The 57051-nt window shown below is 64.0% G+C and carries 51 protein-coding genes and 6 pseudogenes (1 of these 57 cut by a window edge); 18 read left to right on the plus strand and 39 right to left on the minus strand.

The window, feature by feature from the left end; all coding sequences use genetic code 11:
• Positions 1 to 66: 66 nt before the first annotated feature.
• The 8 genes and pseudogenes from AC0V8S_RS33275 to cyoA all read right to left on the minus strand — a co-directional run.
• On the minus strand, positions 67 to 1329 hold the full coding sequence (locus AC0V8S_RS33275; protein WP_475435802.1) for a DUF763 domain-containing protein: 1263 nt from the start codon (positions 1327 to 1329) through the stop codon (positions 67 to 69).
• Positions 1330 to 1429: 100 nt separating this feature from the next.
• Positions 1430 to 1966: a response regulator transcription factor gene (locus AC0V8S_RS33280; RefSeq protein ID WP_475435804.1), complete on the minus strand. Its 537-nt coding sequence runs from the start codon at positions 1964 to 1966 to the stop codon at positions 1430 to 1432.
• A complete protein-coding gene (locus AC0V8S_RS33285; protein ID WP_475435806.1) occupies positions 1956 to 3305 on the minus strand; it encodes an ATP-binding protein in 1350 nt (449 codons plus the stop codon). Before AC0V8S_RS33285 ends, AC0V8S_RS33280 begins: the two co-directional genes overlap by 11 nt.
• The gene (locus AC0V8S_RS33290; RefSeq protein ID WP_475435808.1) at positions 3302 to 4123 is read right to left on the minus strand and encodes an SURF1 family protein; all 822 of its coding nucleotides are present in this window, start codon (positions 4121 to 4123) and stop codon (positions 3302 to 3304) included. Before AC0V8S_RS33290 ends, AC0V8S_RS33285 begins: the two co-directional genes overlap by 4 nt.
• Positions 4120 to 4497: a cytochrome o ubiquinol oxidase subunit IV gene (gene cyoD / locus AC0V8S_RS33295; RefSeq protein ID WP_475435810.1), complete on the minus strand. Its 378-nt coding sequence runs from the start codon at positions 4495 to 4497 to the stop codon at positions 4120 to 4122. Before cyoD ends, AC0V8S_RS33290 begins: the two co-directional genes overlap by 4 nt.
• The gene (cyoC, locus tag AC0V8S_RS33300; RefSeq protein ID WP_475435812.1) at positions 4494 to 5120 is read right to left on the minus strand and encodes a cytochrome o ubiquinol oxidase subunit III; all 627 of its coding nucleotides are present in this window, start codon (positions 5118 to 5120) and stop codon (positions 4494 to 4496) included. Before cyoC ends, cyoD begins: the two co-directional genes overlap by 4 nt.
• Positions 5121 to 5129: 9 nt before the next feature.
• Positions 5130 to 7127: a cytochrome o ubiquinol oxidase subunit I gene (gene cyoB, locus AC0V8S_RS33305; RefSeq protein ID WP_475438745.1), complete on the minus strand. Its 1998-nt coding sequence runs from the start codon at positions 7125 to 7127 to the stop codon at positions 5130 to 5132.
• Positions 7128 to 7523: 396 nt separating this feature from the next.
• A pseudogene (cyoA, locus tag AC0V8S_RS33310) lies at positions 7524 to 8318 on the minus strand (ubiquinol oxidase subunit II); the annotation flags it as partial.
• Positions 8319 to 8532: 214 nt separating this feature from the next.
• On the opposite strand from cyoA, the gene AC0V8S_RS33315 reads away from it, so the two are divergent.
• From AC0V8S_RS33315 to AC0V8S_RS33325, 3 genes are all read left to right on the plus strand, one after another.
• Positions 8533 to 9855 carry an MFS transporter gene (locus tag AC0V8S_RS33315; RefSeq protein ID WP_475435814.1) on the plus strand — a complete coding sequence of 441 codons (1323 nt, stop codon included), beginning with the start codon at positions 8533 to 8535 and terminating at the stop codon, positions 9853 to 9855.
• A gap of 195 nt (positions 9856 to 10050) precedes the next feature.
• Positions 10051 to 10227, plus strand: a complete 177-nt coding sequence (locus AC0V8S_RS33320; RefSeq protein WP_183456560.1) for a hypothetical protein — start codon at positions 10051 to 10053, stop codon at positions 10225 to 10227.
• Positions 10228 to 10234: 7 nt separating this feature from the next.
• Positions 10235 to 10855, plus strand: coding sequence for a helix-turn-helix domain-containing protein (locus AC0V8S_RS33325; protein WP_475435816.1), 621 nt, complete (start codon positions 10235 to 10237; stop codon positions 10853 to 10855).
• A 49-nt stretch (positions 10856 to 10904) separates the two neighbouring features.
• Here AC0V8S_RS33325 and AC0V8S_RS33330 read toward each other — a convergent pair whose 3' ends face one another.
• The 6 genes and pseudogenes from AC0V8S_RS33330 to AC0V8S_RS33355 form a co-directional block, all read right to left on the minus strand.
• The gene (locus AC0V8S_RS33330; RefSeq protein ID WP_475435818.1) at positions 10905 to 11273 is read right to left on the minus strand and encodes a hypothetical protein; all 369 of its coding nucleotides are present in this window, start codon (positions 11271 to 11273) and stop codon (positions 10905 to 10907) included.
• A 301-nt stretch (positions 11274 to 11574) separates the two neighbouring features.
• Positions 11575 to 12594 (minus strand): NADP-dependent oxidoreductase, encoded by a 1020-nt coding sequence (locus AC0V8S_RS33335; RefSeq protein WP_183456554.1) that lies wholly within the window; start codon positions 12592 to 12594, stop codon positions 11575 to 11577.
• 69 nt (positions 12595 to 12663) lie between these two features.
• A pseudogene (locus tag AC0V8S_RS33340) lies at positions 12664 to 13844 on the minus strand (hypothetical protein).
• 34 nt (positions 13845 to 13878) lie between these two features.
• Positions 13879 to 14889, minus strand: coding sequence for a succinylglutamate desuccinylase/aspartoacylase family protein (locus tag AC0V8S_RS33345; RefSeq protein WP_475435819.1), 1011 nt, complete (start codon positions 14887 to 14889; stop codon positions 13879 to 13881).
• A 3-nt stretch (positions 14890 to 14892) separates the two neighbouring features.
• Positions 14893 to 15237 carry a RidA family protein gene (locus AC0V8S_RS33350; protein ID WP_475435820.1) on the minus strand — a complete coding sequence of 115 codons (345 nt, stop codon included), beginning with the start codon at positions 15235 to 15237 and terminating at the stop codon, positions 14893 to 14895.
• 44 nt (positions 15238 to 15281) lie between these two features.
• Positions 15282 to 16606: pseudogene (locus tag AC0V8S_RS33355) on the minus strand (alanine racemase).
• A 78-nt stretch (positions 16607 to 16684) separates the two neighbouring features.
• On the opposite strand from AC0V8S_RS33355, the gene AC0V8S_RS33360 reads away from it, so the two are divergent.
• Positions 16685 to 17626, plus strand: a complete 942-nt coding sequence (locus AC0V8S_RS33360; protein ID WP_475435821.1) for an amidohydrolase family protein — start codon at positions 16685 to 16687, stop codon at positions 17624 to 17626.
• Here AC0V8S_RS33360 and AC0V8S_RS33365 read toward each other — a convergent pair.
• Genes AC0V8S_RS33365 through AC0V8S_RS33380 form a run of 4 tightly spaced genes read right to left on the minus strand, consistent with a single transcriptional unit; the run spans position 17600 to position 22109 of the window.
• Positions 17600 to 18571 (minus strand): ABC transporter permease, encoded by a 972-nt coding sequence (locus AC0V8S_RS33365; RefSeq protein ID WP_475435823.1) that lies wholly within the window; start codon positions 18569 to 18571, stop codon positions 17600 to 17602. The two genes, AC0V8S_RS33360 and AC0V8S_RS33365, sit on opposite strands and share 27 nt — an antisense overlap.
• Complete coding sequence (locus tag AC0V8S_RS33370) at positions 18568 to 19533, minus strand: ABC transporter permease (protein WP_183456545.1); 966 nt, start codon at positions 19531 to 19533, stop codon at positions 18568 to 18570. Before AC0V8S_RS33370 ends, AC0V8S_RS33365 begins: the two co-directional genes overlap by 4 nt.
• Positions 19530 to 21035: a sugar ABC transporter ATP-binding protein gene (locus AC0V8S_RS33375; RefSeq protein ID WP_475435824.1), complete on the minus strand. Its 1506-nt coding sequence runs from the start codon at positions 21033 to 21035 to the stop codon at positions 19530 to 19532. Before AC0V8S_RS33375 ends, AC0V8S_RS33370 begins: the two co-directional genes overlap by 4 nt.
• A 21-nt stretch (positions 21036 to 21056) precedes the next feature.
• Complete coding sequence (locus tag AC0V8S_RS33380) at positions 21057 to 22109, minus strand: substrate-binding domain-containing protein (RefSeq protein WP_475435825.1); 1053 nt, start codon at positions 22107 to 22109, stop codon at positions 21057 to 21059.
• 235 nt (positions 22110 to 22344) lie between these two features.
• Between AC0V8S_RS33380 and AC0V8S_RS33385 the strand changes: the two genes are divergently transcribed.
• Positions 22345 to 23145 (plus strand): IclR family transcriptional regulator, encoded by an 801-nt coding sequence (locus AC0V8S_RS33385; protein ID WP_183456540.1) that lies wholly within the window; start codon positions 22345 to 22347, stop codon positions 23143 to 23145.
• 61 nt (positions 23146 to 23206) lie between these two features.
• Here the strand turns inward: AC0V8S_RS33385 and AC0V8S_RS33390 are convergent, their stop codons facing one another.
• A complete protein-coding gene (locus tag AC0V8S_RS33390) occupies positions 23207 to 24736 on the minus strand; it encodes an MDR family MFS transporter (RefSeq protein WP_183456538.1) in 1530 nt (509 codons plus the stop codon).
• Positions 24737 to 24854: 118 nt separating this feature from the next.
• Here AC0V8S_RS33390 and AC0V8S_RS33395 point away from each other — a divergent pair, with 118 nt between their 5' ends.
• On the plus strand, positions 24855 to 25487 hold the full coding sequence (locus AC0V8S_RS33395) for a MarR family winged helix-turn-helix transcriptional regulator (protein WP_475435828.1): 633 nt from the start codon (positions 24855 to 24857) through the stop codon (positions 25485 to 25487).
• A 158-nt stretch (positions 25488 to 25645) separates the two neighbouring features.
• Here the strand turns inward: AC0V8S_RS33395 and AC0V8S_RS33400 are convergent, their stop codons facing one another.
• Both AC0V8S_RS33400 and AC0V8S_RS33405 read right to left on the minus strand, forming a co-directional pair.
• Positions 25646 to 26773, minus strand: a complete 1128-nt coding sequence (locus AC0V8S_RS33400) for a serine hydrolase domain-containing protein (protein WP_475435830.1) — start codon at positions 26771 to 26773, stop codon at positions 25646 to 25648.
• 84 nt (positions 26774 to 26857) lie between these two features.
• Positions 26858 to 27808: a LysR family transcriptional regulator gene (locus AC0V8S_RS33405; RefSeq protein ID WP_183456532.1), complete on the minus strand. Its 951-nt coding sequence runs from the start codon at positions 27806 to 27808 to the stop codon at positions 26858 to 26860.
• A 91-nt stretch (positions 27809 to 27899) separates the two neighbouring features.
• Here AC0V8S_RS33405 and AC0V8S_RS33410 point away from each other — a divergent pair, with 91 nt between their 5' ends.
• The 9 genes and pseudogenes from AC0V8S_RS33410 to AC0V8S_RS33450 all read left to right on the plus strand — a co-directional run bounded on the left by AC0V8S_RS33410 (position 27900) and on the right by AC0V8S_RS33450 (position 37147).
• Positions 27900 to 28763: a dioxygenase family protein gene (locus AC0V8S_RS33410; RefSeq protein WP_183456530.1), complete on the plus strand. Its 864-nt coding sequence runs from the start codon at positions 27900 to 27902 to the stop codon at positions 28761 to 28763.
• Positions 28760 to 29821, plus strand: a complete 1062-nt coding sequence (locus AC0V8S_RS33415; protein WP_183456528.1) for a maleylacetate reductase — start codon at positions 28760 to 28762, stop codon at positions 29819 to 29821. Before AC0V8S_RS33410 ends, AC0V8S_RS33415 begins: the two co-directional genes overlap by 4 nt.
• 24 nt (positions 29822 to 29845) lie before the next feature.
• Positions 29846 to 31126: an ABC transporter substrate-binding protein gene (locus tag AC0V8S_RS33420; RefSeq protein ID WP_475435833.1), complete on the plus strand. Its 1281-nt coding sequence runs from the start codon at positions 29846 to 29848 to the stop codon at positions 31124 to 31126.
• Positions 31127 to 31128: 2 nt separating this feature from the next.
• Positions 31129 to 31847 (plus strand): annotated as a pseudogene (locus tag AC0V8S_RS33425) (ABC transporter ATP-binding protein).
• Entirely contained in the window at positions 31847 to 32551 is a 705-nt protein-coding gene (locus AC0V8S_RS33430) for an ABC transporter ATP-binding protein (protein ID WP_475435835.1), read from the plus strand. The pseudogene AC0V8S_RS33425 and the gene AC0V8S_RS33430 overlap by 1 nt, the downstream one beginning before the upstream one ends.
• A 1-nt stretch (position 32552) precedes the next feature.
• Entirely contained in the window at positions 32553 to 33416 is an 864-nt protein-coding gene (locus tag AC0V8S_RS33435; protein WP_475435837.1) for a branched-chain amino acid ABC transporter permease, read from the plus strand.
• Positions 33417 to 33421: 5 nt separating this feature from the next.
• Positions 33422 to 34509, plus strand: a pseudogene (locus AC0V8S_RS33440) (branched-chain amino acid ABC transporter permease).
• Positions 34502 to 36254: pseudogene (locus AC0V8S_RS33445) on the plus strand (FAD-dependent oxidoreductase). The pseudogenes AC0V8S_RS33440 and AC0V8S_RS33445 overlap by 8 nt, the downstream one beginning before the upstream one ends.
• Before the next feature lie 5 nt (positions 36255 to 36259).
• Entirely contained in the window at positions 36260 to 37147 is an 888-nt protein-coding gene (locus AC0V8S_RS33450) for an intradiol ring-cleavage dioxygenase (protein ID WP_475435839.1), read from the plus strand.
• A 19-nt stretch (positions 37148 to 37166) separates the two neighbouring features.
• On the opposite strand, the gene AC0V8S_RS33455 is transcribed toward AC0V8S_RS33450, so the two are convergent.
• Positions 37167 to 38207 (minus strand): proline racemase family protein, encoded by a 1041-nt coding sequence (locus AC0V8S_RS33455; RefSeq protein ID WP_475435841.1) that lies wholly within the window; start codon positions 38205 to 38207, stop codon positions 37167 to 37169.
• A gap of 109 nt (positions 38208 to 38316) precedes the next feature.
• Here AC0V8S_RS33455 and AC0V8S_RS33460 point away from each other — a divergent pair, with 109 nt between their 5' ends.
• On the plus strand, positions 38317 to 39279 hold the full coding sequence (locus tag AC0V8S_RS33460; protein ID WP_475435843.1) for a dihydrodipicolinate synthase family protein: 963 nt from the start codon (positions 38317 to 38319) through the stop codon (positions 39277 to 39279).
• A 172-nt stretch (positions 39280 to 39451) separates the two neighbouring features.
• Here AC0V8S_RS33460 and pldH read toward each other — a convergent pair whose 3' ends face one another.
• The 7 genes from pldH to AC0V8S_RS33495 form a co-directional block, all read right to left on the minus strand.
• A complete protein-coding gene (gene pldH / locus AC0V8S_RS33465) occupies positions 39452 to 40198 on the minus strand; it encodes a pyridoxal 4-dehydrogenase, SDR-type (protein ID WP_183456509.1) in 747 nt (248 codons plus the stop codon).
• Between the two features lie 38 nt (positions 40199 to 40236).
• Positions 40237 to 41415 (minus strand): pyridoxamine--pyruvate transaminase, encoded by a 1179-nt coding sequence (gene ppaT / locus AC0V8S_RS33470; protein WP_475438746.1) that lies wholly within the window; start codon positions 41413 to 41415, stop codon positions 40237 to 40239.
• 25 nt (positions 41416 to 41440) lie between these two features.
• A complete protein-coding gene (pldA, locus tag AC0V8S_RS33475; RefSeq protein WP_475435845.1) occupies positions 41441 to 42247 on the minus strand; it encodes a 4-pyridoxolactonase in 807 nt (268 codons plus the stop codon).
• Positions 42248 to 42294: 47 nt separating this feature from the next.
• A complete protein-coding gene (locus tag AC0V8S_RS33480) occupies positions 42295 to 43230 on the minus strand; it encodes a putative B6 ABC transporter permease subunit 1 (RefSeq protein ID WP_027042522.1) in 936 nt (311 codons plus the stop codon).
• Positions 43231 to 43233: 3 nt separating this feature from the next.
• Entirely contained in the window at positions 43234 to 44331 is a 1098-nt protein-coding gene (locus AC0V8S_RS33485; RefSeq protein ID WP_475435847.1) for a putative B6 ABC transporter permease subunit 2, read from the minus strand.
• A complete protein-coding gene (locus AC0V8S_RS33490) occupies positions 44328 to 45896 on the minus strand; it encodes a putative B6 ABC transporter ATP-binding protein (protein ID WP_183456502.1) in 1569 nt (522 codons plus the stop codon). The genes AC0V8S_RS33485 and AC0V8S_RS33490 overlap by 4 nt, the downstream gene beginning before the upstream one ends.
• A gap of 77 nt (positions 45897 to 45973) precedes the next feature.
• Positions 45974 to 46951, minus strand: a complete 978-nt coding sequence (locus AC0V8S_RS33495) for a putative B6 ABC transporter substrate-binding protein (RefSeq protein WP_475435849.1) — start codon at positions 46949 to 46951, stop codon at positions 45974 to 45976.
• A 152-nt stretch (positions 46952 to 47103) separates the two neighbouring features.
• On the opposite strand from AC0V8S_RS33495, the gene AC0V8S_RS33500 reads away from it, so the two are divergent.
• A complete protein-coding gene (locus AC0V8S_RS33500; protein ID WP_244661544.1) occupies positions 47104 to 47529 on the plus strand; it encodes a hypothetical protein in 426 nt (141 codons plus the stop codon).
• Positions 47530 to 47566: 37 nt separating this feature from the next.
• On the opposite strand, the gene AC0V8S_RS33505 is transcribed toward AC0V8S_RS33500, so the two are convergent.
• The 10 genes from AC0V8S_RS33505 to AC0V8S_RS33550 all read right to left on the minus strand — a co-directional run bounded on the left by AC0V8S_RS33505 (position 47567) and on the right by AC0V8S_RS33550 (position 56893).
• Positions 47567 to 48577 carry an ABC transporter substrate-binding protein gene (locus tag AC0V8S_RS33505; RefSeq protein ID WP_183456496.1) on the minus strand — a complete coding sequence of 337 codons (1011 nt, stop codon included), beginning with the start codon at positions 48575 to 48577 and terminating at the stop codon, positions 47567 to 47569.
• A 35-nt stretch (positions 48578 to 48612) separates the two neighbouring features.
• Positions 48613 to 49428: an ABC transporter permease gene (locus AC0V8S_RS33510; protein ID WP_475435852.1), complete on the minus strand. Its 816-nt coding sequence runs from the start codon at positions 49426 to 49428 to the stop codon at positions 48613 to 48615.
• A complete protein-coding gene (locus AC0V8S_RS33515; RefSeq protein ID WP_475435854.1) occupies positions 49425 to 50258 on the minus strand; it encodes an ABC transporter ATP-binding protein in 834 nt (277 codons plus the stop codon). Before AC0V8S_RS33515 ends, AC0V8S_RS33510 begins: the two co-directional genes overlap by 4 nt.
• A gap of 2 nt (positions 50259 to 50260) precedes the next feature.
• Positions 50261 to 51190 (minus strand): 5-formyl-3-hydroxy-2-methylpyridine 4-carboxylate 5-dehydrogenase, encoded by a 930-nt coding sequence (gene fhmpcd1, locus AC0V8S_RS33520; protein ID WP_475435856.1) that lies wholly within the window; start codon positions 51188 to 51190, stop codon positions 50261 to 50263.
• A complete protein-coding gene (locus tag AC0V8S_RS33525) occupies positions 51187 to 52818 on the minus strand; it encodes a GMC family oxidoreductase (RefSeq protein WP_475435857.1) in 1632 nt (543 codons plus the stop codon). Before AC0V8S_RS33525 ends, fhmpcd1 begins: the two co-directional genes overlap by 4 nt.
• Before the next feature lie 116 nt (positions 52819 to 52934).
• Positions 52935 to 53783: a class II aldolase/adducin family protein gene (locus AC0V8S_RS33530; protein ID WP_475435859.1), complete on the minus strand. Its 849-nt coding sequence runs from the start codon at positions 53781 to 53783 to the stop codon at positions 52935 to 52937.
• The gene (locus tag AC0V8S_RS33535; protein WP_096458675.1) at positions 53728 to 54186 is read right to left on the minus strand and encodes a YbhB/YbcL family Raf kinase inhibitor-like protein; all 459 of its coding nucleotides are present in this window, start codon (positions 54184 to 54186) and stop codon (positions 53728 to 53730) included. Before AC0V8S_RS33535 ends, AC0V8S_RS33530 begins: the two co-directional genes overlap by 56 nt.
• A gap of 29 nt (positions 54187 to 54215) precedes the next feature.
• Entirely contained in the window at positions 54216 to 54806 is a 591-nt protein-coding gene (locus tag AC0V8S_RS33540) for an amino acid synthesis family protein (RefSeq protein ID WP_010914328.1), read from the minus strand.
• A gap of 68 nt (positions 54807 to 54874) precedes the next feature.
• Positions 54875 to 56014, minus strand: a complete 1140-nt coding sequence (locus AC0V8S_RS33545) for an FAD-dependent oxidoreductase (RefSeq protein ID WP_475435862.1) — start codon at positions 56012 to 56014, stop codon at positions 54875 to 54877.
• Positions 56015 to 56056: 42 nt separating this feature from the next.
• Positions 56057 to 56893, minus strand: a complete 837-nt coding sequence (locus AC0V8S_RS33550) for an alpha/beta fold hydrolase (RefSeq protein ID WP_475435864.1) — start codon at positions 56891 to 56893, stop codon at positions 56057 to 56059.
• Positions 56894 to 56958: 65 nt separating this feature from the next.
• On the opposite strand from AC0V8S_RS33550, the gene AC0V8S_RS33555 reads away from it, so the two are divergent.
• Positions 56959 to 57051 carry the beginning of a GntR family transcriptional regulator gene (locus AC0V8S_RS33555; protein ID WP_244661543.1) on the plus strand. 696 nt of this gene lie beyond the right edge of the window, so the window shows 93 of its 789 coding nt (coding positions 1-93); it begins with the start codon at positions 56959 to 56961; its stop codon lies beyond the right edge, outside the window.

The raw sequence follows: 57051 nt of genomic DNA on the forward strand, positions 1-57051 counted from the left end.
CCGGTGGCAATGGCAAGGAACCGCACCATGTCTGGCGGAGCAGTCGGGTGCCAAAATGGTCGGACGTCACGCCTTCTTGTTCTGCTCCACAGGCGCCTGGTCCGGCGCCGGTTCCCAACCAAAGACACTGCGGCCGCCCAGCAGGTGCGACTGGTCGAATTCGCCAGCGACGATTTCCTTCAGGCTGGGGCCGGTGACGTATCGCTCGACCTGCCGCGACTGATCGTCTAGCCGCTTCAGCGCGCCGATCTCTTCTTCGCGGCCAAGCTTGGCCTTGTGCACGGCCGACTTCAGCACGCCGATCGTCTCGTCATAGACCTTGAGCGGAACAGGGAACGGGTGCCTGTCCTTGCCGCCATGCGCCAACGAGAAACGGCCGGGATCCGAAAAACGGCACGGCGCGCCATGCACCACTTCTGCGACCAAGGCCAGCGCGCGCACCGTGCGCGCGCCTACGCCGGGAACCAGGAGAAGCTCGGAAAAATCCTCCGGGCCGCGTTCGGCGGCGGCCGCCATGTTTCCATGCAGGCGGCGCATGACGACATCGCTTTCGCGAACATCGTGGTGGGCCGGCATGACCAGATGCGGCAGCAGCGGCTGCTCCGGAGCCGGTGCGGTGTTGGGATGCAAAGCAGCGAATTCCCGCAGGATGCGGTCCGGCCCAAGGTCCTGTAACAGATCCAGCTGTCCTTGGCGCGAGGCCTCGGCACGATGATCGGTCAGGTTGACGATCTCACCCTGGTTGGCGCCTTCGATGGCGGCATGCGGCTGATCGACGAAACTCTTCAGACCTTCGGACAGCCAATGGTAGCGGCGTGCCACCTTGCTGTCGCCGTTCATGCCTTGCTGCACCACCACCCAGTCGCCGTCATCGGTGACGATGAAGCCGTGCAGATAGAGGTCGAAGCCGTCCTGAACGGCGGCACTGTCCACCTTGGCGACGAGCCGGCTGACGGTTGCCAGGCGCGCTCCGTCGAAGCCAATGCGCTCGCCGATGGCAGCCAACTCATGCGGGGTTTTGCGCGAATGGGCGCCACGGCCGCCGCAGACATGAATGCCGAGCTCACCCGACAGCGGCGTCAGGCCGCGCTTCAGGGCGCCGACGACGCTGGTCGTGATGCCGGACGAGTGCCAGTCCATGCCCATGACGGCGCCGAAGGACTGGAACCAGAACGGATGGGCCAGGCGCCGAAGCAATTCGTTGCGGCCATAATGATGGATGATCGCCTCGCACATCACGGCGCCAAGGCGCGTCATCCGGTCACCCAGCCATTTCGGCACGCGTCCGCCGTGAAGTGGAAGATCAGCACTGCCCGATCGTTGCGCCACGCCTGTTGCCTGTTCCGGTGTTTGTCCACACAGATAGGCATACCAGGCTGCGCAGGAAAGCTTTGAATGCTAACGCTCGAATTGGCCGCAGCGCTTCCCGCTATCTCACCACGCGTTTTTCGAGCTTGCGGGCCAAAGTGCGCCGGTGCAGGCCAAGCCGACGCGCGGTTTCGGAGATGTTGAAGCCGGTCTCGACGAGCGTTTCGTGGATGCGCTCCCATTCGAGGTTCTTGATCGACGTGGGACGATTGCTGACGGAAACCGAAACATCGCCCTCGGCCCGACCGAAGGCGGCTTCGATGTCATCGGTGTTGGCGGGCTTGGCCAGGTAATGGCATGCGCCAAGCTTTATCGCCTCGACCGCCGTGGCGATGCTGGCAAAGCCGGTCAGCACGACGATCCTCATCGAAGTGTCGCGGGCGCTGAGCAGTTTGACGCATTCCAGCCCGGAGCCGCCGGCGCCAAGTTTGAGATCGACGACGGCGTAGGCCGGAACCGCTGTTTCGAGGGCGCGAACCAAGTCTTCCCTGCCGTGGCAGACCACGACGTCGTAGTCGCGCTTTTCGAAGGAGCGCTTCAGCGTTTTCGCGAAGGTGGCGTCGTCCTCGACGATAAACAGGGATCGATCAGGCTTCATGATCATCTCCATCGGTCAGCGCCGCGAGCGGCAGCGAGAGCGTAACACATGCCCCCTGCTCCATGTTACGCGCCGAAAAGTCGCCTCCCAGCTTTCGAACCACGTTCACCACGAGGAAAAGACCAAGGCCGCCGCCCGGCCGTCCCTTGCTCGACATATAGGGCTGGCCGAGTGCGGCCAGAATACCCTCGTCAAAACCCGGGCCGCGGTCGCGCACGGCAATCACCAGTTTCTCGCCCTGCCGTTCGGCGGTAACGCCGACCCAATCGGGCGATGCTTCCTGGGCGTTGTCGAACACGTTGAAGATGACCTGCTTCAGCGCCGTGTCGGACACGATCTGCTCGTCGGGTTCGAAATCGTTGCTGTAGTCAAGATTGAGCGGCTGGCGGCTGACGCGCCATTCCATCACGAGATCGTCGAGGAAATGGCGGATGCTGGTGCGGATCGTGCCTTCGCCCCGGGCCTGCCCCGAAGACATCAGGATGCCCGACACGATGCTTTTGCAGCGTTCGATCTGCGCCTGCATCTCGGCGACGTCGCCGGCCAGTTCGCGGTTGCGGGTAACGCTGCGCATCTGGCGCCAGTCGGAGAGGATGACCGAGATGGTCGAGAGTGGCGTGCCCAGCTCGTGCGCGGCGCCCGAGGCGAGCAGCCCCATGCGCACAATGTGGTCCTCCTCGGCCGAGTGCTGGCGCAGATCGGCGAGATAGGCGTCGCGTTCGCGCAGATTGCGGTTGATGCGCGTCATGAAGATCACGATCAGGCCGGCCGCCAGCACGAAGCAGATGAACATGCCCCTGATATGCAGGGCCAACAGGTCGCTGCCGCCGTGATGCGGGATCGCGATCGGCTGAAACTGGAAGGTGAGGAACACGAAGCAGGCCGAAGCCGCGGCCACCAGGCTCCAGGTCGACCAGGGTGTCAGCAGCGCGGCGCCAAGGGTGATCTGCAGCAGGTAGAGCGACACGAACGGGTTCGAGGCACCGCCGCTCAGGTAAAGCTGGGTCGTCAGCGCCGCCATGTCGAAGATCAGCGCGACGAAGAGCTGCGCGTTGCTGATCGGGCGCTGGCCGCGCGAAGCGAGCAGGCTGAAGATGTTCAGCCCAACCAGGAAAAGCACGACGCTGGCCATCTCCGGCAGCGGCAGCGGGATATCGAACCAGTATTCCGTCACCAGAATGGTCAGCACCTGACCCGCCACCGCCAGCCAACGCAGCTGGATGAGCAGGAGCAGGTTCTTCCTGCTCGCGGCGTCGGGATCCAAGACCGTGCCGCCGTTACCCGCAAGGGATACCGCGAAGGATTTGTCGTTGCGAAGCGTTTGGGTCGGGACGCTCATCGTGCCTGTCCTCGCCGCCAGCGGCGGCCGATGATCGGCGCGGCCAGGGCTGCGGCGAGCATCGCAGCGAGCGTGAACCACGTCAAAGCATAGACCATGTGGCTGTTGCGGAAAGTCACGACGGTCAGGCCGCCGCGCGGCCACCCATCCACGCCGGATGCTTCCGCATCGACGAAATAGGGGGCGACGTTGTTTGTCAGGCCGCGTGCGGTTGCGATGGCGGCGACGTCGCGCGAATACCAGCGATTGCCCGCGACATCGTTGTTGCGCAGGAAGCCACCGCCGGGCTGGCTCATGCGCAACAGCCCGTCAATGACGGTCGACGAAGCGAAGCCGCCGCTCTCTTGTTCGAACTCGGCCTTGCGCTCCTGGGGAATGAAGCCGCGATTGACCAGCACGACGAAGCCACGATCGGTCCGCATCGGCGTCAACACCCAATAACCGCCGCCAAGCTCCGTCACCGCCTGCACCAGCGTGTTGGCGCCGCCAAGAAGGCGACCGGTCAATCGCACATGGCTGTACTCGTAGCCGGTCGTCGTCATCCCGTTCCAACTCTCTGGACCAGGCGCATCGGCAACAGCAGCATGGATGCGCTGGTCGACGCGGGCGATCAGGTCGAGCTTCCAGACCCGCCTTTCCAGCTGCCAGATGCCGAGCCCGAGAAACACCAGCACGCCGAGGAGCCCGAGCAGTGCGAGGAAAAGCCGCGACGCGGGCGATCTGCCGGCGTCCTTTCGTGGCTCGGCACGCAAGCGGCTGGCAGTCTGCCCGATCTGTGCTTCGGCAGTGGTCCTCCCCGCGCCCGGCGCCGGGCTCATGGCATCTCGCGCATGTCGTGAAGCCCCGGCATCATGTTGGCGTTGAGGTGGTACATCACCCAGAGCGAGCCGGTCAGCACGATGACGACCAGGATCAGCGTGAAGATCAGCGCCAGCATCGACCAGCCGCCTTCCGAGGCGGTGTTCATATGCAGGAAGAAGACCATGTGGACGACGATCTGCACCACCGCGAAGGCCATGATGACGATGGCCGTGGCCTGCTTGTTGTCGATGGCGCCGCTCATGACCAGCCAGAACGGAATGGCGGTCAGGATCACCGACAGGACGAAGCCGATCAGATAACCCCTGAACGATCCGTGCGCGGCGCCGCCATGGGCGTGGCCGTGACCGTCGGCATGATCATGAGCGCTCATCGCAACATTCCCATCAGATAGACGAAGGTGAAGACGCCGATCCAGACGACGTCGAGGAAATGCCAGAACATCGAGAGGCACATCAGCCGGCGGCGATTGGCCTCGGTGAGGCCGAACCGGGCGACCTGCGTCATCAGCGTGACCAACCAGACCGTGCCGAAGGTGACGTGCAGGCCGTGCGTTCCGACCAGCGTAAAGAAGGATGACAGGAAGGCGCTGCGCTGTGGCGTGGCGCCTTCATGGATCATGTGCGAGAATTCGTAGAGTTCGATCGACAGGAAGGCTAGGCCGAACAGGCCGGTCACGGCAAGCCAGGCTTGCGTCGCCGCGACGCGGCCCTTGTCCATGGTCAGCATGGCAAAGCCATAGGTGATCGAGGACAAAAGCAGCATGGTGGTGTTGACGGCCACCAGGTCGAGATCGAAGAGATCCTTCGGCGCCGGACCCGCGGCGTAGTTGCCGCCGAGCACGCCATAGGCCGCGAACAGCATGGCGAAGATCAGGCAGTCGCTCATCAGATAGAGCCAGAAGCCAAGCATGGTGCTGCTGCCTTCGGCATGCGCATGCTCTTCTTCCAGATGGAAGACCGGTTCAGTGCCGGCCATGGTTGCTGTCGATGCCATGCTCAAACCCTAGCCCTGGGCGGCGAGGAGCGTCGTCCTCGCCTCCTCCGTCTGCGTGACCTCGGCAGCCGGAATGTGGAAGTCTCTGATATAGTTGAAGGTGTGGCCGATCGCGGTGGCGATCAGGCAGACGAAGCTCAACGCGGCCAGCCACCAGATGTACCAGATCAGGCCGAAACCGAGCGCCACGCTGAAGGCGGCCAGGATGACACCGGTGCCGGTGTTGCTGGGCATATGGATCGGCTTGAAGCCCGAGAGCGGCCTGATGTAGCCGGCCTTCTTCATGTCCCACCAGGCGTCGTTGTCGCGCACCACAGGCGTGAAGGCGAAGTTGTAGGCGGGCGGCGGCGAGGAGGTCGACCATTCGAGCGTGCGGCCGTCCCAGGGATCGCCGGTCGGATCGGTCAGCGCCTCGCGCTTGCGGATGGAAACGAAGATCTGGATCAGGAAGGCGGCGATGCCGAAGGCGATCAGCACCGCGCCGAAGGCGGCGATGACGAACCAGATCTGCAGCGAGGGATCGTCGAAGACGCGCATGCGTCGTGTCACGCCCATCAGGCCGAGAATGTAGAGCGGCATGAAGGCGAACCAGAAGCCGACCACCCAGCACCAGAACGAGACCTTGCCCCAGAACGGATCGAGCTTGAAGCCGAAGGCCTTGGGCCACCAGTAGGCGATGCCGGCGAACAGGCCGAACAGCACGCCGCCGATGATGACGTTATGGAAATGCGCGATCAGGAACAGGCTGTTGTGCAGCACGAAGTCCGCCGGCGGCACGGCAAGCAGCACGCCGGTCATGCCGCCGACGACGAAGGTCAGCATGAAGGCCATCGTCCACATCATCGGCAGTTCGAAGCGGATCCGGCCGCGATACATTGTGAACAGCCAGTTGAAGATCTTCGCTCCGGTCGGGATCGATATGATCATCGTCGTGATGCCGAAGAAGGAATTGACGCTGGCGCCGGAGCCCATGGTGAAGAAGTGGTGCAGCCAGACCAGGTACGACAGGATGGTGATGACCACCGTGGCGTAGACCATCGAGGTGTAGCCGAACAGGCGCTTGCCGGAGAAGGTCGAGGTGACCTCGGAAAAGACGCCGAACAGCGGCAGGATGAGGATGTAGACTTCCGGGTGACCCCATATCCAGATGAGGTTCACATACATCATCGGGTTGCCGCCGAAGTCGTTGGTGAAGAAGTTGGTGCCGACATAGCGGTCGAGCGCCAGCAGCGAGAGCACCGCCGTCAGCACCGGGAAGGACGCCACGATCAGCACGTTGGTGCACAGCGACGTCCAGGTGAAGACAGGCATGCGCATCATCGTCACGCCCGGCGCGCGCATCTTGATGATCGTGCAGATCAGGTTGATGCCCGACAGCGTCGTGCCGACGCCCGCCACCTGCAGCGCCCATATGTAATAATCGACGCCGACGTCGGGACTGTAGCCGATGCCGGAGAGCGGCGGATAGGCGAGCCAGCCGGTGCGGGCGAATTCACCGACGAACAGCGAGGCCATGACCAGGATCGCGCCGCCGACCGTCATCCAGAAGCTGAAATTGTTGAGGAAGGGGAAGGAGACGTCACGCGCGCCGATCTGCAGCGGCACGACAAAGTTCATCAGCCCGGTGACGAAGGGCATCGCCACGAAGAAGATCATGATCACGCCATGCGCCGTGAAGATCTGGTCGTAGTGATGCGAATTGAGATAACCCTCGGAGCCGTTGAAGGCGATGGCCTGCTGCAGGCGCATCATGATGGCGTCGGAGAAGCCGCGCAGCAGCATGACCAGACCGAGCACCATGTACATGATGCCGATCTTCTTGTGGTCGACGCTGGTGAACCACTCGCGCCACAGGTAACCCCACAGCTTGAAATAGGTGATGACGCCGAGAAGGGCGATACCGCCGAGCGCCACCGCGACGAAGGTGGCGACGACGATCGGCTCGTGCAGCGGCAGCGAGTCCAAGGTGAGACGGCCGAAGATGAATTTGGTCAGCGTGTCGGGCATCTTCTGTCTCTCACAATTCGCGCCGCAGCAGGCCGAGCGACGGCGTATCCGCCTCGGCGCGACGGCTCTCGGTCCCGGGCCTGAGCAGCCCCGCCCCGCGCAGCGGGGAAGATTCCTGGCCGGCCAATCCGTCGGCGTGGCATTGCTGGCAGCGCGCGCCGCAGCAGCCGCCTCCTCCGCCGTGCAGATGCTGGCGACATAGGACGGATCGTTGCCGAACACCGCGCCGCGCCGGGCGAGCTTGTCATATTGCAGCGGCAGCGTGTTGCGCACACCCGCAAGACCGAGGCCGCCCTTGGCGTCGATCGACATCATCTCGTTCATGCACATCTTGCCGCGCTCGACGCACAGATTGAGAATGGCGCCGTAAAGGTCGGGATCGACGGAGGCATAGTGGCGTACCGGCTCGTTCTCGCTCGGCTTTTCGAGTTCGAGATAGGTCTCGCGGCTGAGCGCCGCCGACGCGGTCCTGGCCTGCGCCACCCACTGCTCGAAAGCCTGGTCGGACAGGCCGTGGAAGGCGAAGCGCATGCCGGAAAAACCGGCGCCGCTGTAATTGGCCGAGAAGCCGCTATAGGTGCCCGGCCGGTTGATGACGGCGTGCAGCTTCGTCTCCATCGCCGGCATGGCATAGATCTGCCCGGCAAGGGCTGGAATGTAGAAGGAATTCATCACCGCCGACGAGGTGATGCGGAAGTCGATCGGCTGGTTGACCGGCGCCGCCAGTTCGTTGACGGAGGCGATGCCGTAGTCGGGATAGATGAAGAGCCATTTCCAGTCGAGCGCCACGACCTCGACCCGGAGCGGCTTGTGCAACTGGGTAACGGGCTGGCCGGGCTCGATGCGGTCGATGCGGCGGTACGGGTCGAGCAGATGCGTGCCGAGCCAGGTCAGCGCGCCAAGGCAGATGATGATGAGCAGGGGCGCCGCCCAGATCACCAGTTCCAGCTTCGTCGAATGATCCCAGTCCGGCGCATAGGTCGCCGAGGCGTTGGACTGCCGGTAGCGCCAGGCGAAGAAGACAGTCAGCGCCATGACCGGGACGATGATGACCAACATCAGCAGGGTCGAGACCACGAGCAGGTCGCGCTGCTGGGCCGCGACATCGCCGGCGGGTGCCAGTACGACCAGATCGCAGCCGCTCAACAGCCCGGCCAGGGGAAACAGAAGCAAGGCTCCAAATCGTTTCATCAAACGCTGCCCTCGATGGACCGCCGCAACCGTTCATGTTGCAGTGCGGTATCGATCAAGGGCTACTGCCCGCGGCGCTGTGGTAACATTGGACAATTTGTCCAATGCCCAGCCGGCATGCCTTTGGCGCAGTGTGCAGTGCACAATGAAACCCTTGGGGAATCCCCAGAATTGGGTCCCGGACAGTTCATTCCACGCGGTGGCGACGGATAAGATGGCTCAGACTTCGACTGCCGAAACGAACAGCGAGCTGATCGGCTCGCATCATGGCCAGGTCAGCGCCGGTGATATCGCGGTCGGCGTGATCGTCGGCAGGACGTCGGAATTCTTCGACTTCTTCGTCTATGCAATCGCGTCCGTCATCGTGTTTCCCAAGCTGGTGTTTCCGACGCACGATCCGCTTGTCGGCACGCTCTATTCCTTCTGCATCTTCGCGCTGGCCTTCGTCGCGCGCCCGTTCGGCTCGGTGCTGTTCATGGCCATCGACCGCGCCTATGGCCGCGGCGCGAAACTGACGATCGCGCTGTTCCTGCTCGGCACTTCGACCGTCGCCATCGCGTTTCTGCCGGCCTATGGCGACATCGGCGCGGTCGCGGTGTGGCTTCTGGCGCTTGCCCGCATCGGACAGGGGCTGGCGCTCGGCGGAACATGGGACGGGCTGCCCTCGCTGCTGGCGCTGAACGCGCCGCAGAACCGGCGCGGCTTCTATGCCATGATCCCGCAGCTGGGCGCACCGATCGGCCTCATTGTGGCCAGCGCCCTCTTCGCCTTCTTCGTCGCCAATCTGTCGGCCGACGATTTCTTCTCCTGGGGCTGGCGCTATCCCTTCTTCGTCGCCTTCGCCATCAATGTCGTGGCACTGTTCGCCCGGCTGCGGATTGTCGTCACGCCCGAATTCTCGAAACTGTATGAGAGCGGCGACCTGCAGCCGACGCGCATCAGGGACACGATCCGGGCCGAGGGTCACAACGTCGTCATCGGCGCCTTCGCGCCGCTGGCAAGTTTCGCCCTGTTCCATATGGTGACGGTGTTTCCGCTTTCCTGGGTGTTCCTGTTCACCAATGAGGGGCCGGCACGCTTCCTGATGATCGAGGCGGTGAGCGCGCTGTTCGGCATCGCGGCCATCGTCGCATCGGGCCCGCTGGCCGATCGCGTCGGACGCCGTGCGCTGCTCGGCGGTTCGGCAATCGCCATCGCCACATTCAGCGGCTTTGCCCCCCAGCTTCTGGATGGCGGCGCCGTTGGCGAAGCGCTGTTCATGGTGCTGGGCTTCATCCTGCTGGGGCTGAGCTTTGGGCAATCGTCGGGCGTTGTCGCATCGAGCTTCTCCCGGCAGTATCGCTATACCGGCTCGGCGATCACCTCGGATCTGGCATGGATGTTCGGCGCCGGCTTCGCGCCGCTCGCAGCCCTGCTGCTCGCCGGCAATTTCGGCCTCATCGCCGCCGGTGCCTATCTGCTCTCAGGTGCTGCCTGCACATTGCTTGCGCTGTGGATCGACGGGCGCCGCCCGGCCGCGGACCGTCAGCCCGACTGATCGGCCAGTTCGCTATTACGGGGAGTGCGGCCGACGGCACGGGCGATCTGGGCCGCATTGCTATGCTCGCCTACCTGCCCCATTCGGCATTCGTATTTTCCCCAGAACCACAAAAATGGAATGGAGCACCCTGCCGGCCAACCGGCCAGCAGCTAATATTCGACATTGCCTCGGGACCATGCAGGAAGCCTACAAATGTCTGCGCAAGCTGCGAATGTCGTCAGTCTGGATGCCTTCCGTCATGCCCGCAATGCACAGCATTCGACGCGTTCGCCGGAGGCACCGCTCATGATGCCCGGTGCGCCGGTCGCCTGGGTGCCGGTCTGGTTCATGCCGGTCTATTGGGTCGGTACGCCGTCGACGCTGAATTGACATCGCCGTGGCGGACGCCTTTTCGAATGTCATCGAACTTGCCGACAGCGGGGACGCCGCCAGTGAACTGCCGCAGGTCCTGGGACGCAATCTGCGCAGGCTGAGAACTCGGCAAGGCCATTCGCTCGAACGGTTGGCCAAGCTGTCGGGTGTCAGCCGCGCCATGCTCGGCCAGATCGAGACCGGCCGAAGCGCTCCCAGCATCAGCCTGTTGTGGAAGATCACGACGGCTCTGGGCGTTCCCTTCGCGACATTGCTCGACAGTCAGAAGGTGCAAGGAACCTTGGTCCTGCGCCGCCAGCATGCGAAAATCCTGACGTCGGTCGACGGCAAATTCACATCGCGGGCCTTGTTTCCTTTCGACGCGGAACGGAAGGTCGAGTTCTACGAGTTGCGCTTTGCGGCCGGACACACCGAAAACGCCGAGGCGCATGCTCCAGGCACGATCGAGAACATCATCCTGGCCAAGGGCCAACTCGAGATCCGGGCGGGCCAGGAGGCGCCGCATCACCTGTCCGAAGGCGATGCCATCCTGTTCGAAGCGGATGTCCCGCACAGCTACAGGAATACCGGCGACAGCGAGACCATCGCCTACCTCGTCATGACTTATGTCGAGGCCGTCGGATAAACAAAAGGGGCCGGCGAGCCGACCCCCTTCAAAGACAAAGCGGTGGCGATCAGGCCATCGAGCCCATCATCATCATGCCGCCGCACATCATCATCATCGGCATGCCGGCGCCGTTCATGGCCATCATGCGCTTGCAGCATTCCATGAACATGTCCTTCGAGGCGTCGTTCATCGGGGTCATTTCGCAGACCATGCCGGTGGCGGTCATCTTGCAGGTCATCATGCACATCATCGCGGGCATCATGCCCTGCATCGGCATCCCGCCCATCATCATCGGGTTCATCTGCATGCCGCCCATCATCGGGTTCATGCCGTTCATCATCGGCATCATGCCATTCATCATCGGGCTCATCATCATCGGCATCATATTGTTCATCATCGGCATCGGCATCGGCTGCATCTGCATTGCGGGATTCATGATCTGCTCCGTCTGGTTGAGAGACGTCCCGCAGCGGCAGGCCGTCGATGGCGGAGCTCTACGCCGCGAAATCCCGCTTCGACAACATCAATTCCGGAGCGCACGTCGCTTTCCTCCGCTACAACGGAGGAAATGTCCGTGGCATTGGAAAAACGCCCTTCAGCCGACGCTTCCCATGCTCAATATGCCTTCCAATTGAGCATCGATTACCCGGATTCACTGCGGAATTGGCACGGGATTTTGCCAAACGGGGTCGCCGTAGAAACCGTCCATGACGCTCGACACGCTTCGCTCGACACGATTATTGCGCGACCCGCACGATGAGCTTGCCAAAGTTCTTGCCTTCGAGAAGCCCGAGGAAAGCCTGCGGCGCATTCTCCAGGCCATCGACGATATCTTCCCTGTAGCGGACCTGGCCGGACGCGATCCACCCGGCCATCTCGCGATAGAAGGCCGGGCGCTGGTCGACAAATTCGCGCTGGATGAAGCCCCTGATCGTCAGGCTGCGGTGAAGCACCTGCTGCATCAGCGTCGGCAGCCGGTCGGTACCGGAAGCAGCGACGGTGTTGTATTGCGCGATCAAGCCGCAGACAGGCACGCGCGCGAACTCGTTCAGCAGGGGAAACACCGCATCCCAGACAGGACCGCCGACATTCTCGAAATAGACGTCGATGCCATCCGGGCAGGCCGCCTTCAACTGCTCGGCGAAATTCTCGGCCCGGTGATCGACGACCGCGTCGAAGCCGAGCTCGTGGCGCACGAAGGCGCATTTGTCGGCGCCGCCGGCGATGCCAACGGCGCGCGCGCCCTTGATACGTGCGATCTGGCCGACAGCCGAGCCGACCGCGCCACTGGCCGCCGCCACGACCACAGTCTCGCCGGCCTTTGGCTGGCCTATCGTGAGCAGGCCCGCATAGGCGGTGAAGCCCGGCATGCCGAGCACGCCAAGCGCGGTGGTGACGGGTGTCGCCACAGGGTCGAGCTTGCGCAAGCCGACCCCGTCGGACAGGGCGAAATCCTGCCATCCCGAGTGGGACAGCACGATATCGCCTTCAGCGAAATCGGCATGGCGGGATCTGACGACACGCGCAACGGTGCCGCCTTCCATCACGCCGTCGATCTCGACCGGCTTGGCGTAGGATCTGGCGGCGTTCATACGGCCGCGCATATAGGGGTCGAGCGACAGATAGAGGATCTGCAACAGCAATTCGCCCTCGCCCGGTTCGGCGATCCCGACGGACTCGATGCGGAAATCGCTCGGCTTCGGCCGGCCTTGCGGTCGCGCCGCCAGCACGATGCGGGTGTTCGTCCCAGTCGACATTGGGTGCTCCCTTCGAACGACGTTCTACGCGAAGATCCTATCGTATGGCGAGGCACATTGGTGATCGGCTCAAGGTCGCCGGGCAACACCGATCCAGTCTAGCCGCGCGGCGGGGATGAGGCCGTAATTGTAGAAATTGATGCCATCGACATCGGATGCCAGCGCAGGCTTCACCTTGGCCGCAAGCATGTCGGGGCCGGCCATTTCCGGATAGAACAACCGATAGCCGGCGCCGAGGAATTTTTCCGCGCCGAGTGCTGCCCGGCCGGCCGCTATCAGGCTCGCGACATCGGCGACCTGCATGTCGTAGGCACACAGGATCGCCCCGTCGCAGACCTTGCCCAGTGCCGCCAGATCGCAGCCGCCAAGCCAGCCGTCCTTCAAGTCGATGATGACGACGGCCGTCCTGGGGTCAGCAACCTCGCGCAATTCCGCAACCAGGCTGGTCACCGGCTCGAACCGCCACTCGAGATAGGCATGAAGTTCCGGCCAGGGTCGGAATGTCTCGAGGCCGCTCGCCGGAAAATTTGGAAACCGCCGTTGCGGCACCGCGCGCTCGCAGGTCTGCGTGATCCATTGCGTGACCAATTTGCGCGCCGGCTCGCCATCTATTCCCGCGCCGGCGCCACGGGCCAGGCAGGACGAGCAGAAGCACAAAGACAGCAGAAAATCGTCTTCAGGCGTCAGCCCGACACCATCCTTCTCGTGATGGTATTCGTGGGCGAAGCCCATGAAGGACGGGCTCTCGAGCTCGATCCTGTCCGGCCTGTAGCTGTGCGAGATATCGGCGACCAACGCACGGACATAGGCGCGCGCATCCGGATGCGAGGGACAAAGATTGTAGTAATTGGCATCGCCAAAGGCGTTGCGGGTGACGGCCTGCGGATGGAGCATGCCGAGGCGCGTATTGTGCAGGCAGACCGTCCAGCAGGAAACGCCGAGCCCGCCAGCCTCACGCCTGCGGACGAGGTCGCCAAGCACATCGCCGCCCTCGGCGATCACGTCCGCGACCTTGGGCTGGATGGCAAGGCCGTCCCATCGCGCCGCGGTCGGCTTGAACAGATCGTGCCGTCCTCGGGAAAATAGGCTTTGCGGCGCGGGCTGCGCGGCTGCAGGAAGCGGCCGGCATGGTAGGAAGTGGCGAGGCTGATCATGTTGAGCCCGGCGCGCTCGGCGAGATCGCGCTCGACAGTTTCCAGGCCCAGGTCCTGGACATCCCAGGGGTAGGTCCACATGGACAATTGTTGCATGGAATCCTCGTGGATGTTTTGCGGAACTATTCTGTCAGCGCTCGACCGGCTCGGCGACCTGCATGAGGCAGTCGCCCGCCTCGCACATCGTATGCAGCCGGCGCGAAAGCACGATGCCGCCTTCGGCGAAATGCAGGGCTTCCTCGACGAGATCGAGCCGTTCGAGGTCGTGATACCAGCCGGCCACTTGTCCGGCGTCGACGCTGTCCCCCAGCCTGACGGCGGGTTCGAACCAGCCGCGACGGGTGGCGTAGATGCCCTGACTGTGCCGCGACAGCGAAAGCAGCCGCGTCGGCGCCGAAGGCTTTGACGCTGGCCCGAGAACCGGCGCGTCGACCACGCCCAGCGCCATCATCAGACTGTCGAGCGCACGCGCCGTGATCGCCATCGTATCGACGGTGGCGGTACCGCCGCCGCCGAACTCGCCGCTGACGCCGATGGCGCCGGCACGCCGTGCCGCGCCCATGGAGGTCGGCGAAGCCTCACCATTGTCCGCGACGAAGCCGTACGGCATGCCGAGCGTGCGCATCAGTTCCAACCCGCGGCCGTGGCGGACGGGATCGGTGTTGCGCTCGACCAGCGCAGTCGGCAGATGTTCCATCGAGGTGCCGCCCGAATGGATGTCGAAGACGACGTCATGACGAGGGAAGAGTTCGCTCTCCAGGAAATTTGCCAGCCGGCTTGTCGGCGTGCCCGACGGATCGCCCGGGAAAGCGCGGTTGAGATTGCCGCCGTCGAGCGGCGAGCAGCGTTTGGCTGCCATCACCGCCGGCACATTGGCCATCGGCAGGATGGTAATGCGGCCCCTGATCCGCTTCGGATCGAGCCGGCGCAGCAGCCTGGCCAGCGACAGCTCGCCCTCGTATTCGTCACCGTGATTGCCGGCCATCAAAAGCAGCGACGGGCCGTCGCCGTTGCGGATCAGGCAGATCGGCACCTTGATCTGGTAATAGGGCGAGCGGTCGATCGAGAACGGAATGCTGAGATGGCCTGATGTCTTGCCATCGCGGTCGAAGTCGAGCGTGTGGACGAGGCCGGTATGCATGGTTCAGACCGCCGCCACCGCGGTGACTTCAATGCGCAGGTCAGGGTCGGCGAGACGCGCCTCGACGCAGGCGCGCGCCGGCAGGCGTTCGGGATCGACCCAGGCGTCGTAGATGCTGTTCATGGCATTGAAATCGCCGATCTGCGGCAGGAAGATGTTGACCGCCACCAGCTTCGACTTGCTGGTGCCGGCCTCAGCGAGGAGCGCGTCGATCTTGGCCAGCACATCGCTGGTCTGGGCTTCGATACCGGCCTTGCGGTTGTCGGGCACCTGGCCGGCTATGTGCACGAGGCCGCCATAGACGACCGCCTGCGACATGCGGGAGCCGGACTGGAAATACTTGATCATATCGCATCCTTTCAGTTTGTTTTGCCGGGCCGGCGCGGATCCGGTCAGCCGAAATAGGTTGGGAAGGCATGGCGGACATGTCCGGTCTCGTCGAGGCCGAAGATGACGCGGTAGCGGTCGAGGCAGGTGCAGGGGTGCGAGATGCCGAACTCGACGACATCGCCGACAGCCAGATCCGTACCCGGTTCCAGCGCCAGGAAGGCATGCTGGTCGTTGAGCTTGACGACCTTGGCATCCACCGGCGCGGCAGAATGCAACTGGCCGGCGCGATGAATCGCGAGCGGAACCGCAAATCCCTGATCGAACGACACGTCGCGCATGCCCATGCCGCAGATCGCAAGACCCGGCTCCGGCCGCGACAGCACTTCGGCCCACAGCCGCAGCGCCGGGCGGAACGATTGCCGCGCGGAGGCTTTCTCGCCACCGATGACGAATCCCTGGCGGGCGTCGAGCACACCGAGCGAGCGGTCATAGGTTCCGTGGTCATGGAAGAAGATGGCGCCGCTGCGCAATACCAGGGTGGCGTTGCCGTCCCGCGAGACGACAGGCGACAGCGCGGCGACAACCTTGTCGAAGAAGATCGAGCCGCCGGCTGTCGCGACAAGCGGCGCCTCGCTGCCAAGGCGGGCGCGCAGCCGCAGGAACATGTCCGAAATCATCGCCAGCAGGTCTGATATCACTGCGTCGGTGCGGCCGGCGTCGGGCTGCGCGGCGGCCCCCTCATAGGTCGCGACGCCGGCGATCAGCAGGCGGCCGCCCGTCGTCATCACCGCATCGGCAATCGCCTCGGCTTCGCCCGTGGTGCGCGCGCCTGCCCTGCCCGCGCCCAGCTCGACCAGCACACGCAAGGGAGCGAGTGCGGCATGGGCACGCCAGGCTCCGGTCAGCGCGTTGACGGCATCGACCGAGTCCGCGAACACGAGAAGCTCGGCATCCGGCCAGGCGCCGGCGAGCGTTGCCAGACGGCTGGCGCCACCGCTGCCGCCAACCTCGTTGGCGATGATCAGCCGGGAAAGGCCGGCCTTGAGCATCACCGTCGCCTGGCGGATATCGGCGACCGTCGTGCCCAGGCGCCGGCCTCGACCAGCGACCGGGCCAGATCGGGCGCCATCGGTGTCTTGGCATGCGGCGCGACGGCGACGCCCTGTTCGCGGGCATACCGCAGGAACAGGTCGCGGTTGGCGGCGAAGGCCGCCTCGTCGAGGGTGAGCACAGGCAGTGCCATGCGGCCATCGGCCGGACGCCAGCCCTGCTGTCCGACGAGGCTGGAGTCCAGCCCGGCCGTGCCGGGCGGCACACCGCGGATACGGTCGTCGAGGACAAAATTTTCGCGCACGCCAAGCGGCGGGACTGGTGAGTTTTGCGTCATCCGATGCTACCCCTTTTCGCCGTCGCGAGACGACAGCCGGGCCGATTTCCCGTCCCGGTCATGCCATGAGAGACTTCCGTGCCAAAACCCTATTCCGGACCGATCGTCGATGCCCACCATCATCTCTGGGATCTCGACCTTGGCCGGCACCCGTGGCTGGCGGCGACCGCCGGCGAACGCGGTGGCCTGGGCGAACTCGGCCCGTTGCGCCGAAACTATCTTCCGCAGGACTATTCGCGCGACGCGGCCAGGCACGATGTCGTCGCCACTGTCCATGTCGAAGCCGGCTGGGCGAGCGACGATTGCGTCGGCGAGACGCGCTGGCTGGAAACGCTCGACAGATCGCGCGGCGTGGCGGCCCGCTATGTCGTCCGCGTGCCGCTGGCGAGCCCCGGGGCGCCGGCGCTGATCGAAGCGCAGGCCGCTTTCGATCGCACCGTCGGCGTGCGCGACATATTGAGCTGGGACCCTGATCCTACCCGGCGCTTCGCTGCCCGAGACGGCATCATGGACGAGCCGGCATGGCGCGCCGGCCTGGCCTTGCTCGGCGCTCACCAACTCGCCTTCGACCTGATGGTGTTCCCGCGCCAGCTTGCCGATGCTGCCCAGTTGGCGGCCGCGTTTCCCGGCCAGCAATTCGTCCTCAACCATTGCGGCAGCCCGATCGACCGCGACGCCGATGGCATGCGGCGCTGGCGCGAAGGACTGCGCGCCTTGGCGCGCCACGAAAACGTCGCCGTGAAGATTTCGGATCTGGTCGCCTATGATCACAACTGGACGCTCGACAGCCTGCGGCCGGTGGTGCTGCATTGCATCGACTGCTTCGGCAGCGACCGCGCCATGTTCGGCAGCGATTTTCCGGTCGCCGGCCTGCACGCTTCGTTCGATGACATATACGACGGCTTCAAGACCATTGCGGTGGACCTTTCCACAGACGAGCAGGCAGCCCTGTTCTTCGGCAATGCGAAACGGATCTACCGGCTGGACGAATTGTCATCGGCGGGCCTGCTCCCGGCCTGAGAGCAGCAGCAGGCCGAGGATCAGTGATCCGAACAGGATGCTGCGCCAGCCGGGCGATGCGTTGACGACCGTGATCAGCGCGGTGATCGTGACCAGCAGGACCGCGCCGGGGATGGTGCCGGCATAGGTGCCGAGCCCACCGAGGATCGATGTGCCGCCAAGCACCACGGCGGCGATCGAAGCCAGAAGATAGGGATCGCCGATCCCGACATAGCCTTGTCCGTTCATGCCCAGCACGAGCACGCCCGCGAGGCCCGAGGTGAAGCCGCTGATGCCGTAGACGGCGAGCGTCGTCGAAGCCACCGGCACCCCCGACAGCGAAGCGGCGAGCGGATTGGCGCCCATGGCGAAAATGCGCGCGCCGAATGGCGTCGCATGCATGACCGTCAGCACAATCGCCGAGACGATGACCCACAGGACAATGCCGGCCGGAATGCCGGCCGGCCGCGCATTGCCAAGCCAGTGCACCAGCGGGTTTTCAGCGGTCACGGCGCTGCCGCCGGCAATGATGATCAGCAGGCCCTGCAGGAAGGTCGCCATGGCCAGCGTCATGATCATCGGATGAACGCGCAGCAACGCCACGCCGAGCCCATTGACCGCACCGATCACAGTGGTCAGGACAAGGACAGCGAGGACGGAGGCAAGCCCGGTGGGATCGGCCTGCCATGACAGCAGCGGCAGGCTGATGGCGCTGACGGTGACGATCGCCGCGACCGAAAGGTCGATGCCGCCGGCGATCACGACAAAGGTCTGGCCGGCCGCGACCAGCCCGATGACGGCGCCGAGCTCGACCAGATAGCGCAGATGGCCGTAGGCGCCGAAGCCGCGCGAAGCGAAGCTGGCCCCGATCCAGACCGCGGCGACGATGAGAACGGTCAGGAACGGCCGGCTGCGCAGGATCGTCAAGGCGCGTTTACCGCCCGCGCTGTCTTTCCATGCCGTCATTGCTGCACCTTGCGGAATTGCGGGATGGCGACCGCCCCGATGATGATGAGGCCCTGGGCGACATACTGCGCCACCGGGGTGAAGCCGAGGAAGAACATGACACTGATCATCAGGCTGAGCAGTAGGCTGCCGGCGAGCGCGCCACGCATCGTGCCCTGGCCGCCGAGGAAGCCGATGCCGCCGAGCACGGCGGCGGCAATCGAGTTCAGCGTGAAAGCCGTGCCGATGACCGGATCTCCCGATCCCGTCTGCGCGGCGACAAACAGGCCGGCGCCCGTGGAGAGCAAGCCACTGATCGCATAGGCAGCGACGCGCGCGGCGTCGACCGGCACGCCGGAGCGATAGGCGCCGACCGGGTTCTCGCCGGCGGCATAGAGGCTCAGCCCAAGCGGCGTGGCGAGATAGAGCTTCCACAGCAAGACGATCGCCATCAAAAGCACGAAGGCTGCGGGCGTGTTGCCGGCAAGCAGGTCGGACAGCCATGCCGGAATGGCACCACCCGGCCTGGGCAGGACCAGCAGTGCCGCGCCGCCTATGATGAAGGAACCGGCAAGCGTCACAACGATCGCCGGGAGGCGAAGCCTGACGACGATGAAGCCGGTCGCCGTGCCGATACCGAGGCCGGTCAGCGCCACAGCGGCGGCGCCGCCCGCGACGCCGAGCGGGCCGGCCATCGTCGTCGCGGCGATGACCGCGCCAAGGCTGACGGTGGCGCCGATCGCCAGGCTGATGCCGCCGGTGAGCATGAGGATCGCCTGCGCCATCGCGACCAATGCCAGCGGGAACCAGCTCTGGGTGAATTTGGCGAAGCCGGAAGCCGAAAACAGGCCCGGAAACAGAACACCATAGGCAACGAGAAACGCCAGCACGACGATGAACAGGCTGCGCACGCCGATGTTGCGGCGCATCTGCACTGGCCAGTAGAGGGCGCCGGCGGACTTTGCGGGGGAAACAGTGCTCATGCCGCGACCTTCCGGTCCTCGGCGCCCATCGCCGCCGAAACAATGGTCTCCTCGCTCAGCGCCCCGCGCTCGAGCGTGGCGACGATACGGCCCTCACGCACCACCGCGACGCGGTCGCACAGATGCACCAGTTCCGGCGTGTCGGAACTGAGCAGCACGACGGCCTTGCCGGCGGCGGCGAAGGCGCGAAGCATCAGGTAGATTTCGCGCTTGGTCTCGACATCGACGCCGCGCGTCGGGTCGTTTAGCAGAAGCACGAGCGGGTCGTGCGGCATCCATTTCGCCAACGCCACCTTCTGCTGGTTGCCGCCGGAGAGAGCCTGTGCCGCTCGGGCGAGGTCGCCCTTGATGCCGAGCTGGGCGGCAAGGCCTCTGGCCGTCTCGCGCTCGGCCCGGCGGCTGCGCAGCTTCAGTGCCGGCAGTCTGGCGAAGGCGGGCAGCATCATGTTGGTGATGATGGGATGGATCAGGTGCAGGCCTTCACGCTTGCGATCGGCCGGCACATAGGCAAGGCCAAGCGCATTGGCTTTCGGCACGCCGCCGGGCAGCCCCGGGACACCATTGACGCTCGCCGATGCGGTCCTGGCCGGAATCGCGCCGTAAAGTCCGAGCAGCAGATCTTCCTGCCCCTGCCCGACCAGGCCGCCAATGCCCAGCACCTCGCCCGTCCTGACGTCGAGATCGACGTCGCGCATCAGGCCCGCGGAAAAATTGCGGACCGAGATGGCGTCGGCCGGAGACCTGGAAGTCTGCCATTGCGGAAAGAGATCGCCGGGGTCACGGCCGACCATCAGGCGCACCAGCCCGGCGGCGTCGGTTCCCGCCAGCGAGCGGTCCGCCGTGCAGATGCCATCCTTGAGGACGGTGACATGCTGGCAGAGCGCCATCACCTCGTTCAACCGGTGCGAGATGTAGAGAATGGCGATGCCTTGGCCGCGCAGCCGTTTCAGCAGGTCGGTCAGGATTTTCGTCTCCGTCGCCGACAGCGACGAGGTGGGTTCGTCGAGGATGAGCACGCGTGGCTTGCGGTAGAGCGCCTTGGCGATCTCGACCATCTGCCGGCGGCCGAGTGACAGATGCCCGACAGGCGTCGACAGCGGCTCATGCAGCCCAACCAGTTCGCACGCCGCCCTGGCCCGGGCGGCAAGCGCGGTGTAGTCGATCAGGCCGAGCCGCCTGGGATAGGCGCCGAGGCCGATGTTTTCGGCAATCGACAGGCTGGCCGTCAGGCTGAGCTCCTGCTGCACGACGGCAATGCCCGCCTGCCGGGCAAGCGCCGGCGTCATGCGCGACACCGCCCGCCCTTCGACCTCGACGGCCCCGCCATCCGGGCGCAACGCCCCGGACAAGAGGTTGATCAGCGTCGACTTTCCCGCGCCGTTCTCGCCGAGCAGCGCATGCACGCGGCCCGGCTGGAGAGCGATGGAGACGTCGCGCAGGACGGGGTTGCCGAAGAAAGACTTCGACACCCCCCGCGCCGCGAGCAGCGGAGCCGTGGTCATCAACGCTACAACCCTTCCGGCTTATTTCTGGGCCAGCAGCTTCTTGAACAGCTCCTCATCGTAGGGCGAATAGATGTAACCGTCAGCCGGGAAATCCTTCGCACGGGCGAGATATTCGTCGATGTTGGAATTGTCGATCACCGGCAGCGGGATCTTGACGAAGGCCGGCACGTCCTTGCCCTCCAGCGCCTGGACGGCGGTGTAGGTGGCGAAGGCGCCAAGCCAGTTCGGCTGCATGGTTGCCCAGCTCTTCAGGCCTTTTTCCTTCCACAGTTCGAGGAACTGGCGTGCGTTCTCGCCGGTGATCGGCACCTGCTCGCGGCCCTGCTTGTCGAGGGCCAGAACCGCGCCGGCCGACAGCGCGCCGCCAAGCGATAGAATGCCGTCGATCTCGGGGTTGGCGAAGAGCAGGCTGGTCACGGCTTCCTGGGCAGGCGCGACATTGTAGGGCGTGTTGGTCTCGGCAAGCACCTTCACGTCGGGATGGGCCTTCAGCTCGGCATCGGCACCCTTGCGCCGGTCATCGCTGACCGAAACGCCAGCCGGGCCATTGAGGATCAGGATCTTGCCCTTGCCGCCGATGGCGTCGATCAGGAACTTGGCCGCCTGATCGCCCCACTGCGAGGAATCGGTGTTGACCTTGGCGGTCACCTTGTCGGTGTCGACGAGGCTGTCGAAATTGATGATGGCGATGCCCTTGGCGCAGGCGTCAGCCAGCACGCGCGCCGGCGCCGTCGACGAGCCGGCGATCAGGATGATGGCGTCAACATTGGAATCGATCATCGACTGGATCTGCTGGATCTGCACATTGGCATCGCCCTGGGCGTCGGTAACGACCAGCTTGTCGACCAGCCCCTGCTTCTTCAGCGTCTCCACCTCGGCTTCGATCGTGCCCTGCGTCTGCTTCATCCAGGTCGGCACCGAATAGATGTTGGCCCAGCCGATCGTATAGGGGGCCTTGCGGTCGCCCTTGATGCAGTTGGCGGCGGCATTGGCCTGCGAACCCGCGCCCAGGCTCAGCACGAGACCGAGGCAAAGGGCGCTGGCGGATGCGAAAAACGGCGATTTCATCATGACTGTTCCCTTCTGAGGTTGTGTCCGGACGTGCGGGGTCGGGACGAGCAAACCCGCCGGTTGCCGGGCTCGGAAACCGTCTGTTTTTCGTCAGGACTTTCTGCGTCAGGCTCGTTAATTTGTCCGGTATTTCAGACACTATGTCTGTATATCGGACAAAAGGGATGCTAGACTGAGCCTTGACATCTTTCAAGCGTCTTGAGACGAGGGCCGAAATGATTTTTGGACGGCTGACATGAGCGACGGCGTGGCTGATTTGATCGAGACGGATGCCGGCAAGGATGCGCGCCCCGGCGAGCGGCGGCGCGGCATCGACCGCGTCATCATGCTGCTCGAGGCGCTGCTGAAGCACCGCGCGCCGATGCGTGTCGGCGATATCGCCAAGATGATCGGCGCACCACGCTCGACCACCTACGAGATCGTCAACAGCCTGCTCGAGGCCGAAATGCTCGAAAATGTCGGGACGGAGGGCTACGTCTATTTCGGCCGCTCGATGCATCTGTTCGGCTGGGCCTATTCGCATCACAATGCCCACTACCGCCGCATCATCGAGACGCTGGACCGGCTGGCCGTGGAGACCGGCGAGACCGTCCAGCTGTGCGGCCTGCGCGGCAACAAATATGTCGTGCTCGACTGCCGCGATTCGCCAGGCCCCTTCCGCATCTCGAGCGATGTCGGCGTCGAAGTGCCGATCCCGTGGACGGCATCGGGGCGGCTGCTGCTCGGCCATATGAGCGAGCAGGAGCTGCGCGATTTCATCCCGCCCGGTGACTACACGCTGCCCGACGGCCGCGTCATCGCGCCGGCCGAGTTCTTCGCCGATGTCGCCACGGCGCACCAGCAAGGCTATAGCGAAACCGCGGCTCTGGCCGACCGTTTCACCTGGTGCATGGCCGCGCCCATCCGCGATGGCCACGGCGCCATCAACAAGACACTGTGCTTCGTACTGCCTATCGACACGCCCGAGCCGCGGCGCAACCAGTTGCTCGATCTGCTGCGCGAACGCGCTCGCACGCTGTCGCTGACCGACAGCTGAGAGAGCCGCCGTCGCGCCAGGCTCTCCTCAGCCTGCCGGGCTGAGGACGCCGTGGCCGGGCTCAGCCCCGCTTCGGGATCTGGATATCCTCGAGCAGAAGCGTCAGCGCCATGGCGACGAAGTAGAGCGCCGCCACCCAGAGGAACATCACGTTGAAACCACTCGAATAGTGGCCGAGGACCACGTCGCGGATCGTCGGCGGCAGGCTCGACGCCAGATGCGGGTTCAGCCCAGTCAGGCCGTCTGGCAACAACGCGGCGGCATCGGCCGGAAGCTCTGAAGTCTGCCGGTTCAGGGCCCAGGTCATCACCGCGCCGTTCAGCGCCAGTCCCAATGACGCTCCGATCGTCCGCGCCTGGGTGATCAGCGACGTCACTGCGCCGATGTCCTTGAGCGGCGCCGCGGCCTGGATCGCCACGATCAGCACCTGGAACTGCAGGCCCATGCTGATGCCGAACAGGCCCATCATCACCGCCAGCACCCAGATCGGCGTGTGCGAATTGATGAAGACAAAACCGATCATCAGCAGCCCGCCAATCCCCATCGCCACCACCGGCATCCATTTGTAGCGACCGGTCGCGGCAATCACCCGCCCGGCCACGATCGAGATGACCATCGAGGTCAACGACGCCGGCAGGAACAGGAAGCCGACCTCGGCCGGACTGAGACCCGTCAGCGTCTGCATGTAGAGCGCGAAATAGAAGAACATGCCGAGCGTCACCGATCCGGCGACCACCGACACTCCCGAGACGATGCGCACCGTCGAGATGCCGAACAGCCGCAAGGGCACGATCGGCTCCTCGGCCCGCCGCTCGACCACGATGAACGAGGCGATTGCCGCCAGCGCGAGGACCGGCAGCGCGAAGGTGAGCAAATCCGGCCCGGCAGGGTCGAGCACATGATAGCCCCAATAGACGATTGCCGTGGTGCCGATGGCCAGCAGCAGGCCGCCGAGATAGTCGATGCGGTGCCGCTTCTCGTTGAACCGGCTGCGCATGGCGAATGCCAGGATCGCCAGCACGACAATGCCGATCGGCAGATTGACCAGGAACACCCAGCGCCAGCCAAACAGGCTGGTGATATAGCCGCCGGCCAAGGGACCGAGGACCGACGACAGCGCGAACACCGCCGAACTGTAACCTTGATATTTGGCGCGGTCGCGTGGCCCGAACAATTCGCCGATCATGGCGAAGGCCGAGACCATCAGGCCACCGCCGCCGATACCTTGCAGGACACGCGCGGCGATCAGGCTCTCCATCGACCAAGCCATGCCGCAGACCAGCGAACCCAGCAGGAACAAGGTGATCGCCGTCAGCACCACGTTCTTGCGGCCATACATATCGCCGAGCTTGCCGTAGAACGGCGAGACGGCGGCGGTCGACAGCAGGTAGGCGGCGCCGACCCAACCGAACAGATGCAGATTGCCGAGTTCGCCGGCAATGGTGGGCAAGGCGGTGACGACGATCTGCATGTCGATGGTGGCCATGAACATGGCGATCAGCGCGCCGAAATAGACGATCAGCGTGGTAAGGTCGGGTCTGGCTTCAGTCTCTATGGGCGCCGCATCCGGAAGGGTCGAGTCGAGAGTCATTGCTATCTCCGCAAGCTGGGCGCAGTTTATGTGCTCATGGCAGATATATGTCAATATCAAATATATGCTATCAGCATACAGTTGACATCAGCATATATTTTTGCTAGCGCGCTCTAATATGAGCAGCAACGATACCGAGACTGGCAAACCGGACCGATTTTCCGCCCTGTGTCAAACGCGTGGCGATCAGGACCTCGCGGATCTGGCGCGCGGCAGTGGCCTGTCCGAAGCGGCGGCCGACGCCGTCGCCGCCATCGATGCGGTGATGGCCAAGGTGCGCCGCTCCGTCCAGCGCCGGGATTTCGGTCGCCTGATCCTGGCCCGCATCGATCCCTCGCTGGAAGTAAGCCATCTCGATGCGATTATCGCACTCAGCGCGGGCGCCGGCGACACCCCGCAGGACGAGGTGACGGTCGGCATCATCGCCGAGCGCATGGGGATCGACCCCTCCCGCGCCAGCCGCATCTCTGCCGATCTCGTCGAGCGCGGCTACGCCTTCCGCGTCGCATCGCAACTCGATGCCCGGCGCATTTGCCTCAAACTCACCGCCAGGAGCGAGCGCCTGGTGACGGCGGTGCGCCAGACCAAATGGCGGATTTTCGCCGGGGCACTGGCGCAATGGGACGAGCAGGACCTAGTGACGTTCGCCACCTTGCTGGAACGCTTCGCGGGTTGGGCCACCGACGAGGATGGCATGCGCAGGGCGGCCGATGCCGTCAAGCAGGTGATGGACGAGACGGAACCGGTGTAGGCCTGCCGGGGGGTATCGACCGCCCGCCATAGCCAAGTCGACACCTGTTACCCATGAATTGGCCGCCGGTATGACGTGGTGCGATGCATTGCATCGTTCGAAAAGGCGTTCGATCCGGCTAAATTTCACCAAGCATGCGCAAAGACCTGTTCGGACGATCAAAGCGAGTCGTAAACGGCGTCGATCAACAGCTTGCGGCGTGGGTCCAAATCGTCAAAGCCCAGCATGCGGTTGGTGACATAGCCGAACCCGACGCCGGCACCGGGATCGGCAAAGCCGATGGCGCCGCCCCAGCCGGTGTGGCCGAACGTTTGCGGCGACGCACGGCCGGCATAGACCGGATCCTCCATCTGATAGCCGGCGGAAAAGGCCGTTGGAACCGCGAAGCTGTCGTCCATGCCGCGAAAGCGCAGGTGCGTTGCTTCCTCGACAGCCGCGCGACCCATCAGAGCTTTGCCCTCCCAGACCCCGCCTGCTGCCATCATGCCGTAAATACGCGCCAGTGCATGCGCCGTCGACTGGCCATTGCCGCCCGGCACCTCGGCGGCACGCCAGACGCGATCGTTGGGGGCCAGTGCACGCGGCGCCGGATTGTCGCTGGCGTGGGGAAATGGCGAGGCGCGGACAAAGTCGACCCAGTCCGAAGCCCCGGGGCCTTCGATCATCTCGGCGACCCTGGAATCCTCGCGGTCCGGCAGACCGACATGAAAGTCGGCTCCGAGCGGGCCCGCGATCTCTTCGGCGATGAAGCGGCCGATGCTTCGCCCGTCGACGCGGCGCAACACTTCACCGGCGAGATGGCCATAGGTCAGGGCGTGATAGATACAGCGGCTGCCGGGCTCCCATAATGGCGACATGGCCGCAAGCGCGTCGACAAAAGGCGTCCACGCGAGCAATCCTGCCTCGTCCATCGGCACGGCAAGACCATTCAGCCCGGCCTGGTGCGACATCACCTGATCGAGCGTGATGCGCTCCTTGCCGCCGGCCGCGAATTCCGGCCAGTAGCGGGCAATGGGTGCGGCATAATCCAGTCTGCCGCGCTCCACCAGCATGGCGATCGCCAGCGCCACGACGCCTTTGGTGGATGACCAGACATTGATCAGCGTGTCCTGCCGCCAAGGGCGGGTCCGCGCGGCATCGGCATGACCGCCCCACAGGTCGATGACGGTCCTGCCGTGGACGACGACGGATATGCCACCGCCATGTTCCAGCCCTTCGGCAAAACACGCGGCGAATGCCTCGCGCACGGCGGCAAAGCGCGGATCGCAGATACCATCTATGTTCATGCGCGAATTCTCACCCAATATCATCTCAGGACCTACGTCAGGCCAGGCCACCGAAGCAAGCGGCTAGCACAGCACGAATGGAGTTCACATGCCCCAGACCACCGCCTGTTCATGGCGCTTGATCAGGTGCTTGAGGTTGTCGAAGCTCTGGCGGATGTGTCTGGCGAAGGCGTCGACGGCCGGTGCGCGCGGCGTGTCGGCGCGCCGGAGCAGGCCGAGCGCCCGCTCCGGATGCGGAATGGCCACAGGTAGCGCCGTGATCGACTTGTCCTTGCGAAAGGCAAAGACCACGCTGTGCGGCAGCACGGTCAGCGCATCGGTCTCCTTCATGTAATTGACGGCGCTGGTTAGCGATCCCCCGGAATAGCGGATTTTGATCTCGGTCGCGCCGAGCGACAAAAGCAGGCTGCGCAGATCCTCCAGCAGCGGGCTGCCGGGCGGTGGCGCGATCCAGGGATAGTCGAGCAGGTCACTGGTTCTGAGCTTGCGCCGCAGCAACAGGGGATGCGTCGCGCGGCAGGCAACGACATTGCGGCCGGGCAGGATCTCGCGGAACTCCATGCCGGACCCCTCCTCCAGTATGTCGATCGGACAGACGGCAAGGTCGATGCGATCGGCGTTGATGGCGGCGCGCAGGTCGGAGAGATAGCCATAGCTCTGGTCGACACGCACATCCGGATAGGCATTCTGGAAGTCGGCGATCATGCCGGAGATCAGCGCATCCATGAAAAACGGCGTGCCGCCAACCCGCACCACACCGGAGCGGCCCTGGCTGAAATTGGCGACGATGTCGGAGGCCTTGCGCGATGCCGTCAGCATCACCTGGCCGTGATCGGCAAGCGCCTTGCCGAGCGGCGTCGGCTGCAACGGACGGCGGCCTTTGAGGAACAATGGTTCGCCCAGCCGCTTTTCCAGCATCGACAGCGTGCGCGACACGGCCGGCTGGGACAGGCCGATGAGCGCGGCGCCTTCGGTGACGCCGCCTGCCTGCACCACCGCTGCCAGCTGGATCAAATGTCTCTCATCGAGCTTCATACCAATATGGTATATTAAATCGGGCAGAAATCATCATCTTTGTCTTTGGCTCGCGTTAATGTTCCCCGGTGAGATGAAACCGGGGAGGAACATGTCCTATCTAGGCATCCCGTCATTCAGCGAGGCCAACTCTGCCGAGATGGTCGCCCAGCGCCTAGTCAAGGCGAAGGCCGGGCCGCTGCCGCGTTTTCTCGCTGTTGTCGTCGACCACCTCCATCAGATCGTCAGGGAAACCCGACCGACCGCGGCGGACTGGCGCCAGACCATCGCCTTCCTCACCGAAATCGGTCATGCCAGCGACGACAAGCGGCAGGAATGGGTGCTGCTGTCGGACCTGCTCGGCGTCACCGCGCTGGTCGAGGACATCAACTCCCGTCGCCCGAACGGCGCTACGCCCAACACCGGGCGCGGGCCCTTCTATCGCCCCGATGCGCCAAAGCTGCCGCACGGCGCCGACATTTCGCTCGATCACGTCGGCGTGCCGGTCACGGTGTCGGGGCGGGTGACAGATCTCGACGGCATACCGATAGCGGGGGCCACGGTCGAGACCTGGCAAGCCAACGCGCAAGGTTTTTACGAGAACCAGCAGCCCGACCTGCAGCCGGAGTTCAACCTGCGCGGCGTCTTCACCACCGACAGAGACGGCCGCTTCCACTACCGCACCGTCAAACCCGCCGGCTATGGCGTGCCGGACGATGGACCTGTCGGACAGATGCTCGGCCGCCTGAACTATCCGCTTAGCCGGCCTGCACATATCCACTTCCTGATCCGCGCCGACAATTTCGAGACACTGACCACGCAAGTGTTCGATCGCGCCGATCCGCGCCTCGACGAGGACGCGCTGTTCGGCGTCAAGCCGGAACTGGTCGGCGACTTCAAGCGCTCGAGCGCCGGCGACCGCTGGTCGCTCGACTACAGCTTCGTCATGGCGATGGCGCGCAAGGGGGCGGCATGACAAGAGCGTTCACCTATTCCGGCAGCCCGACGCACATCGTCTTCGGCAATGGCGCCTCCTCGCAGGTCGGCACCTGGGTCGAAAAGCTCGGCTGCAAACGTGCGCTGGTGCTGTCGACGCCGCATCAGGCGGGCGATGGCGAGGCGCTGGCGAAGCGGCTTGGATCGCTGGCCGCCGGCACTTTCTCAGGCGCGGCCATGCACACGCCTATCGAAGTGACCGAGGCGGCCATGCGCAAGGCAACGGAGGTCAAGGCCGACTGCGTCGTCGCGCTTGGCGGCGGCTCGACCACCGGTCTCGGCAAGGCGATCGCCTGGCGTACCGACCTGCCGCAGATCGTCATCCCGACCACCTATGCCGGCTCGGAAGTGACACCTATCCTCGGCCAGACCGAGCATGGCGAAAAGACCACGGTGCGCGATGCGAAAATCCTGCCGGAAGTGGTGATCTACGATCCCGAGCTGACCATCGGGCTGCCGGTCGCGATGAGCGTCACCTCCGGCCTCAATGCCATGGCGCATGCGGCGGAAGCGCTTTACGCCCAGGATCGCAACCCGATCTCGACGCTGATGGCAACCGAAGGGCTGCGCGCCCTCAAGGCAGCGCTTCCCGTGTTGATCAAAGAGCCAAAAAATCTCGAGGCCCGCGGCGACGCGCTCTACGGCGCCTGGCTGTGCGGCACCGTGCTCGGCACAGTCGGCATGGCGCTGCATCACAAGATCTGCCACACACTGGGCGGCTCCTTCGACATGCCGCATGCCGAGACCCATGCGGTGATGCTGCCGCATACGATTGGCTTCAACGCCGTCGCCGTGCCCGACCTGCTCAAGCCTGTTGCCAATCTCTTTGGCGGCGGTGTCGGCGGCGGTCTGCACGCTTTCGCCGGATCGGTCGGCGCACCGCTGACACTCAGGGAACTCGGCCTCAAGCAGACCGATCTCGACCGCGCCGCCGAGATCGCGACGAAGAACCCGTACTGGAACCCGCGGCCTTTCGACCGCGCCGCAATCCGCGCCCTGTTGCAGGACGCGTGGGAGGGAAGACGACCACAGGACTGACGGCAACACAGGGAGGAAACAACAGTGATTACCAGACGTGAATTCATCCGGAATACGGCAACCACCGGCCTGCTTGCCGGCACATCGGGTCTTGCCATGCCGGCGATCGCGCAGAATGCGCCGATCAAGCTCGGCTATGTCAGCCCGCAATCCGGCCCACTCGCCGCCTTCGCCGAGGCCGACAAGTTCATCATCGACGGGTTCCTGGCCGCCACCAAGGCGGCCGGCCTCAACTATGAGGTCGTCGTCAAAGACAGCCAGTCCAATCCCAACCGCGCGGCGGAAGTCGCCAAGGAATTGATCGTCAACGACAAGGTCAATCTGATGCTTGTCGCCTCGACGCCGGAGACCACCAACCCGGTCGCCACCACCTGCGAGGCCGAGGAAGTGCCGTGCCTGTCGACCGTGGCGCCCTGGCAGCCCTGGTTCATCGGCCAGCAAGGCAATCCCGGCGATCCCGCGTCGTGGAAGCCGTTCAACTACGCCTATCATTTCTTCTGGGGGCTGGAAGACGTCATAGCCGTCTTCACCAACATGTGGGCGCAGGTCGAGACCAACAAGAAGGTGGGCGGGCTGTTCCCCAATGATGGTGACGGCAATGCCTGGGGCGACGGCACAGTGGGTTTCCCGCCGGTGCTGGCCAAGGGCGGTTACGGACTGACCGACACCGGCCGCTACCAGAACCTGACCGATGATTTTTCCGCGCAGATCAACGCCTTCAAGGGTGCCGCCTGCGAAATCGTCACCGGTGTGATGATCCCGCCCGATTTCACCACCTTCTGGAACCAGGCCAAGCAGCAGGGTTTTGCGCCCAAGGTGGCGTCGATCGGCAAGGCGCTGCTGTTCCCGCAATCGGTCGAGGCGCTCGGCAAGTCCGGTCACAATCTGTCGTCGGAAGTCTGGTGGACGCCGAACCACCCGTTCAAATCATCGCTGACCGGCGAAAGCTCGGCACAGGTGGCGCAAGGCTTCACCAAGGCCACCGGAAGGCAGTGGACGCAGCCGATCGGCTTTGTCCACGCATTGTTCGAGATTGCCGTCGATGTCATGAAGCGGGCCGGCGAGGCCGGCGACGGCGACAAGGTGGCGGCGGCGATCGCCGCGACCAAGCTCGACACGCTGGTCGGCCCGATCGCCTGGGACGGCGCCAAGCTGCCGGCCTTCGCCGCCAAGAACATCGCCAAGACGCCCCTGGTCGGCGGCCAGTGGCGGCTGAAGGATGGCGGCGGCTACGACCTCGTCATTACCGACAACAAGACCGCGCCGAACATCCCGACCGGCGGCAAGATGGAAGCCATCGGCTAACCATGCCCATCCTCGCCCTCTCCAATGTCTCGAGACGCTTCGGCGCCCTGACGGTCGCCGACGCGGTTTCCTTCGAGCTTGGTGAGGGCGAGGCGCTCGGCATCATCGGCCCGAACGGCGCCGGCAAGTCGACATTGTTCAATCTGATCACCGGCAACATATCGGCCGATGCCGGCACCATCGTCTTCGACGGCCGCGACGTGACACGACTGTCGCCGATGCAGCGTTGCTTTGCCGGTGTCGGCCGCTCGTTCCAGATCCCGCAGCCTTTCGAGAAGCTCACCGTGTTCGAGAACCTGCTGGTCGCCGGCGCCTTCGGGCACACAAGACGGAAGCCGAGGCCAGTGAGCGCTGCGCCGAGATTCTGGTCGAGACCGGACTGATCGACCGCGCCAATCATCCGGCCGGGACCTTGAGCCTCTTGCAGCGTAAGCGGCTGGAACTCGCCCGTGCGCTGGCGACCGAACCACGACTGCTGTTGCTTGACGAGATCGCCGGTGGGCTGACCGAAGGCGAATGCGGCATGCTGGTCGAGACCATCCGCGCCATCCACAGAGGTGGTATGTCGATCATCTGGATCGAGCATGTGCTGCATGCGCTGAACTCGGTGGTCGAACGGCTGCTGGTTCTGAACTTCGGCAAGGTCATCGGCATGGGCGCGCCCGACACCGTCATGGCGTCGCGCGAGGTCCGCAAGATCTATCTCGGGATCGAAGTCTGATGGCGCTGCTCGAGACAAAGGGCCTTACAGCGCACTATGGTGATTTCCAGGCGCTGTTCGGCGTCGACATCGCGCTGGAGCAGGGCGAGACGATAGCCATCATCGGCGCCAATGGCGCCGGCAAGACGACGCTGATGCGCTCGATATCGGGCATATTGGCCAACCAGCCCGAAGCGGTGCTGTTCGACGGCGAGAGGATCGGCGCCCTGCCCGCCCCCGACATCGTCACGCGTGGCATCGCCATGGTGCCGGAGGGGCGAAAACTGTTTCCCTCGCTCAGCGTCGAGGAGAACCTTCTCATTGGCCGCTACGGCCGCGCGGTGGAGGGGCATTGGAGCCTTGAGACTGTCTACGAACTGTTCCCGATCCTCAGGGAGCGGCGCGCCAATCCGGGCACGGCTTTGTCCGGCGGCCAGCAGCAGATGGTGGCGATCGGCCGTGCGCTGATGTCCAATCCGCGCGTGCTGTTGTGCGACGAGATCAGCCTTGGCCTGGCGCCGGTCGTCATCAAGGATATCTACGCCGCCTTCCCGCGCATCCGCGCGGCCGGTGCTTCGATCGTCGTGGTCGAGCAGGATATCGGCCAGGCGCTGAAGGTTTCAGACCGCGTCTACTGCATGATGGAGGGCCGCATCACGCTGTCCGGCGCACCGGCTGCACTGACGCGCGAAAAGATCCATGCCGCGTATTTTGGGGTGGCCTGACATGGCGTGGCTCGACACCATCATCCAGGGCATTCTGCTCGGCGGCCTGTACGCTTTGTTCGCCGCGGGCTTGAGCCTCGTCTTCGGCATCATGCGGCTGGTCAATCTGGCGCATGGCGACTTGATCGTGCTCGCCGCCTTCCTGATCCTGGTGCTGGTCTCGGCCCTTGGCCTCAATCCGTTCGTCGCGGCCTTGGTGGCGATGCCTGTGATGTTCGCCGTCGGCTGGGCGCTGCAGTTCTTTCTGCTCAACCGCACATTGGGAACCGATATCCTGCCGCCGCTGCTGGTCACCTTCGGCCTGTCGATCGTCATCCAGAACGGGCTGCTCGAAAGCTTTGCCGCCGACAGCCGCCGCATCCCGGTCGGCGGACTGGACTCCGCATCGCTCGCACTCGGCCCGATCAATGTCGGCGTCATGCCGCTGTTAACCCTGGCTTCAGCCATCGCGGTGATAGTCGGGCTGAACCAGTTGTTCTACCGCACCTCGCTCGGCCGTGCCTTCCGCGCCACCTCGGATGATCCCATCACCGCGGGTCTGATGGGAATCCAGCCGAAGCGGATTTTCGCCACTGCCACCGGCATCGCCATGGTGGTCGTGACGATCGCCGCACTCTATCTCGGCACACGCGCCAATTTCGATCCGACCATTGGACCGGCGCGGCTGATCTACGCCTTCGAGGCGGTCATCATCGGCGGCCTCGGCTCGCTGTGGGGCACGCTCGCCGGCGGCATCGTCATCGGCATCGCCCAGACCTTTGGTGCCGCGATCAACCCGGAATGGCAGATCCTCGCCGGACATCTTGCTTTCCTGCTGGTGCTGCTGGTCAGGCCGCGTGGGCTGTTTCCGCGTGCGGTGGATTGAGCGCCATGACCGACACCTCCCTCACCCGATGGAAAGTCGAAACGCGCACCAAGGCATCCGCGACATTCGCCATCGTCGCCGCGCTCCTCATCCTGCTCGCTTTCGCCGCACCACTGTTTGCCTCGCGCAGCGTGCTACAGGACCTGTTCTTCATCCTCACCATGCTGGCGCTGGCGCAGAACTGGAACTTGCTCGCCGGTTATGCCGGGCTGGTTTCCGTGGGACAACAGGCCTTTGTCGGCTTCGGCGCCTATGCCATGTTCGCCCTCGTCATCCTGGCCGGGCTCGACCCGCTGGCCGCGATCCTGCTCGCCGGCATTGCCAGCGCCCTGCTTGCCATCCCGACCGCCTTCTTCCTGTTTCGCCTGCAAGGCGCCTATTTTGCCATCGGCAGCTGGGTCATCGCCGAAGTCGTGCGGCTGGCGCTGGCGCAGTGGAAGATGCTGGGCGGCGGCACCGGCACCTCTTTGCCGCGCGAGGCGACCCGCGACATGCCGGCGCTGAAACTGGTCGGTGAGCTGTTCGGCGTCAAATCGTCTGAAGCCGGCGATATCCTCACCTACTGGCTGGCGCTGCTGCTGGCCATCGCCACGATCGGCCTGGTCCACCGCCTGCTGCGCTCGAAGCAGGGATCGGGGCTGGCCGCCGTGCGCGACAACCAGGAAGCGGCGCGCTCGGTTGGCGTTGATGCCCGTCGCATGAAGACACTGGTCTATCTGGCGGCGGCCTTCGGCACCGGTCTCTGCGGCGCGCTGATCTATGTGCAGAAGGCGCGCATATCGCCGGACGCCGCCTTCTCCGTCGTCGACTGGACCGCCTACGTCGTCTTCATCGTCGTCATCGGCGGCATTGGCACCATCGAAGGGCCGATCGTCGGCGTCATCGTCTTCTACATTTTGCAAAACCTGCTGGCCGATTACGGCTCCTGGTATCTGCTGATCCTCGGACTGATCGGCATCGTCATCATGCTGTTTGCGCCGCGCGGCCTGTGGGGCCTGTTCGCCGAGCGCACCGGCATCCAGCTCTTTCCGGTTCGCCGCCGATTGACCGGCGGACCTATACCATTAGCCAAAAGGGAGGGCCGCATGGCTGACATTTCCACCGACGTGCTGACCATCGGCACCGGCCGCGGGCTCGGCCACCGCAGCGCTGCTTTCGACCTATGGCGTCGAGAACATGGTCATCAACCGCTACCGCTGGCTGGCCTCGACGCCGCGCGCGCACATCACCAACCAGCGCACCATGGAGGTTCTGCGCGACCTCGGCAGGGATGTCGAGGCGGAAGCCTATATGCATGCCACCGAGCAGGATTTGATGGGCGAGAACGTGTTCTGCACCTCGCTGGCCGGCGAGGAAATCGGCCGCATGCGCAGCTGGGGCAAGCATCCGCTCAGCCGCGCCGAGCATCTGCTGTCCTCGCCTTCGCATATGAACGATTTGCCGCAGACCTTCATGGAGCCGCTGCTGTTCAAGACCGCCTGTTCGCGCGGTACGCAATCACGGATGTCGACCGAATACCTTTCGCATGTCCAGGATGCCGACGGCGTCACCACGACCTGCCGCGACCGGCTGACCGGCAAGGACATCACCATTCGTTCAAAGTATCTAGTCGGCGCCGATGGCGGCAATTCGCTGGTCGCCGAACATGCCGGCCTGCCCTTCGAGGGCAAGATGGGCGTCGGCGGCTCGATGAACATCCTGTTCAAGGCTGACCTTTCGAAATACGTCGCCCACCGCCCCTCGGTGCTCTATTGGGTGGTGCAGCCGGGCGCCGATGTCGGCGGCATCGGCATGGGCCTGGTGCGCATGATCCGGCCGTGGAACGAATGGCTGATCGTCTGGGGCTACGACATCAACCAGCCGGCGCCCAAGGTTGACGACGCCTTCGCAAAGAAGGTCGCGCGCGACCTGGTCGGCGATCCCGAGCTGGAGATCGACATCCAGTCGGTGTCGACCTGGACCGTCAACAACATGTACGCCACCGAGACTTCCAAGGGCCGTGTGTTCTGCATGGGCGACGCTATCCATCGTCACCCGCCGTCGAACGGGCTCGGGTCCAACACTTCGATCCAGGACGGTTTCAACCTCGCCTGGAAGCTCGCTCATGTCATCAAGGGCAAGGCCGGCCCAAAGCTGCTCGACTCCTATTCGCAGGAGCGCGCGCCGGTGGCCAAACAGATCGTCACCCGCGCCAACAAGTCGATCGAGGAATTCGGCCCGATCTTCAAGGCGCTTGGCCTGCTCGATTCCATCGACCCGGTGAAGATGCAGTCCAACATGGACGCGCGCTGCGACGACACGCCGGCAGCCGAAGCGCAACGCGCCAAGATCCGCGAGACCATCGCTTCAAAGGTCTATGAATTCGACGCCCATGGCGTCGAGATGAACCAGCGCTACAAGTCGAATGCCATTGTCACCGACGGCCAGCAGGAGCCGGCTTTCGACAAAGACGCCGAATTGCACCACCAGCCGACCTCCTGGCCGGGCGCGCGTCTGCCGCATGTCTGGGTCCATTCGGATCGAGGCGACAAGGTTTCGACGCTCGATCTGACCGGCCATGGCAAGTTCACCGTGCTGACCGGCATTGGCGGCCAGGGCTGGCTTGATGCCGCCAAGACGTTGGGCAAGGAACTAGGCATCGACATCGCAGCCCATCTCATCGGCCCGCGCCAGCCCCGGCAGGATTTCTCCGGCGACTGGGCGCGCGCCCGCGAGATCCGCGACAGCGGCGTGCTTTTGGTGCGGCCGGACCAGCATGTCGGCTGGCGCAAGGACGCGATCAGCAGCGACCCGACGGCGGATCTGCGCAAAGCCCTGACGTCAATCCTGGACAGGTGAGAGATATGGAAGCGCACGAAAAGGGCTTCTTCGCCGAAGCGAATTCGGTCGAGGTCGTCACCGGCCGCAACAAGAACGCCAAAAGCGAGCGGCTGAAGACGGTGATGGAGGTCATCACACGGAAACTGCATGAGGCGGTGAAGGAGATCGAGCCAACGCAGGACGAATGGTTCGAGGCCATTCTGTTCCTGACCAAGACCGGCCAGCTCTCCACCGAATGGCGGCAGGAATTCATCCTGTTGTCCGATGTGCTCGGCGTTTCGATGCTGGTTGACGCCATCAACAACCGCAAGCCGTCAGGAGCTTCGGAATCGACGGTGCTCGGGCCGTTCCATCTCGCCGATGCGCCGGAGCTGCCGATGGGCGCCAACATCTGCCTCGACCAGAAGGGCGAGGACATGTTCATCCATGGCCGTATCCTCGACACCGAGGGCAGGCCGATCGCCAATGCGGTGCTCGACGTCTGGCAGGCCAATGACGAAGGTTTCTACGACGTGCAGCAGAAGGGCATCCAGCCCGACTTCAATCTGCGCGGCGTCTTCCGCACCGGTGCCGACGGCCGCTACTGGTTCCGCGCGGTGAAGCCGAAATTCTACCCGATCCCTGACGACGGCACGGTCGGCAAGCTGTTGCACGCGCTTGGTCGCCATCCCTACCGGCCGGCGCATCTGCATTACATCCTCAAGGCCGATGGTTTCGAGACGCTGACCACCCACATCTTCGACCCGGACGATCCCTACATCAATTCAGACGCCGTGTTCGGGGTGAAGGAGAGCCTGCTGGCAGAGTTTAAACGGATCGACGATCCGGCGCGCGCCAGGGATTATGCGTTCGACAATCCCTTCTGGAAGGTCGAGCACGATTTCATCCTGGCGCGGCCCAGCCCTGCTTGAGTCCCAGGCGCGACTAGTCCTACTGCTTCACGGAAGTGGAGGTGCCCCAGGTGTCCGACAGCACATAGCCCTGGGGATAGGGATCGGTCGGATCGAGATAGTAGCTGTGCTCGCCGGTGATCCAGGCCCGGCCGGTGATCTCCGGAACGATTGCCTTGCGCCCGGCGATTTCCGCCAGCTCCATGATCCTGCCGGTGAAGCGCGAGCCGATGATCGATTCATGGATCAGCACGTCGCCAACGCCCATCAAGCCCCGGGCTTGCAGCACGGCCATGCGGGCCGACGTGCCGGTTCCCGTCGGACTGCGGTCCGAGCGCCCTGGCGAAACGATGCAGGTGTTGCGCGTGACCTTGCCCGGCCCCTGGAACGGCATGGCGAACTGGACGATCGACACGCCGCGCACATGCTCGAATTCCGGATGGACGACATCGAGCTGCTCGCGCGCGGCCCGCCTTATCTTCTCGCCGGCCACCGCCAGCTCGCGCGCCTCATCGGGGGCGACCGAGAAGCCGAGCGCCTTGGCATCGACAATCGCATAGAACATGCCGCCATAAGCGATATCGACCGTGAGCGTGCCAAGCCCTTCGACTTCGATGACAGCGTCGAGACGTTCGGCAAAGGCGGGCGCGTTGCGGAAGGTGATCGAGACGCATCTGCCGTCGCGGCATTGCGCGCGCACCTCGATGACGCCGCCCGGCATGTCGAGCTTGAAGCGGGTCTCGGGTTCCTGCATCGGCACCATGCCGGTCTCGAGCAGCACAGTGGCGATGCAGATCGTGTTGGAACCGGACATCGGCGGATATTCCGTCGGCTCCATGATGATGGCGCCGGCGACGCAATCCTCGCGGGTTGAGGGAACGAGCAGATTGACGTGGCGCGCCACGCTGCCGCGCGGCTCGCAGATCAGCATGCGCCTGATATGGTCGTGATCGCGCTCCATCGTGATCATCTTGTCCATCATCGTGCGGCCAGCCGGCGGCAGCACGCCGCCGACGATGACGTCGCCGACCTCGCCCTCGGCATGACAGCCGACGACATGAATGCTGGTTTTGCTGCGCATTGGTGCTCCCTGTGCTGGTCCCTGGCGACCACGACTATTTTGCTTGGCAAGCCATGCCGCTTCGGGACAAACTGGTCAATCCGCGTGCCAGCCTCAAGGAGAATCCGAAATGACCTCTAACGTTTTTTCCGGCTGCATGCCGGCGTTGATGACCCCGTGCACGCAGGACCGCCAGCCTGACTTCGACGCGCTGGTGCGCAAGGGACGCGAGCTGGTCGCGGCCGGCATGTCGGCTGTCGTCTATTGCGGCTCGATGGGCGACTGGCCGCTCTTGACCGACGAGCAGCGCATGGAAGGCGTCGAGCGCCTGGTGAAGGCCGGCGTGCCGGTGATTGTGGGAACCGGCGCGGTCAACACCGCCAAGGCCGTGGCGCACGCGGCGCACGCCCAGAAGGTCGGCGCCCGGGGCCTGATGGTGATCCCGCGCGTTCTGTCGCGCGGCCCTTCGGTGACGGCGCAGCGCCACCACTTCAAGGCAATCCTTGCCGCCGCGCCCGATCTGCCGGCGGTCATCTACAACAGCCCCTATTACGGCTTTGCCACGCGCGCCGAGCTGTTCTTTGCCCTGCGCGCCGAGCATCCGAACCTCGTCGGCTTCAAGGAGTTCGGCGGCCCATCGGATTTGCGCTACGCGGCGGAAAACATCACCAGCCGCGACGATGAGGTGGCGCTGATGATCGGCGTCGACACCGCCGTCTACCATGGCTTCGTCAATTGCGGCGCGTCCGGCGCCATCACCGGCATCGGCAACGTGCTGCCGAAGGAGGTGCTGCACCTTGTGGGCTTGAGCCAGGCGGCAGCCAAGGGCGACGTCGAGGCCCGCCAGCGCGCGCAGGAACTGGACGCCGCGCTCGCCGTGCTGTCCTCCTTCGACGAAGGCCCCGACCTGGTGCTCTATTTCAAGCACATGATGGTGCTGAAGGGCGCTCCCGAATACAGGCTGCACTTCAACGAGACGGATGCCCTGACCGACAGCCAGCGCGGCTATGCCGAGGCGCAGCTCAAGCTGTTCGACAGCTGGTATGCCCAATGGTCGAGGCAACCCGGCGTGATTGCAAGGTCTGCCGCCTGACCCGGCCAATGCGACCAGGCGGCCATGGTACAGCCGCTGGTCGCATTGCAGTGTTGGGCAGCGGCTATCTGATTTAGAGCATGATCCCTAAAAGTGGGAACCGGTTTTCGGAAAAGATCATGCTCCAAAAAAGTTAGATCAGGATGACGTTTCAACCAAACGTCATCCTGATCTAGTGCCTGACCATCCCTGCGTCGACATTCAGCGTCTGGCCGGTGATCCAACGGGCGTCTTCGCTCGCCAGGAACGATACGACATCGGCGATGTGCTCGGGCTGGCCCTTGCCCTTCATCGCCTGCAGCATCTCGACGAAGCCGAACGCCTCGTTGTGCGGGCTCGCCTTGACGCCGTCGCTCTCGATCAGGCCGGGTGTCACCGCATTCGCCGTGATGTTGTATTTGCCGAGCTCGGTGGCAAGCGCCCTGGTGAAGCCGATGACGCCACCCTTGGCCGCGACATAGGCGGCCATGTTCGGCGTGCCTGCAAAGAAGGTGTTGGAGGCGATGCTGATCACCCGCCCGGCCTTGCCCGCCGCACGCATCTGGTCCGTGCCGGCGCGGGTGACGATGAAGGTACCGGTCAGATTGACGTCGATGATCTTGCGCCAATGGTCGAGATCGACGTCGTCCCAGGCGACGAACGGCACTATGCTGGCATTGTTGACCAGAATATCGATGCCTCCGGTCAGCGCCTGGATTTCGGCGAAGAGTGCCTTGACCGAGGCGGGATCGGATATATCGGCGGCGATCGCCCTCGCCTTTCCGCCGATCGCCGCGGCCGCCGCCTTGGCACCTTCGGCATTGATGTCGCTGACGATGACCGTCGCTCCGTCGGTGGCGAGCCGCGCGGCGATCGCCTTGCCGATACCCTGTGCGGCGCCTGTAACCAGGGCCGTCTTTGCCGCAAGCCGTTCAGTCATGAAAATGCTCCCTCAATCCGTTTTCTGGTGATGTCTTTTCAGGCGTCGGCGTCGATAACGGCCAGCGCCGCCTCGATGCCTTTGCCGATCGCGAGTTTCTGGCCGGCCGCGTTCATGGCACCGCCAAGTGCCGTGAGTGCGGCGATCGCATAGATCGGCTGGGCGGTCGGTCCCATATGGCCGATGCGCGTCAGCTTCCCCAATGTCTCGCCGCGGCCCGACGAAAACACCACGCCGTAGCGGGCGCGCGCGGCTTGGCGAAGCGCCTTCTCGTCGACACCTTCGGGGGTACGGACGGCGGTGGTGGTTGGCGACGCGATCTTGTCACTGGCGGCCCAGATCGACAGGCCCATCGCGGTGACGCCCGCGCGCATGGCCCTGGCGGTGAGCGCGTGGCGCGCCCACACCACCTCCGGCCCCTCATTGAGGTAGAGGTCGAGCGCGACGTCGAGCCCGTTTATCTCCGAGACCGACGGCGTGAACGGAAACGGCTTGTCCTTCGACCAGGCATTCTCCCAGTCGACGATGCTCAGCATCGAGGCGCGCGGCGCCAGGGGATTGGCTTTCATCTTGGCCCAGGCCCGGTCGCTGACGCCCATCATGGTAAGGCCGGGAGGGGCGCCCAGGCATTTGTTGGGGCCGGTGACATAGATATCGGCCTTGCAATCCTCGGGATGCGTCTTCATGCCGCCGAAGGAGGAGACCGCGTCAACGATAAGATAGCCGCCATGCCCAGAGACCAGCGCGCCGATGGCGTCGATCGGATTGATGGTGCCCGACGGCGTGTCGTGATGGCAGACGGACACGATGGTGATTTCCGGATGCGCCTTGAGCATGTCGGCCACCGCCTGCGGGTCGATCGCCTCATTGTAGGGCACTTCGATTTCGAGCAGATGCGGCGAATAGCGTTTCGCCCAGTAGCCGAAGCCCTTGCCGTAGACGCCGGAAGCAAGATTGAGCACGACATCGTCTGGTGTGATCAGCGACGCCGCCGCCGCCTCGAGGCCGAGCACCGGCTCACCATGCAGGATGACCGGCTTGTTCGACAGCCGCATCGCCTTTTGCGCCTTGTCGACCACACCCTCGTAGAAGAGCTGGAATGCCGGATCGTAATCGTAGAGAACCGTGCGGCCGAGTCCGCGCAGCACTTCGGGATAGGCGTTCACCGGCCCCGCGGTCAGCGTGATGACCGGATCGGCATGTTCGGGATAGCGCATCATCTTGTCTCCGGATTGGCGGCGGTCAGCCGTAGAATTGCGTGCCGGTCCTGTAGGTCTTGAAGTTGTCCATGTCGTGCGAGTACATCAGCTCGGCGCCGTGGTCCTCGGCGAGCTTCTTCACCTTGCGCATCGAATTGACGCCGGCCACCGGATCGATGTGGAAAGCGGCCTGGCACAGCGTTTCAAGGCTCTTCTGGGTGTAGGCGGCGTCGATGGTGAACATGATCGGCTTGCGCTTGGGGAACTCGACCAACAGGCTGTAGTGGCCGATCGAATGGCCGGGCGTCGAGATCAGCTTTACGCCCCTGGCGAGATCGACGTCGCCGTCGATGCCCTCAAAGGTCGAGTTGGCGCGCGTCGTGCCTTCCAGAAGTTGCGCGGTCGCGCCACGCGCTTCGGCGGCCTCCGCCGAGAAGCTCAGGTCGGAATAGCCGAGATGCTCGAAAGGCTGCGGATTGCAGGCCTGCGGCACCTCGGTCCGGTGGCAGATCTTCTTGGCGTGTGGAAAATACTTGTTGCCGCCGCAATGGTCGAAATGGAAATGCGAGTTGACGACGACGTCGATATCCTTCGGCTCGAGCCCGAGCAAGGCAAGCGCGCCGGGAATGGTCTGGTGCTTTTCCTGGATCGGCTTCTCGAAGGGCAGCACCTTCATGACGTGATCGTAGTCATAGCCGGTGTCGATCAGGAACCGGCCCTCGGCATGCTCGATCAGGATCGAATAGACGGGGAAGCGCACTTCGCCGCCAGGGCCGCGATTCCAGAACACGTGGTAGCCGTCGAGAACGAGCGAGCCGCCGTCGAGCAGGTAGACCTTTGTATCCGACATTCTTGCCTCCTGTTTTGGCGCGGGTCCCATCCGCGCATGAATTGTTGTCAGCGCGCGCCGCGCTCGTATGGAATGCCAAGTGCGGCCGGCAGGCTGGCGCGCCGGCCGAACAGAACCAGCATGATCATCACCGCCAGGAACGGCAGCATCTGAATGATGTCGGTCGGTATGTTGATGCCCGCCACCTGCATGGCCGTCGTCAGCGACAGGCAGACGCCGAACAGCAAGGCGCCGAACAGCACCCAGACCGGACGGCCGCGCGCCAGCATGGCCAGCACAATGCCGAGAAAGCCGGCGCCGTTGGTGATGAACGGAATGAACAGACCCGCCCCGACATTGGCGAGATAGGCGCCGCCGAGACCGGCCAGCGCGCCGGTCGTCAGCACCGCGATCGTCCGGGTCCTGATGACGTCGATACCGGCGACGTCGAGCGCGGCCGGCTTGTCGCCGGCTGCCTGCAGGTTGAGGCCGAGCTGCGTGCGCCGATAGAGGTAGCCCATGGCGAACACCAGCGCGACAGCCAGATAGACGATCAGATGATGCTTGAAGAAGGCGGGCCCGATGACCGGAATATCCGACAGCAGCGGAATGACGGTGGCGTCCGCCGCCGGCAGGCGGGGATAGCTGCGCGAGAATTGGAAATGATGAAGCAGCGCCGTCAGGCCTTCGAGACCGAGCGTCAGCGCGATGCCGATGACGATCTGATTCAGCCCGATGCGAACGCAAAGCAGCGCCATGATCAGCGCCACCGCGACGCCGCCGGCGGCACCGGTGAGGAACCCCAGCCATAGCGACCCGGAGTAGAAAGCGCCGACAAAGCCGAGATAAGCGCCGGCCAGCATCATGCCTTCGATGCCGATGTTGAGCACGCCGGCCTTTTCCGACATCTGCTCGCCAAGCCCGGCCAGCAGCAGCGGGATGGCGGCGGTGACGGCGCCGAACAGCAGCGCGCTGAGAAAGACTTCGCTGAAGAGCCCGGTCATGCTTCAAGCCCTCCGCGACTGGTTGTATCGATGATCGAAATATTCGGCGAGCGCGAGCACGATCAGCACGATGGAAACCAGCACCAGCGTGAAATGGTTGGGCACGCCGAGCCGCCGCGCCGCGCTCTCGCCGCCGATCGACAGCACCGAGAGCAGGAACACGAAACCGATCGCGGCAAAGCCGTTCATGCGGGCGAGGAACACGGCCGGAATGACCGCCAGCCCGTAGGCGGGGTTCCAGTCGGCGCGGACATTGCCTTGCACGCCGATGATGTCGACGGCGCCGGCGAGGCCGGCGAGCCCGGCCGAAATGGCGAAGACAGCGATGGTCAGGCCAGGGACGCCCAGCCCCGCATGAACCGCCGCGCGCGGATTGGCGCCGACGATGCGCAATTTCAGCCCGAACGCCGTGCGTGTCATCACCAGATGCACGATGATGATTGCCGCCAGGCCGAGCAGCAGGCCGCTGGTGATGGTCGTTTCGAACAGGCGCGGCAGGCGGTCTTCCACCGGCAGCGTGCGGGTCTGGGGCACGGTCGTGCTGGGATCGCGAAACACCAGCTTGACCAGAACATTGGCGAGCGAGGTGCCGAGGAACGTCATCATCAGCGTGGTGATGATCTCGTTGACGCCCTGATAGGCACGCAGCAGCGCCGGCACCAGCGACCAGACCATCGCCACCGCCATGGCGATGAGGAACGCGCAGAACAGCGCCAGCCAGGACGGCATGATCTCCACCAACACCGGAGCGCTGGCGGCCGCCGTTACCGCGCCGAGCAGGAACTGGCCGTCGCCGCCGAGGTTCCACATGCCGGCGCGAAAGGCCACGATCAGGCCGGCGGCAAGAAACAGCAGCGGCGCCATCCGCGTCAGCGTCTGCTGGATACCGAGCGGCGAGAACAGGCCTTTCTCCAGCACGAAGCCGTAATAAGCGAGCGGGTCGACGCCGACGGCAAGCAGGATACAGCCGGCGATGACGAGTGCGATGAGGATCGGGCCGAGCGTCATCAGCAGCCGATGCAGGATGTCGCGACGCGTCGTCGCCGCGCTCGTGGCATCAAGTGCTGTGGCACTGGCCGTGGGTGCGGTGTCGATGCTCATGCGGCAAGTCCGATCATCAGGCGGCCGATCCTGGTGCGGGCGTCGTCGGTGTTCTCGACGGTGCCGACCAGCGCTCCGTTGGCGATGACGGCGACGCGGTCGCACATGCTCAGCAACTCCTCGAGGTCGGTGGAGATCAAGAGCACGGCAAGGCCGCGGGCCGCCGTATCGCGGATGCGCTGGCGCGACGCCAATGTGTTGGCGAGATCGAGCCCATAGGTCGGCTTGTTGAAGATCACCACCTTGGCGCCCTCTGCCAGTTCGCGTGCCAGAAGTACCTTCTGGATGTTGCCGCCGGACAGCCGGGCGACCGGCGTCTTCAGGCTTGGCGTGCGCACATCATATTCGCGCACGAGCTCAGCGGCACGCTTGTCGATCTCGCTGCGCTGCTCGACGCCGCCGCGCCAGAGGGGCGCAGCGCCAACCTGCTTGAGGAAGAAGTTGATCGAGACCGGGAAGGTGCCGACAGTGCCTTCGCCCAGCCGGTCGTCGGTCAGGTAGCGCAGACCGCACCGACGGCGTTCGCCGACGCTCAGCGCCTCGATGGCGGTGCCCTCCAGCCGCACCGAACCGCTGGTCGCGGCGCGCTGGCCAGCCAGCGCTTCCGCCAGCTGCTTCTGGCCGTTGCCGTCAATGCCGGCGATGCCGAGGATTTCGCCCGGGCGGATGTCGAAGGAGATCGACGACAGGCCGGGCGCATTGCCAGTCGGCGCGACCGCGAGGTCCGCGACCTGAAGCAGCGGAGCGGCATCCGTGCGGACTGTACGGACCGGGCGCTCGACCGCTTCCGGATCGTCCTTCTGCTTGCCGAACATCAATTCCACGATCTCGGAGATGATCGCCTGTTCGCCCAGCGCTCGAAACCGCTCGGGTGGAATCTCGCCGACCTTGCGACCGAGCTTCAACACCGAGATGCGGTCGCCGAAGGCCGCCGCTTCCTTGAGCTTGTGGGTGATGAAGACGATCGCCAGGCCCTGCTCGACAAGGCGGCGCATCAGCGCGCCCAGTTCGTCAATGCCTTTCGGCGTCAGCATCGAGGTGGACTCGTCGAGGATCAGCAGGCGGCTGTTGCGCACCATGGCGCGCAGGATTTCGACCTGCTGCTGCTCGCCGAGCGAAAGCTCCGACACCTTGGCGTGCAGCTTCACCGTGATGCCGAGACTGCGGGTGATCTCGGCGACGCGCGTCTCAAGCTCCTCGGTCCTGGGACGTTGCCACCAGGGTCCGCCAAGCAACAGGTTTTCCGCCACCGTCAGCGTCGGCACCAGCATCATGTGCTGGAAGACGGTACCGATGCCCAGCGCCAGCGCATGGCGCGGCGAAGTGATCGGGGTCGGTTTGCCGTCGACCAGTATGCGCCCTTCGTCCGGCTGCTGCAGTCCCGACAGCATGCCGATCAATGTCGATTTTCCGGCACCGTTCTCACCGAGCAGCACATGCACCTCGCCGGGACGGATCGACAGGTCGATGCTGTCATTGGCAACGATGCCGGGAAAGCGTTTGGTCACGCCTTCAAGCCCGACGATGTCGCGCCCGGCAACGGACGATGAAGAAGAACTGCTCATGAAAGCCCAACACCAAAAAATGGTAATCGGCCGGAGAGGTGAACGGATCACCCCTCCGGCAGCCGACCTTGATCGCCTTACTGGGCGACGCTGGTCATCAGCGCCCGGACGGCGGCGGCGTCATAGACCGGATCGACCTTGATCTTGCCGGAAATGACGTCTTCGCGCAGCGCCTGGATTTCCGTCCAGACATTGTCCGGAATGGCCGCGGTTTTCAGCAGCTTCACCGAGTCGTCCTTGAGGCCGATCGTATAGTGCTTGGTGCCGAACGTGTCGGCCTTCAGGTCGGCGATCATCGCCGCATAGACCGGCTCGATATTCCACACAACCGACGACAGCAGGAAGCCCTTGTCGATCGGCGACTTGTCGCCAATGACATCGATGAAATAGACCTTGCCGCCATCCGCTGCCTTGGTCGTCTCGACCGCCTGCAGCATGCCGAAACTCGAACCGTTGCCCTGGCCGAAGATGATGTCGGCGCCCGACGCGATCACGCTTTCGGTGACGCGCTTGCCGCCGGCCGCATCGCTGTAGGCGGCGGGTCCGATCACCGCATAGGTGATCTTGACGTCCGGGTTTTCCGCCTTCACGCCTTGCGCGAACGCCGCCGACTGCGAATTCCACGATGGCGGTTCGCCCGAGACGACGATGCCGACCGACTTGGAACGCGACATCTTGGCGGCGAGACGGCCGGCGAGATAGGCGCCCTGGTGGCCGCTCAGCGTGTAGTCTGCAACGAGGCCCTTCTCCAGGCCGTTCGGCGTATCGACGATCGCCACCGGAACCTTCAATTCCTTGGCGATTTCAGGCGCGGACGTGTTGTAACCGCTGGCGTGGGCGATCAGCAGGCTGGCGCCGTCGGATGCAAGTTCGCGCAAGGTCGGGCGAACGTCGCCATAGCCGAGCCCCTGGGCCACGACCACCTCGACGCCGGCGGCCTTGCCCGCCGCCTTGGCGGCGTCGATGCCTTGCTGGTTCCAGCCGTAGTCGGTGCCTTCTTCAGGTGTCAGGATGGCGATCGACTTGACTTCGCCGGCAAGCGCGCTTCCCAACAAGACACTGCTCAGTACAACTGCACTTACGCTGCTCTTAAGAATCTTTAACATATTACCCTCTCTGTTTGATTTTCCAATCAATATTCTTATTGTTATTGCGCATAAGCGAGATAGACTGCCCGATGAAAATCTACCCATGGAGATCGGGCAAAGTGAAGATTCGTTATGTCCTTCCGGTGATGCTGGCGTTCACATCCTTCGCCAACGCGGTTGAGTTGCACCATGTCATCGTCCGCAAGGGCACCGACGGCCTCGCCATGGTGCCGTTGACGATTTCGAATGCGGGCACTGAAGGGCTGTCCTGCAATGCGGACTTCGCCCACTGGTATTCGGCCGGGATCGCGACGGTCGAGCCGGGCAAGAGCGCCCGCATCGAGCTCTGGTTCGACCCCAAGACGGGCACGTTCACGATCCTCAACGACAAGCGCGAGAACCTGCCCATCGAGCGGCTGTGGTGCGGCCTGGCTGGCCGCGCATATGCCACACGCGTGCAGATAGCGCTCGACCGCACCGACGCTGCGAAAGGCGGACGCGCCGTGTCCTGCGCCATGGGGCAAGACAGCCTGGTCTGCCGGTAGGCGCTCATCGACTTGTCCGCCCAACACCGCGCGCCTCCTATTTCTTTGCCAGGAACGTGTCGTTGAAGACGTCGTCCGCCGAGAGAGCCGTCTTGAGCACGCCTTGATCGGTGAGCGTCTTCAGCGTTTCCTCCCACTGCGTCTTCGTCATCCAGCCGAGGCCGTGTTCCTTGGTGTCCGGGCTGGTGAAGGTCGACGCGATGTCGGCGTTGATCTGCGCCAGCAGCACATCCTTCTTGTCGGCGTAACCGGGTGCGGCCTTCGCGGTGATCTCGGCGGCCTCTTCGGGGTGCGCCACGACATAGTCAAAAGCTTCCCTGTACGCCTTGACGAAGCGGGCGACGACATCCGGCTTGTCCTTGATCATCGTCTGCGAGGTGAACAGTCCGGAGCCATAGGCCTTCCAGCCATGGTCCGAGCCCATCATGATGCTGAGCGAGCCGGGACCGCCGGCCTTGGCCTCCAGCTCGGGAACCTCGGCATCGACATATCCGACCACCGTCTGGACACGGCCTAGAAGCAGATAGCTTTCATAGGGCGGCGAGACGCTGTTCAGCGTCATGTCCTTCTCCGTCAGACCATTGGCCGCCAGGAAGCCCTTGAAGAAGATATAGGTCGAACCGGCCGGATGAATGCCGATGGTAAGACCCTTGAGATCCGCCGGCTTGGTGAGCTTCAGCGTCTTGGCCAGCGAGATGATCGCCAGCGGCGAGTGCTGGTTGACAGCGGCCAGCGCCACGACGGGAACATTCTGCGACCGGGCGACGGCGAGCGTGGGAAGATCGCCGAAACCGAAATCCGCGTTTTCATTGCCCACCAGCCGCATGGCGTCCGGCGAGCCGGACCCCTTGCGGATCTCGGCGACGTCGATGTCGTTCCTGGCGAAGAAGCCCTTCTCCTTGCCGACGAAGAACATGGCGTGGTTGCCGCGCACCACCCAGTCGAGCTGGACGCTGACCTTGTCCGCCGCCAGTGCTGCGCCGGAGAAGCCAAGCGCACCGACGGCCGCTGCAACGGCAACTGCCTTGATAAGTGAGCGTCTGAGCATTTTTGTTCCCTTTTTGGTTGGTTGATTGAGCGGGCCTAGGACTGGCTGAATTTCGGCGCCCACGGCACCACGATGCGTTCGAGAATTTCGGCTGCGTAATAGAAGGCGATGCCCAGCACCGAAACGAGGAGCAGGGCCGCGAAGACCAGCGCGGTGTCGAGCTGGGTCGAGGCGAACTGGATGACGTAGCCGAGCCCATCCGAGGCGCCGGCGAATTCGCCGACGATGGCGCCGATGACGCTGAGCGTCGCGGCGATCTTGGTTCCGGCCATCAGGTTGGGCAGCGAATGCGGAACGCGAATCCTGAACAGGATCTGCGTCGGGCTGGCGCCGACCGAATTCATCAGCGATAGCAGCGAGCGGTCGACCGACTGCATGCCCGCCAGCATCGACAATGTCACCGGGAAGAAGGCAATGACCAGGATCAGGCCGATCTTGGGCGCGAGGCCGTAGCCGAACCAGAGGATGAAGATCGGCGCCAGCGCCACCTTGGGCACGTTCTGGAACAGCACCACCAGCGGATAGAGCGCTCGCCCCAGCCAGTCGAAGCGCACAATGACCAGCGCAATGGCAATGCCGACCACGACAGAGACAAGGAATCCGAACAGGATTTCGCCCGCCGTCACCAGGCTCGCCTGCATCAGCGTTGGCCATTGCGCGACCAGCGATTGCGCGATCTCCGACGGGGCGGGAATGATGAAGGCGGAGATGGCGAAAATCCGCACCACGGCTTCCCACACCACGATTGTCGCCAGCAGAAGGATGACCGCCGGAAGCCAGCTGCCTGTCGCCGCCGCCCAGCTAGAGGCAGGCCGGGGCTCGGAGAAATTGGTGATGGGTTGATCGCTCATGATGCGCCTCCCGGTTGATGGCTGGCGCGCAGCATCACCCGCAGTTGAACCACCAGCCTGACGAATTCCGGATCTTCCGTCACCGACAGATCGCGCGGATAGGGCAGACCAATGTCGAGGCTCTCGGTGATCCGCCCAGGCTTGATCCCCATTACGTGGACATGGCGCGACAGGTGGATGGCTTCGTCTATGGAATGGGTGACGAGCACGATGGTCTTGCCGGTGCGCTGCCAGATCTCCAGCAGCGACTGTCCCATCGAATCGCGGGTAATGGCGTCGAGCGCGCCGAATGGCTCGTCCATCAGCAGCACCGCCGGATCGAGCGCTAGGGCCCGCGCGATGGCGACGCGCTGGCGCATGCCGCCGGACAATTCATGCGGGCGCTTGTGGGCGCTGTCGCCCAACCCCACCAGTTCCAGCATCTCCTGCCCGCGTGCCCGCAAATCGGCGCGCGAGAGCGATCTGTCGGCGATGCCAAGCAGCATCGATGCGTTGTCGACGGCATTCTTCCAGGGAAGCAAATTGGCGTCCTGAAAGACGAGGCCGATCATGCGCTTGCGCGCCGCCTCGACCGGCGGAAGCCCGGCGATCGAAACGCTGCCGCTCGTCGGATTCACAAGCCCGGCCAGAACCTTGAGCAAGGTGCTCTTGCCGCAACCGGAAGGACCGATAAGGGAGACAAACGACCCCTTCGGGATCGACAGATCGATGTTCTGCAGAATCAGCTGGCTGGCCATGACCAGCGAAACACCCTTGGCGGAGATCAGGTCGTCATCGTGGCGGATATGAGCTGGCCGACCGCCTGCTGCTCGAATGGGTTCCATGCGCATGGCTACTCCCGGCCCTCCAGGATGCGCCGCACGGCAACGAGCTTACGCGCCCGTTCGCCTTGCAGCGCCTTGGTCTGCTCGGGCGTATAGGAGAACATGCCCTCGCCCGACTTGATGCCGAGCTTCGACGCGTTCGTCTTTTCCAGCACCATGGGCGCGACATCGTCGCGATTGGAGAGATCGGCGTTGAGGAAGGAGGAGACGGACTTGTAGATATCCAGCCCCGCCATATCGAGCAGCGCCATCGGTCCGATGACGGCGATCTTGTAGCCGATGCCCCACGACACACAGGTGTCGAGATCCTCCGGATCGATGACGCCGCGTTCGACAAGGTCGACCGCCTCGCGCAGCAGCGCATAGAGCACGCGGTTCTCGACGAAGCCCGGAACATCCTTCTTCACCACCACCGGCAGCAAGCCGATCGAGCGGATCAGGTCGCGGATCGTGGCCACGGTTTGCGGCGCTGTCTTCTCGCCGGCGATCACCTCGATCATCGGGATGATGTGCGGCGGGTTCGACCAGTGCATGCCGACCATCCGCTCGGGATGCGAGACATGCGCCTGCAGCTTGGTGATCGGGATACCGGATGTGTCGGATGCGACGATCGTGTCCGAGCCTATCAGGCCGTCGATCGTGCGATAGACGTCGGCCTTGACCGAAATGTTTTCAGGAACGTTCTCGATGACGAGGTCGGCACCGGATACCGCGTCGCCGATATCATCGGTGAAGCGAACCGTTCCAACGCCGGCCGATGGCGGCGCGATACCCAAGGCGTCGAGAACGCCCTCGGCCACGCCCAACATGGATCGCGCGCGCTCGATCGCTGCCGGGGCAACATCGTAGGCGACGACCTGGAGGCCGCCTCTTGCGAGCCGGGCAGCCATGCCCGGTCCCATCGTACCCAGACCGACGATGGCGATATTTCGGATCATTGCACTGCCCCGCTTTCTTTCGAGCTTGCGATGAGGTCGGCGGCTTTCTCAGCAATCATGATCACTGCCGCATTGATGTTTCCGCAGACCAGGTCGGGCATGACGGAAGCGTCCACCACTCTCAGGCCCTGGACGCCGCGAACGCGCAATTGCGGGTCGACGACCGAGGCCGCATCGGCCCCCATCCGGCAGGTCCCGGCCGGATGATGCACGGTGATGGAGGTCTTGCGGATATGCTCGTCGATCTCGTCGTCGCTCTGACACTTCGGCCCGGGGAAAAACTCCGCCTCGATGAAGGGCTGCATCGAGGGCTGCGACGCGAGATCCCGCGCCACCCGGAAGCCGGCCCGCAGCGATTCCCAATCCTTCGGCGAGGCGAGGAAATTCTGGTGGATCAGGGGTGTCGCCGAAGGATCGGCCGACGCCAGTTTCACCGCTCCGCGGCTTTCAGGCTGCGTCGCCACGATGCGCGTTGCGAAGCCGTCCGCAAACGGCGCCTTGAACGGCTTGAAGTATGGCCATGCGGCGAGCGGCGCCGCCGTGAAGAGCAGTTGCACATCCGGCAACGGCCGCGCCGGGCCGCTCTTCAGGAAGGCGACGACACCGCCGGGCACATCGCCGGAAAAACCGCGTCCCGTCAGGTAGGTCTTGACGAAATCGAACCCGATCCGGTCGGCACGCATGTTGCGCAGGAAAGGGCCGCCCGGAGCCCGGCGCCGGTACATGAGGATGACCGAGACGTGATCCTGCAGGTTCTTGCCGACGGCCGGCAGGTTGACCCGCGTCTGGATGCCGTGCGCGGCAAGCTCATCCTGCGCCCCAATGCCCGACAGCATCATCAGTTGCGGCGTGTTGATCACACCGCCGGAAAGCAGCACTTCCTTGCGGGCGAGAACCGTGCGTTCGCCGCCGCGATGATTGATGGTGACGCCTGTGGCGCGTGCACCCTCCAGCACAATCTTCGTAGCGCTCGCTTCCGTCAGGACGGTCAGGTTGGGCCGCTTCAGCACCGGCCGCAGATAGGCTGACGCAGTCGAGGCGCGCCGGCCTTTTGAAATCGTCATCTGGAGGCGGCCGAACCCTTCCTGCCGCTCGCCATTGTAATCTGTCGTCTGCCCGTAGCCGGCCTGCACGCTGGCTTGCGCAAAGGCGTCGATCAGCGTGTCCTTGTAGCGGCAGAACTGGGTGCTGACCGGACCGCTGCCGCCGCGATATTGGTTCTCGCCGCCTTCCCAGCTTTCCTGCTTGCGGAAATATGGCAGCACCTTGTCATACGACCAGTCGCTGAGCCCTGAAGCTGCCCAACGATCGTAATCGCCGCGATTGCCCCGCACATAGGCCATGGCGTTGGTCGACGAGGATCCGCCGACAACCTTGCCGCGCGCGCACTCGACCCTGCGTCCGCCGACATTGTCTTCCGGCTCACAGAAATACATCCAGTCGTGGCGACGCTCGGTCAGGATCTTGCCCCAGCCGAGCGGTATATGGATCATGGGATCGCGGTCCCAGCCGCCGGCTTCCAGCAACAGCACCGAACATCTCGGATCGGCGCTCAGCCGATTGGCCAGCACGCAACCGGCCGATCCGGCCCCAACAATGATGTAATCGTAGCTATCAGCATGCGGCATGGTGCGTTTCATTGCCTTCGTCTGACGCCGTGGCGTCAGGGAACCCATTGCGATCGAGCCCGGAAAACCGGGGCCAGGACCAAGGTCTTCCGGGTATGTTCAAACACCCGCGGACCCTAGGCCAGGCCCGCTTGCCTGAGGCGCTGCGACCAGTGATCCCATCCACGGTCGATCTGCGCGCCGACGAGATTTCCCGCGGCCTTGATTTCGCCCGGCGACAGATACTTGATCGTGCCGATCCGCAGGCCGGCTGTCTGCGCTGCCGCCTCCTGTTCAAGATAGAAAGCCCGGAACACCACCTGCCGCACAGAACTGCCGACATTGACGACGCCGTGCCGCGCCATAAGCACGACGGGATAAGTCCCGAGGCTTTCAGCAATGTCCGCACAGACGCTCCGGCTGCCGCCAAAGAGATCGGTAGCGTCTCCCTGCTTGTCGCGTATCTCGTAGACCGGGACGGCGTCGCCGAGGAAAGCCCCCATATGGGTCACGGGCCGCAGCGGCCGGTCGGTGAAGCAATAGGGCAGGACAGCCGGCGAATGGCTGTGGAGCACGCACTGGACGTCGGGCCGTGCCTTGTAGATCTCGCTGTGGATATAGCGCTCCAGATAGGATGGCCGGTTGTCCAAGGTTTCGCCGTCGAGGTTGAACCGCTGGATGTCACCGGCCGTTATCAGGCTTGGAGCGAGCTTCTGCGCCAGAAAGAAGCTTTCGGGATCCTCGGGGTCACGGGCGCTGATGTGCCCGAACGTATCCAGGATACCTTCGTTCAGCAGTATCTTCGTTGCTGTAACAAGCTCTTCGAAGACCTTCTGGCGCGCTGGGCTGTTGTCTTTCATTTCCAAATTCTCCCGTTGCGGCGATGGCGACCATTCTTGTTGTTGTTGTCGGTCGCCAGGGCCGCGGATTTCACTTGTTTTCGTAGATGCCGACGATCCGGTTCTGCTCGATGATGTTGCCGGCATATTTCTGCAGGAACTCCTCCCGGGTGGGCGTGCCTTCGACCTTCGTGTCCAGGGCATAGACCCAGAAATAGTAGTGATGCTCTCCATGACCAGCGGGCGGCTGAGGCCCGTAATATTGCTTGCCGCCGGCGCCGTTGGGGCCAACGCGGAACTTCTCCTGCGCATCCGAAAGGTCGGTGGTCGAGGGATCGATGCCGTAGACCACCCAATGCGTGAAACCGTTGGCGAGCGGCGCGTCCGGATCGTGGCAGATGACCGCGAGTTCCTTCGTCCCTGCCGGGACGCCGCTGACGGTAAGCCTGGGCAATACGTTGCCTTTGTCGCCGGCATGTTCGTCGCGCAGTTTCCCGAGCGGCTTGAAGTCCGCCGACGTAATCTTGAGGTCCTTGATGTTCAGGGGCATGAATTCGTCCTTCAGCAATTTCGATCGAACTAGACGCCGGCCTTGAGGTCGGCGACGGATTTGCCGCCGACGCGCTGATGCACGCGCGGACCCGATGCGACGGCGACGCAGATCAAAAGCTCGTCCGGGCGCGGCGCATCCGGCACGGAAAAGGTGACGGCGTCATAGTGGGAACGGATGTAGAGCTCGTCCTTGTGGGCGAGCGGAATGTCGATGGTCGTGCCAGCGACAGCGACCTTGCTGACCGACGAGATCCAGGCCTTGCCGCCGCCCACCTGCTGGCGCAGCGGATCTCCGAATACCGTGGTTATGCAAGCGACGACATGTTCCTGTTCGCCTGATGTGCCCGCGATGCCGCCCTTGCCATAGCTTTCGACCGGCCTGTTGCCGAGCAGCGCCACGGCTCTCTCGCCGAGAGCATGACCGATCGCAGCACTCGGATTGGTCAGATCGGACAGTTCGGCGACGAACTTTCCGGCGAAGGGATTGCGTATGACAACGCCAGTCGCGACTTTGACGAGGGTTTCGCCAGGCGTGCCGCCGTCATGCCGGCTTTCCTGGACCGAGGAGTACCATCCCCTGACATCATAATCTCTTTCGACTTCACTGGAATAGTTCATCTTTATCTCCTGAAGGGCGCGCGCTGTTTCCGCACGCACCGATTAATTCGTTGGCCGGCTTGCCGACACTACTGCGGCCATGAGTAGACACGGCGCAGCGGGTCGTAGCGGGCAGCTTCGAGTGCGGCCGGCGTGAACATGTTTCCCTTCGAGAGCGAGCGGTTCGCCGCATAGTCGCCGGACAGGGCCTGGCAGCGATCCGTGATCGGGCGAATGCGCGTCTCCCACGCGACGAGCGCGTCCTCGACCGAAAAGCCTTCCTCCAGGTTCTGCGACAGGCTGAAGGCGTTGACCATCGCGCAACCGGCGCCCTGGGCAAGAGCCGGGCACATTGCGTGCGCGGCATCTCCCACAAGGGCGACCTTGCCTCTTGTCCAGCTATCCAGCTTGGTCGTTTCGTACTTGTCGTACCGGGCGGTTTTCAGCTTGGCTGCTTCGATCAGGCACGGTTCCAGGAAAGGAAACATCTCGACCCAAACTTCGAGGTCGATCGGAACGCTCGAGCCGCGAGGATCGGCGGCCGGAGCCATCAAGCCGAGATAGAGCTCATTCTCATTGCAGGGCGAGTAGAGAATGCGCTGGACGCGCGGCCAGAAGTTCCACATGTCGATGGTATTGTCCCACTCGCCATGACCGAGATCTTTCTTCATGCGCGGGACAATCAATCGGATGAGACCATCCTTCGAAACCCATCGATCCTGTTTGAAACCGATGGAATCCCTGACCTTGGAGCCAACGCCATCGGCGCCGACGATCAGGTCGGCTTCGAGGACCTCGCCGTTCTGAAGCGTCAGGCGGCCTTCCGGATCGGCGGCGACCGCCTCGGAATTGACGCTTATGTCGACACCAAGCGCACGGGCGCGGTTGACCAGGGCATCGTGCAGGTGGCTGCGGGTCATGATGCGCCAGGGGAGACCGTTGAACGTCTCCTTGGAAACCGACTTGTTGTGCATCCAAGTCTCGTAGGTCGGAGGCGTGTGTGAGCCCTGGAGAACATCGTCCAGGGCGCCCAGTCCTTCGAGCACGCGAAGGCCATTGTGCCAGAGATAGATGCCCGCGCCGAATGCCCGCAGCTCCGAGCTCTTTTCATGCAGCCTGACGTCCCAACCGTTCTGCTTGAGAGCGATGGCGGCCGTCAGGCCGGCAAAGCCGCCGCCGGCGACCTCGGCGCGACGCGTCTTGCCCGGAGTTTTGTTTACGTTGGCCATTTTCTATCCTGATGCTGCGTACAAGAAGACGGCGCTTGGCCGTCAGGCGTCTATGAAGTTGGTGATGGCTTTCAGCGTGATCTCGGGAGAGACCTCGTTGACGTAGTGGTCGGCGCCCGGAACGACGACGACAGGCAGATCGGGCCGCAGCCGGCTTGTCTTCGCCAGCGCCGCCGCCGAGACCAATTTGCTCGTCTCGCCCCGCACGATGAGGACGGGCTTCGTCACGTCCCGGTAGGCGGGCACCAGGTCCGCTCGCAGGCCCCTGGCGGTCTGCGCCATGGCCGCGGGCGGGGCCAGTGGGCGCAATCCGCCATCGACCGACTGATAGCCGCTCTCAGCCCTGATCCTGATGGCGTTGGCGGGAATGTTCGGATAGCGGCCAGCGAGGTATGCCTCGACAGCCCTGACATCCTCGAAAAGCTGGCTGCCTGCGTTCACCCGCGCTTCCAGCGCGTCCAACGCTTCGGTCTCGATGTACGGCGTGAAGTCGATTGCGACGACCGACCGCACCAAATCCGAATATTTGGCCGCGGCCGTGACCGAATTCCTGGCACCGAGCGAATGTCCGACGAGGACGGCAGGACCGCGATCGAGCGTGCGTATCAGGCCGGCGATGTCGGCGGCGTAGTCATTCGCCTCGTAGCCGGCCTCCGGCTTGTCGCTACGGCCATGCCCCCTCTGGTCGACCGCAATCGTCGTAAAGCGATCCGAGAGCCGAGCCATCAACGGCTCGAAGACGGCGGAGTTGGAGGTGATGCCGTGGAAGAACAGCATCAATGGGCCGTTGCCTATTTCGCGCACGTTCAAGGTGATGTGGCCAATGTCGATGCGTCGCGAGATGATGTGGCCGGAAGGTGTGTCCGCCGCCATGTCCATGATCCTCGCCTCCGCTGCTCGTCTCCTGCAAAAGGATCATACAGACCGGGGTGGCGTCAAGCAGATTGTCTGACATTCTTGCAATCTTCAGATTTGACAATCAGGCTATCCTGCTGTCAAATTTCAACGGCGTGGCGTATGCTGCTTCAGCTTGCGAC

The organism is Mesorhizobium oxytropidicola, from assembly GCF_056174625.1.

Coding starts and splice junctions, on each gene's coding strand:
- AC0V8S_RS33370 (WP_183456545.1), bottom strand. CDS start 19,533: ATGAGCACTGTTTCCCCCGCAAAGTCCGCCGGCGCCCTCTACTGGCCA.
- AC0V8S_RS33410 (WP_183456530.1), top strand. CDS start 27,900: ATGTCCTATCTAGGCATCCCGTCATTCAGCGAGGCCAACTCTGCCGAG.
- AC0V8S_RS33525 (WP_475435857.1), bottom strand. CDS start 52,818: ATGCCGCATGCTGATAGCTACGATTACATCATTGTTGGGGCCGGATCG.
- AC0V8S_RS33390 (WP_183456538.1), bottom strand. CDS start 24,736: ATGACTCTCGACTCGACCCTTCCGGATGCGGCGCCCATAGAGACTGAA.
- AC0V8S_RS33505 (WP_183456496.1), bottom strand. CDS start 48,577: ATGCTCAGACGCTCACTTATCAAGGCAGTTGCCGTTGCAGCGGCCGTC.
- AC0V8S_RS33455 (WP_475435841.1), bottom strand. CDS start 38,207: ATGCGCAGCAAAACCAGCATTCATGTCGTCGGCTGTCATGCCGAGGGC.
- AC0V8S_RS33290 (WP_475435808.1), bottom strand. CDS start 4,123: ATGAGCCCGGCGCCGGGCGCGGGGAGGACCACTGCCGAAGCACAGATC.
- AC0V8S_RS33345 (WP_475435819.1), bottom strand. CDS start 14,889: ATGCATACCGGCCTCGTCCACACGCTCGACTTCGACCGCGATGGCAAG.
- AC0V8S_RS33460 (WP_475435843.1), top strand. CDS start 38,317: ATGACCTCTAACGTTTTTTCCGGCTGCATGCCGGCGTTGATGACCCCG.
- AC0V8S_RS33405 (WP_183456532.1), bottom strand. CDS start 27,808: ATGAAGCTCGATGAGAGACATTTGATCCAGCTGGCAGCGGTGGTGCAG.
- AC0V8S_RS33430 (WP_475435835.1), top strand. CDS start 31,847: ATGGCGCTGCTCGAGACAAAGGGCCTTACAGCGCACTATGGTGATTTC.
- AC0V8S_RS33330 (WP_475435818.1), bottom strand. CDS start 11,273: ATGAATCCCGCAATGCAGATGCAGCCGATGCCGATGCCGATGATGAAC.
- AC0V8S_RS33375 (WP_475435824.1), bottom strand. CDS start 21,035: ATGACCACGGCTCCGCTGCTCGCGGCGCGGGGGGTGTCGAAGTCTTTC.
- pldH (WP_183456509.1), bottom strand. CDS start 40,198: ATGACTGAACGGCTTGCGGCAAAGACGGCCCTGGTTACAGGCGCCGCA.
- fhmpcd1 (WP_475435856.1), bottom strand. CDS start 51,190: ATGATCCGAAATATCGCCATCGTCGGTCTGGGTACGATGGGACCGGGC.
- AC0V8S_RS33530 (WP_475435859.1), bottom strand. CDS start 53,783: ATGCCGGCAACATCATCGAGCAGAACCGGATCGTCGGCATCTACGAAA.
- AC0V8S_RS33285 (WP_475435806.1), bottom strand. CDS start 3,305: ATGAGCGTCCCGACCCAAACGCTTCGCAACGACAAATCCTTCGCGGTA.
- AC0V8S_RS33320 (WP_183456560.1), top strand. CDS start 10,051: ATGTCTGCGCAAGCTGCGAATGTCGTCAGTCTGGATGCCTTCCGTCAT.
- AC0V8S_RS33540 (WP_010914328.1), bottom strand. CDS start 54,806: ATGAACTATTCCAGTGAAGTCGAAAGAGATTATGATGTCAGGGGATGG.
- cyoC (WP_475435812.1), bottom strand. CDS start 5,120: ATGGCATCGACAGCAACCATGGCCGGCACTGAACCGGTCTTCCATCTG.
- AC0V8S_RS33490 (WP_183456502.1), bottom strand. CDS start 45,896: ATGAGCAGTTCTTCTTCATCGTCCGTTGCCGGGCGCGACATCGTCGGG.
- AC0V8S_RS33335 (WP_183456554.1), bottom strand. CDS start 12,594: ATGTCGACTGGGACGAACACCCGCATCGTGCTGGCGGCGCGACCGCAA.
- AC0V8S_RS33380 (WP_475435825.1), bottom strand. CDS start 22,109: ATGATGAAATCGCCGTTTTTCGCATCCGCCAGCGCCCTTTGCCTCGGT.
- AC0V8S_RS33480 (WP_027042522.1), bottom strand. CDS start 43,230: ATGACCGGGCTCTTCAGCGAAGTCTTTCTCAGCGCGCTGCTGTTCGGC.
- AC0V8S_RS33415 (WP_183456528.1), top strand. CDS start 28,760: ATGACAAGAGCGTTCACCTATTCCGGCAGCCCGACGCACATCGTCTTC.
- AC0V8S_RS33485 (WP_475435847.1), bottom strand. CDS start 44,331: ATGAGCATCGACACCGCACCCACGGCCAGTGCCACAGCACTTGATGCC.
- cyoB (WP_475438745.1), bottom strand. CDS start 7,127: ATGCCCGACACGCTGACCAAATTCATCTTCGGCCGTCTCACCTTGGAC.
- pldA (WP_475435845.1), bottom strand. CDS start 42,247: ATGTCGGATACAAAGGTCTACCTGCTCGACGGCGGCTCGCTCGTTCTC.
- AC0V8S_RS33385 (WP_183456540.1), top strand. CDS start 22,345: ATGAGCGACGGCGTGGCTGATTTGATCGAGACGGATGCCGGCAAGGAT.
- ppaT (WP_475438746.1), bottom strand. CDS start 41,415: ATGCGCTATCCCGAACATGCCGATCCGGTCATCACGCTGACCGCGGGG.
- AC0V8S_RS33515 (WP_475435854.1), bottom strand. CDS start 50,258: ATGCGCATGGAACCCATTCGAGCAGCAGGCGGTCGGCCAGCTCATATC.
- AC0V8S_RS33395 (WP_475435828.1), top strand. CDS start 24,855: ATGAGCAGCAACGATACCGAGACTGGCAAACCGGACCGATTTTCCGCC.
- AC0V8S_RS33535 (WP_096458675.1), bottom strand. CDS start 54,186: ATGCCCCTGAACATCAAGGACCTCAAGATTACGTCGGCGGACTTCAAG.
- AC0V8S_RS33450 (WP_475435839.1), top strand. CDS start 36,260: ATGGAAGCGCACGAAAAGGGCTTCTTCGCCGAAGCGAATTCGGTCGAG.
- AC0V8S_RS33315 (WP_475435814.1), top strand. CDS start 8,533: ATGGCTCAGACTTCGACTGCCGAAACGAACAGCGAGCTGATCGGCTCG.
- AC0V8S_RS33435 (WP_475435837.1), top strand. CDS start 32,553: ATGGCGTGGCTCGACACCATCATCCAGGGCATTCTGCTCGGCGGCCTG.
- cyoD (WP_475435810.1), bottom strand. CDS start 4,497: ATGAGCGCTCATGATCATGCCGACGGTCACGGCCACGCCCATGGCGGC.
- AC0V8S_RS33550 (WP_475435864.1), bottom strand. CDS start 56,893: ATGGACATGGCGGCGGACACACCTTCCGGCCACATCATCTCGCGACGC.
- AC0V8S_RS33510 (WP_475435852.1), bottom strand. CDS start 49,428: ATGAGCGATCAACCCATCACCAATTTCTCCGAGCCCCGGCCTGCCTCT.
- AC0V8S_RS33545 (WP_475435862.1), bottom strand. CDS start 56,014: ATGGCCAACGTAAACAAAACTCCGGGCAAGACGCGTCGCGCCGAGGTC.
- AC0V8S_RS33365 (WP_475435823.1), bottom strand. CDS start 18,571: ATGACGGCATGGAAAGACAGCGCGGGCGGTAAACGCGCCTTGACGATC.
- AC0V8S_RS33280 (WP_475435804.1), bottom strand. CDS start 1,966: ATGAAGCCTGATCGATCCCTGTTTATCGTCGAGGACGACGCCACCTTC.
- AC0V8S_RS33400 (WP_475435830.1), bottom strand. CDS start 26,773: ATGAACATAGATGGTATCTGCGATCCGCGCTTTGCCGCCGTGCGCGAG.
- AC0V8S_RS33350 (WP_475435820.1), bottom strand. CDS start 15,237: ATGATCAAGTATTTCCAGTCCGGCTCCCGCATGTCGCAGGCGGTCGTC.